General features: G+C 41.5%; 43 protein-coding genes (2 of these 43 running past the window's edge). All 43 read right to left on the bottom strand.

Features of this window, described 5'->3' with window-relative positions; translation table 11 throughout:
• Positions 1–449, bottom strand: the 5' end (the start) of a protein-coding gene (locus BUA83_RS00970) for a hypothetical protein (RefSeq protein ID WP_144340486.1). It extends 1,597 nt beyond the left edge of the window; only the first 449 of its 2,046 coding nucleotides appear in the window; it begins with the start codon at positions 447–449; the stop codon falls past the left edge of the window.
• 113 nt (positions 450–562) lie between these two features.
• Positions 563–1,945 carry a glycosyltransferase family 4 protein gene (locus tag BUA83_RS00965; RefSeq protein ID WP_072934317.1) on the bottom strand — a complete coding sequence of 461 codons (1,383 nt, stop codon included), beginning with the start codon at positions 1,943–1,945 and terminating at the stop codon, positions 563–565.
• Entirely contained in the window at positions 1,945–3,369 is a 1,425-nt protein-coding gene (locus BUA83_RS00960; protein WP_072934316.1) for a hypothetical protein, read from the bottom strand. The genes BUA83_RS00965 and BUA83_RS00960 overlap by 1 nt, the downstream gene beginning before the upstream one ends.
• A gap of 4 nt (positions 3,370–3,373) precedes the next feature.
• A complete protein-coding gene (locus BUA83_RS00955) occupies positions 3,374–4,471 on the bottom strand; it encodes a glycosyltransferase family 2 protein (protein WP_072934315.1) in 1,098 nt (365 codons plus the stop codon).
• A gap of 106 nt (positions 4,472–4,577) precedes the next feature.
• On the bottom strand, positions 4,578–5,660 hold the full coding sequence (locus tag BUA83_RS12445) for an FkbM family methyltransferase (protein ID WP_094756389.1): 1,083 nt from the start codon (positions 5,658–5,660) through the stop codon (positions 4,578–4,580).
• A 355-nt stretch (positions 5,661–6,015) separates the two neighbouring features.
• A complete protein-coding gene (locus BUA83_RS00945; protein ID WP_072934314.1) occupies positions 6,016–7,518 on the bottom strand; it encodes a glycosyltransferase family 4 protein in 1,503 nt (500 codons plus the stop codon).
• Between the two features lie 23 nt (positions 7,519–7,541).
• Entirely contained in the window at positions 7,542–8,918 is a 1,377-nt protein-coding gene (locus BUA83_RS00940) for a hypothetical protein (protein WP_072934313.1), read from the bottom strand.
• Positions 8,919–8,931: 13 nt separating this feature from the next.
• Positions 8,932–10,053: a DegT/DnrJ/EryC1/StrS family aminotransferase gene (locus BUA83_RS00935; protein ID WP_072934312.1), complete on the bottom strand. Its 1,122-nt coding sequence runs from the start codon at positions 10,051–10,053 to the stop codon at positions 8,932–8,934.
• Between the two features lie 4 nt (positions 10,054–10,057).
• Positions 10,058–10,489 carry a cupin domain-containing protein gene (locus BUA83_RS00930; protein WP_094756388.1) on the bottom strand — a complete coding sequence of 144 codons (432 nt, stop codon included), beginning with the start codon at positions 10,487–10,489 and terminating at the stop codon, positions 10,058–10,060.
• 1 nt (position 10,490) lies between these two features.
• Positions 10,491–11,678 (bottom strand): glycosyltransferase family 2 protein, encoded by a 1,188-nt coding sequence (locus BUA83_RS00925; RefSeq protein ID WP_072934310.1) that lies wholly within the window; start codon positions 11,676–11,678, stop codon positions 10,491–10,493.
• A 354-nt stretch (positions 11,679–12,032) separates the two neighbouring features.
• The gene (locus BUA83_RS00920; RefSeq protein ID WP_072934309.1) at positions 12,033–13,274 is read right to left on the bottom strand and encodes a radical SAM family protein; all 1,242 of its coding nucleotides are present in this window, start codon (positions 13,272–13,274) and stop codon (positions 12,033–12,035) included.
• 83 nt (positions 13,275–13,357) lie between these two features.
• On the bottom strand, positions 13,358–14,482 hold the full coding sequence (locus BUA83_RS00915; protein ID WP_072934308.1) for a radical SAM protein: 1,125 nt from the start codon (positions 14,480–14,482) through the stop codon (positions 13,358–13,360).
• Positions 14,483–14,520: 38 nt separating this feature from the next.
• Positions 14,521–15,510, bottom strand: coding sequence for an FkbM family methyltransferase (locus BUA83_RS00910; protein ID WP_072934307.1), 990 nt, complete (start codon positions 15,508–15,510; stop codon positions 14,521–14,523).
• Between the two features lie 29 nt (positions 15,511–15,539).
• On the bottom strand, positions 15,540–16,628 hold the full coding sequence (locus BUA83_RS00905) for a hypothetical protein (protein ID WP_072934306.1): 1,089 nt from the start codon (positions 16,626–16,628) through the stop codon (positions 15,540–15,542).
• 173 nt (positions 16,629–16,801) lie between these two features.
• Positions 16,802–18,049, bottom strand: coding sequence for a nucleotide sugar dehydrogenase (locus tag BUA83_RS00900; RefSeq protein ID WP_094756386.1), 1,248 nt, complete (start codon positions 18,047–18,049; stop codon positions 16,802–16,804).
• A gap of 47 nt (positions 18,050–18,096) precedes the next feature.
• Entirely contained in the window at positions 18,097–19,374 is a 1,278-nt protein-coding gene (locus BUA83_RS00895) for a CDP-glycerol glycerophosphotransferase family protein (RefSeq protein ID WP_072934305.1), read from the bottom strand.
• A 198-nt stretch (positions 19,375–19,572) separates the two neighbouring features.
• Complete coding sequence (locus tag BUA83_RS00890; RefSeq protein ID WP_072934304.1) at positions 19,573–21,369, bottom strand: glycosyltransferase family 2 protein; 1,797 nt, start codon at positions 21,367–21,369, stop codon at positions 19,573–19,575.
• A gap of 53 nt (positions 21,370–21,422) precedes the next feature.
• On the bottom strand, positions 21,423–22,475 hold the full coding sequence (locus BUA83_RS00885; protein ID WP_234988205.1) for a glycosyltransferase family 2 protein: 1,053 nt from the start codon (positions 22,473–22,475) through the stop codon (positions 21,423–21,425).
• Between the two features lie 32 nt (positions 22,476–22,507).
• Positions 22,508–23,188 (bottom strand): glycosyltransferase family protein, encoded by a 681-nt coding sequence (locus BUA83_RS00880; protein WP_072934302.1) that lies wholly within the window; start codon positions 23,186–23,188, stop codon positions 22,508–22,510.
• 20 nt (positions 23,189–23,208) lie between these two features.
• Complete coding sequence (locus tag BUA83_RS00875) at positions 23,209–23,583, bottom strand: HAD family hydrolase (protein ID WP_072934301.1); 375 nt, start codon at positions 23,581–23,583, stop codon at positions 23,209–23,211.
• Entirely contained in the window at positions 23,573–25,690 is a 2,118-nt protein-coding gene (locus tag BUA83_RS00870) for an SIS domain-containing protein (RefSeq protein WP_072934300.1), read from the bottom strand. The genes BUA83_RS00875 and BUA83_RS00870 overlap by 11 nt, the downstream gene beginning before the upstream one ends.
• 29 nt (positions 25,691–25,719) lie before the next feature.
• Complete coding sequence (locus BUA83_RS00865; protein ID WP_072934299.1) at positions 25,720–27,099, bottom strand: hypothetical protein; 1,380 nt, start codon at positions 27,097–27,099, stop codon at positions 25,720–25,722.
• Between the two features lie 78 nt (positions 27,100–27,177).
• The gene (locus BUA83_RS00860; RefSeq protein ID WP_072934298.1) at positions 27,178–28,086 is read right to left on the bottom strand and encodes a DUF1919 domain-containing protein; all 909 of its coding nucleotides are present in this window, start codon (positions 28,084–28,086) and stop codon (positions 27,178–27,180) included.
• Positions 28,087–28,146: 60 nt separating this feature from the next.
• The gene (locus BUA83_RS00855) at positions 28,147–29,256 is read right to left on the bottom strand and encodes a DegT/DnrJ/EryC1/StrS family aminotransferase (protein WP_072934297.1); all 1,110 of its coding nucleotides are present in this window, start codon (positions 29,254–29,256) and stop codon (positions 28,147–28,149) included.
• 84 nt (positions 29,257–29,340) lie between these two features.
• Entirely contained in the window at positions 29,341–30,345 is a 1,005-nt protein-coding gene (locus BUA83_RS00850) for an NAD-dependent epimerase/dehydratase family protein (protein ID WP_072934296.1), read from the bottom strand.
• Between the two features lie 149 nt (positions 30,346–30,494).
• The gene (locus tag BUA83_RS00845; protein WP_072934295.1) at positions 30,495–31,454 is read right to left on the bottom strand and encodes a DegT/DnrJ/EryC1/StrS aminotransferase family protein; all 960 of its coding nucleotides are present in this window, start codon (positions 31,452–31,454) and stop codon (positions 30,495–30,497) included.
• Positions 31,455–31,466: 12 nt separating this feature from the next.
• Complete coding sequence (locus tag BUA83_RS00840; protein WP_200795954.1) at positions 31,467–32,669, bottom strand: ATP-grasp domain-containing protein; 1,203 nt, start codon at positions 32,667–32,669, stop codon at positions 31,467–31,469.
• A gap of 127 nt (positions 32,670–32,796) precedes the next feature.
• Positions 32,797–34,350, bottom strand: a complete 1,554-nt coding sequence (locus tag BUA83_RS00835) for a glycosyltransferase (RefSeq protein ID WP_072934294.1) — start codon at positions 34,348–34,350, stop codon at positions 32,797–32,799.
• A 77-nt stretch (positions 34,351–34,427) separates the two neighbouring features.
• Positions 34,428–35,378, bottom strand: coding sequence for a hypothetical protein (locus BUA83_RS00830; protein ID WP_072934293.1), 951 nt, complete (start codon positions 35,376–35,378; stop codon positions 34,428–34,430).
• 34 nt (positions 35,379–35,412) lie between these two features.
• Positions 35,413–36,756: a DUF5672 family protein gene (locus BUA83_RS00825; protein WP_072934292.1), complete on the bottom strand. Its 1,344-nt coding sequence runs from the start codon at positions 36,754–36,756 to the stop codon at positions 35,413–35,415.
• A 26-nt stretch (positions 36,757–36,782) separates the two neighbouring features.
• Positions 36,783–37,604, bottom strand: a complete 822-nt coding sequence (locus BUA83_RS00820) for a methyltransferase domain-containing protein (protein WP_072934291.1) — start codon at positions 37,602–37,604, stop codon at positions 36,783–36,785.
• The gene (locus BUA83_RS00815; RefSeq protein WP_072934290.1) at positions 37,601–39,208 is read right to left on the bottom strand and encodes an O-linked N-acetylglucosamine transferase, SPINDLY family protein; all 1,608 of its coding nucleotides are present in this window, start codon (positions 39,206–39,208) and stop codon (positions 37,601–37,603) included. Before BUA83_RS00815 ends, BUA83_RS00820 begins: the two co-directional genes overlap by 4 nt.
• 151 nt (positions 39,209–39,359) lie before the next feature.
• Complete coding sequence (locus tag BUA83_RS00810) at positions 39,360–40,442, bottom strand: tetratricopeptide repeat protein (protein ID WP_094756383.1); 1,083 nt, start codon at positions 40,440–40,442, stop codon at positions 39,360–39,362.
• A gap of 76 nt (positions 40,443–40,518) precedes the next feature.
• On the bottom strand, positions 40,519–41,988 hold the full coding sequence (locus BUA83_RS00805; RefSeq protein WP_094756382.1) for an O-linked N-acetylglucosamine transferase, SPINDLY family protein: 1,470 nt from the start codon (positions 41,986–41,988) through the stop codon (positions 40,519–40,521).
• Positions 41,975–44,479, bottom strand: a complete 2,505-nt coding sequence (locus BUA83_RS00800) for an O-linked N-acetylglucosamine transferase family protein (protein ID WP_072934288.1) — start codon at positions 44,477–44,479, stop codon at positions 41,975–41,977. The genes BUA83_RS00805 and BUA83_RS00800 overlap by 14 nt, the downstream gene beginning before the upstream one ends.
• Positions 44,469–48,845 (bottom strand): O-linked N-acetylglucosamine transferase family protein, encoded by a 4,377-nt coding sequence (locus BUA83_RS00795; protein WP_094756381.1) that lies wholly within the window; start codon positions 48,843–48,845, stop codon positions 44,469–44,471. Before BUA83_RS00795 ends, BUA83_RS00800 begins: the two co-directional genes overlap by 11 nt.
• A complete protein-coding gene (locus BUA83_RS00785) occupies positions 48,842–50,299 on the bottom strand; it encodes a tetratricopeptide repeat-containing glycosyltransferase family 2 protein (RefSeq protein ID WP_072934287.1) in 1,458 nt (485 codons plus the stop codon). Before BUA83_RS00785 ends, BUA83_RS00795 begins: the two co-directional genes overlap by 4 nt.
• Positions 50,296–53,145, bottom strand: coding sequence for a tetratricopeptide repeat-containing glycosyltransferase family 2 protein (locus BUA83_RS00780; protein ID WP_072934286.1), 2,850 nt, complete (start codon positions 53,143–53,145; stop codon positions 50,296–50,298). The genes BUA83_RS00785 and BUA83_RS00780 overlap by 4 nt, the downstream gene beginning before the upstream one ends.
• Positions 53,142–54,305, bottom strand: coding sequence for a glycosyltransferase family 2 protein (locus tag BUA83_RS00775; RefSeq protein WP_072934285.1), 1,164 nt, complete (start codon positions 54,303–54,305; stop codon positions 53,142–53,144). Before BUA83_RS00775 ends, BUA83_RS00780 begins: the two co-directional genes overlap by 4 nt.
• 163 nt (positions 54,306–54,468) lie before the next feature.
• Positions 54,469–55,791, bottom strand: coding sequence for a flagellin N-terminal helical domain-containing protein (locus tag BUA83_RS00770; RefSeq protein WP_072934284.1), 1,323 nt, complete (start codon positions 55,789–55,791; stop codon positions 54,469–54,471).
• 221 nt (positions 55,792–56,012) lie between these two features.
• Entirely contained in the window at positions 56,013–56,348 is a 336-nt protein-coding gene (locus BUA83_RS00765) for a hypothetical protein (RefSeq protein WP_072934283.1), read from the bottom strand.
• Entirely contained in the window at positions 56,338–56,736 is a 399-nt protein-coding gene (gene fliS / locus BUA83_RS00760) for a flagellar export chaperone FliS (protein ID WP_072934282.1), read from the bottom strand. The genes BUA83_RS00765 and fliS overlap by 11 nt, the downstream gene beginning before the upstream one ends.
• 26 nt (positions 56,737–56,762) lie before the next feature.
• A protein-coding gene (fliD, locus tag BUA83_RS00755; RefSeq protein WP_072934281.1) for a flagellar filament capping protein FliD crosses the window boundary here: on the bottom strand, positions 56,763–57,671 show its end. It continues 990 nt past the right edge of the window; only the last 909 of its 1,899 coding nucleotides appear in the window; the start codon falls outside the window, past its right edge; it ends in the stop codon at positions 56,763–56,765.

Raw genomic sequence — 57,671 nt, 5'->3', positions numbered from 1 at the left:
TTCTCAATCCCGCTCGTCTGCTCCAAAAGAGCGAACACATCCTCAGGGTAAAGCATCCTGCGCATCAAAAGCGTATCAAAAATATCAAAACTCACAACATCATGCGACTCAATCGCATTCCAAAGCTCATCAGCACTCATTTGAAAATACGGGTGCTGAAGCTCCACCACAGAATCCGCAACGAGCATATCCTGCCCGTCCAAATCATACAATGCAATCCCGTTTTGCCTGCAAAAACTCTCTATACGCTTAGCGATGATGCGCGTTGAATTTTTCCTTGCAACAATAACAATAATATCAGGCTGAAGCTCCGCTGCCCTCGCCTCTGAAAGAACAGGATACCCAAAGCACTCTCCATCTTCACGGAATCCGTCCATAAGGCCAAGAATATTAAATCCCGTTTCATGGCTAAGAATCTCTTGCGTCCCTGGCCCTAATCCATAGATCACAAGCTTTTTCTCTTTCGAGTCTAAAAAATTATTTTCAAAAACTTTATAAACCGATATCGCTTCAGTCATATTTTAAACTCCGAACTAAATCAATCACGATTTCTCTACATGAATTATATATTTGGCAAATATTTACTTAAAACTTGTTTTAGGCGTTTTTCAAAAACTTCAATAGAAAAATCTCTTTCATAAACTTTGCGTGCTTTTTCTCCAACTTTTTTTAATTGCTCCGGATGCATTATAATTTCTTCCATATTCCGGCACAATGCTTCCACATCTTCACATGGAACTACCCAACCGTCCACACTATTATGAATATGTGATGCCGTTCCTGTTTTATCCGACACAATGCATGGAACATTATGCATCATTGCTTCAGCCGCGACAGTTGGTAAAGAATCCGTCCTTGACGGACATACCAAAACATCTATTGTTTTTGCGTACAAATCAGAAAGTTGCTGAAGAGATACTTCTCCCGTAAAAACGACATTATCTATTCCTTTGACCATTTCTTTTAAATTCTTTGCAAAGAGTGTATTGTCGTTTCCAACAACTAAAAAAAGCGAATTCTTTTTTGCGCACTCCGATAATAATTTCACTGCCTGCAGATAAACATCCTGTGCTTTATGATGTTGTATATGTCCGACAAGCGCAAACACCACAGGGTTCATTTCCTTATTGTTGGCAAGGCTTCTCCCCCTCACTTCATCAGGAATCCCATAAGGCAAATCTCCAACGAAAACACCATCACAATATTTTTTAAAGGCGTCCGCTGCTGCCGGGCTTACAGCATATGAGTATAGATTCTCTCTTGGAATTAAATCAAATGCCGCCTTTCCTATGCTGTGATAGTAAAATTCAGGATCATGCAACCACCAAACAACAGGAATCTTCGTATTACGTTTCTGTAAAAGATGGAAAAAATTAAACGTATTGCAAAAAAACAATAATGCATTCTTTTCATAGGGTGACTGAGATAATGTTTCAAGCTGAACATTAGGATCAATAATAACTTCAATTCCCATGTCTGTTATATACTCTCTCAAAGGACCATCCTCAAGCGCAACAACGCATACAGGATAATATTTTTGCATAAGCATAACAGCGTACGAAAACACAACACTCGCACCATTCCTATGCAAATCAAAAAAAAAGAAATACACTTTCTTTCCTTTTTCCTTGGAATTATACCGTATTATCGGCCTTTCAATAATCCCATGCATCCCTATCCGCAAGTCAAACTGTGTTGAAATCTTTTCCATCGGAACGCCTAAAGAAAGCAGTTGTTCTTCCATTTCATCGTAATACGCACTCAATATAAAAATACGATCATAAGAAAGCTTTATTACTTCCTGCGGAGAAAGTACAATATGCCCATCAATCCGAGTTCCCCATTTTGAAGCATCGTTGTCCAAAAGAGCCAAAACACTTGCAGAAGAAAACCATGCTTTATACCGCTGATAGTAGTCTCCGGTACCAAATAATAAAATATTCATTAATGCTTCCCCGCTTTAACTGCCCGGTTCACAAGCCGTTTAGCTGCTTCAAAAACCATTTCAGGTGTAATGGCAGTCATACACGACGGTCTCTTCTCTTCTTTTGCACAGCGATTAATATCCGTATAGTATCCATAACATCCATGACATTTTCCCGCCAACAAATTGACATTGGTCTCATATCCATAATAGCAAACAGGCGTTGGACCAAACAGAACAATACACTTTGTCCCCAGCTGTGTTGCAAAATGTACCATTCCTCCTTCAATATCAACATGAAAAAGTGCATTTTTTAAAATATGCCCCACTGTATCAAATGATGTCCCCATAAAATGATATGCGGCTTTCTCAAAACGTAAATTACCAGCAGCGCCTACCTGTACCACTGACACATCCGGATTTTCTTCACTGAAGAGCTGAATAAATCTTTCAAAATTCTCACCAGACCACGTCTTTGCAATAAGACTTCCATCCTTCGCATCACCATTTCCACCATTTACCGTAATATAATGCTTATCGCACAGAACTGAAACCACATTATCCGGCTCATTCAATGTAATTGGAACATGCCAATCTCTGATTGGAAAAATCCCATTATAACTAAATCCAGTAAAACAATTAAGCCCTTGTCGTATCCGTCGCGCATACATCAATCCCATTGCCCGATATTTGTCATAATCTTCTTCTTCGATGATTTCGCGTAAGCGATTAAATTTTTGCTGCACGTCTGAAGGAAACAATTCATTTTTCAGATTCACAATCTTTAAGAATCCGCCTCCGCATATCTCAAAAGATGCTGCATATCTGCTTTGCAATCGTTCAAATTCCTTACCGGTATTCATAATGATGCTATGAATTTCAGGCATATCTCTATATAGCAGTTCCAAGAATTCTGTATTGTGCACAACAAAAATATCCACCTTAATTTTGGGCAGAATTTCACATAACGCCATGATAAATCTTTTTTGAATAATAAAGTCCCCCAACCCTCCTAGCAAATAGCAAGCAACAGAAGGAGCATTGTTCGTATAAGCGTACACCTGTATTGCATCAGCAGATGATTGACTTTCTAAAAAAACTGAGCTTGGTTCATTTATGCGTTCGGAAATGAAAATAATCCTATCCTCCTGCACCCCCTGCTCCAAAAGAATTCGGTGAATCTCACTGTAGCCAACTTTTCCTCGCAGTGCCACAGCCACGAAATCGAACTCTAACGAATTTATTTGATCAGGCTTGTATACCGGCACAACCATGGGGGGAACCTTATCCGCAAATCGGTCAACAACCCCAACAACATTTGCATACCCGGTCATCATCAACTGTTTAAGATAAGCCTGCCCCAGGTTTCCTGCCCCGTAAATCAAAACACGCGAACCACGCTCGATATATTCAAATGGGAATAGCCAACGATATGTCTCATCCATAAACTTAACTCCCCCAAAAAATCATACGAATCAACCATTTTACCCACATTTCATAGGAATAAAAATCCTTTCCATCAACTAATCCTCTTTCCATCAACTGAGTTCTAATTTCATTTTGATAACGGTAATTTGTAATCAATACAATTTCGCCATATTTTCTCTGATAAAAAGATGGATGAGTTATCCTGACATTCCCCAGCAACATGCCATTTTTATTTTTATCATTGTCGAGAACAGCTATGACATTCGCTCCGTGCGTACGTAAAAATCCAATTACACCGCGCCCTACTTCTCCTGCTCCAAACAAAACAAACGATTTGCCATTTACGCACTTTTTAATACTCGGACAAACCCTGTTTTCCCAAAGCGATATAACAATTAATTGCAACAAATGCCATCGTATCGCACATATCTCAGGAGAACTATTGTTATACATTCGTGCATTTTTACGAATAACCCTCAAATCTTCAGTTTTAGTACGGTTAACCTGAGAATCGGTAATCCCCCCATCTTTCATAAAACAAACAAGCGGAGCACCCCCTATATAGGCAAACGCTGCCTTTTCGTAATACAATCTTTGAAGTTGATCGTAATCTGCCGCTATTCGATAAGCAAGATTAAAAGGATACCTCAATATCACGTCCCTCTTGATGAATATTGCCTGATGATTTAGTTTCATCTCATACGGCAACTTTTCACAATCTCCCATCGATACATGTTTATGTTCCCGTGTTCCATCCACGAACACGAAATAATAATCACCAAAATACACATCTGCTTTTTCTCGATGCCATGCATCAGCTACGTTCTTTAAAGCACCATCTTCAAACCAGTCATCGCTGTTTAGAAATTCTATAAGGTCACCGGTTGCATGCTGCATCCCCTTATTCATCGCATCATAAATCCCTTTATCAGGTTCGCTTACCCAATATGCAATTTTATCTTCATATTTTCTGATAATATTTTGTGTTTCATCACTTGAATTGCCATCTATAATGATGTATTCTACGTTGCTATAGTCTTGTGAAATTACACTGTTTATTGTTTTCTCAATAGTTGCTGCACTATTGTAGCAAACCGTAATAATGGAAATTTTGGGCATAATACAAATCCTCTATTCACTGGAAAAACAACCACTTATACGTCACTTCATATTCCCACCTTACGAGTTAAATCTCGCATTATATCATAACATGTAAACAACTCACTTAATAAAACAAGTAATTTGAATCATCAAGCTGTACACATGAATACCCGAACGAATTTAAATAATTCTTAACTTGCCGCGACTGTTTTGAAAAGGATTCGACCATAATGTATGGATGATATTTTCTAATTAACTCGGAACTCCCTTTTAGTACACACAGTTCCATCCCTTCAACATCGATTTTTATAAATTTTACTTCCTCGCCAAAATCAAAATCATCTAACGTAATTAAAGGAATAGAGCCGTCATTCAGTACCAATCCAGTTCCACCAATATTTTCATAGTCATATTTTTCCAATGCCGCATTTCCTTTAACATCTGCGCAACCAACATTATGAGGTATTACTTTTTCTTCCAAACCATTGATTCGAATATTCTTTTTTAATATTCTAAACGTTTCATATATAGGCTCAAAAGCAATAATTTTTTTCGCATTTACTTCATTCGCCATAAATAGCGTATGATTTCCTATATTTGCTCCAACATCAATACAAATTCCTTCGGCAGAAATTTCGTCACGAATCACGCCATCTTTAAATTCATTGAATACATAGTTTAAATTTTTCACTTCAAAGTAATCATCTGTAATAAATATTAACTGCTGGATGAAATCCGTATAAATGTATGGCAAAAAAAATACAGATTTCGTTTTTGAAGGACTGTATTGCATATTATTTTCTTCTATCCCAGTTAAATCAATCTTATAAAATAATGCCCGACTGCATCCATGATTATATTTTACATGTTCACCAGTGAATTCAGTAAATAACTCCTTATACTCTGACGACGGTACAATCTCGCAAAGCCTCCGTAGTAATTCCTCATGAATATCACGTCTATCACTTGCGATTAAAATCAAGACATCCTCTAAATTTTCTTTGGCAAGATCCTCTAATGATTTTATACGCTCCTCCGACTCTGATAAATAATTGTCCACAATCATAAATTCCTGTATACCGTATAACCCATTTAAAATGTTTTTAGTAAGCCTTCCTTGCTCTCCAAAAGGATATATCACTATTTTCTTTTTTAAATCAATCTTATCCAGTTCTTGAAGTATTATTTGATGGTATGGAATATTCATCTTATACACCTTTCACATAGCATTCATTTTTAAAGAATTATTTTACACATTCGCACATCTTAATCCAGTAATCATTATTCATAAATTCAATCTGCTCTCCGGTTACTTGTTAACTCACATTATCTATTACATTATAAGCACTTTTATTAGGTTAACTAATCCAATAACAGTGATATGACTCATATTTTCTTATAACATCAAGTGTTCTACCCGTGACTCCATCCTCAATGATGATATACTCTATTATTATTGTTTTGATTTACTGAACTTCTTATAGTCCCTGAATGGTTACTGTATTAAAACACACCGTAACCACTGATATTTTTATAATACATTGGCGCCCAACCTAAACTGTTCAAAAACGCCCCAAATGATTTATCATTTCTAGACATGCTTTCCCGCGTACTGTCGCCAAAAAATTCCACAATAACTGAAAATACTCCTCCGAAAATTCCACTACACAATTATCTGCTATATTATGCAACCGTATTGTTCCTTTAACTGTTTCAAAATTTTTAGGATGCAACCCCAACAAAATTGTAATATCCTTCGCATTTCTCAAAGATTCTATCTCGCATATGCTATGCCCCAAAAACTTACTGTTTCCCAACTGTTTTGAAACAACAAATCCTTTGATATTTACTCCATAATAATTCAACAATGCATAAATATATCTTGCATATTCTCCTGCCCCATATATATATATACTGTCTTTATGAGTCAATTTACTGAGCAGTTCCCGTATTTTATTCTTTGACGTAACTCCTTTGTTATAAACATCAGCAACGCATTGCAGCAATCTAACAGAAAAATTTTCTATTGAGTATCTTTTTACCCGCTTAATCCCTGCCTCCGACAATCTTCGGCACAATTCATCATCCACCCATAACTGCTCAAGAACCGTTGCGGCTTCTTCAACATCATACGGGTTAAATGTCAGACCAGCGTCTCCAATCTGTTCTGGCATGGCATATTTATCTGACACAGCTACAGGACACCCCGTATACATAGCTTCTAATGGTGGAATATTTGTCGGTCCAAATATTGATGGCATAACCATGGCCCTGGCATTTTTATAGAGCATATACATTTCACTATCAGGCACAAAACCCAATATCTCTATATTATCCTCTACACCCTCCGCATGGATAAGTTCATTAATATTTTTCAAATTCCCCTTATCACTGCCAACAAAGACAAACTTAACAAAAATACCTCTTTGTCTTAACAGTGATACCGCTCTAACCAGTATTTCATGATTTTTATGCTTCCAAAACTGTGCAGGATAAAACATATATTTTTCTCTAACAGGATATTCACCTTGTTCATACTTGTCATCCAAATAAAATGGCACAGAAAACGGAAGCACGTACACCCTGTCAGCTTTAGTTCTGCCATACTGATCCAACACGTGTTTCCTTCCCAGTTCGCTGTCTGTTAAAATCCCGGCGGAATATGAATAAATATCCGTATAAAGCCATTGTCTGCGAACAAAACAATCCTCATCTTCAATTTCAGGGAAACCATTCCCGCGCTCATATATATGCATTAAATCATGTATGGGTGTAATTGTTGGAATAGAAATATCCTTGCTCCAATTCATCTGATCGGACAACAATATCACGTCGCAATTACTTTTATTCAACATTTCTATATCTCTAAAGTAATTCCCAGATAACTGTTCGCCATGTATATCTTTATACCGCTGAAGATACTTTTCCCACAGCTCATCTGTGTAATACGCTCTGATGTCACTTACATAAGTACTTTCATCACTTATAGCCTCCAACATAAATGCGGCGTAAGTAAATGCCCCGCCAGCATATGGTTTTGTCGTAAGAACTATTCCTAATCTCATAACAATACCCCGTATAAACAAACTTATTTACTATTCTTCTCGCCGATAAATACAATCCTATTTTTTTCAAGCACATGACTCTCTAAAATATTAAACTGCTTCGCCATACATTTTTTAAATGTATCTACATTATACCAATCCGGAACCAGGGGCATATCATCTCCGCCTCCCCAAAGACCCAATGGCATAAACTCAACTACAATATATCTAGTGGTCAATCCCGCTAATCGTTCAAACATTATATCCATGTTTATATGTTGGCTAAGAATTAAATGATGCGTCATTGCCAAAGCCACAACCACATCATTTTTTAAGCGATTAACCAAATGATTAACATTGTATTCATCATATGCTTCATTCATAAAATCATAGTAGATTGGGTAAAGGCTCCCCCTAGCATCCTCATTATCTCTGACGATTTTATATAACGTATTCACTGCCGACTCATCAAAATCGGAACAAAAAGCGCTAATCACCTGACCTGATTCAAGCAAAATTTGCGAAAAAACGCCTTGGTTACCTCCTAACTCCAAAGATGCGCTAATTTTATATTTTCTTAGTAAATCGGCTATTTTAAATAATCTTGCATTTTCGGAATTAATCACTATTTGTTTATGTTTATCTCTAAAACCACTCTGATAGTCTCTCCATTGGGTACTTCCACTACTTAATTCAAGCGCACTTAATCTTGCTGCGAACCACTCTATTATTTTTTTGTAGTATCTTTTGTTGCCTGATACTGCAATTTTTTCTAGTATTCGCCTACATTTTTCCGCTCTCTGAAAACAATATCCTTTTCTCAGTATGCCATACTTATATATAAAATTATATGACATACCAAAATCCATACGTCTGGCTAATCTCTCACGGCCTAAATCCGGAGATAAAGCAAACAGTTCCACTATCTGAAATTGATGCGTCACAAATTCCAAAAATGTATGATAAGGAATTTTATTTGCTTTCTTAAAGCTGGTTATATCACACCAAACCGGTTCATTATCCTTATATAGGATATTCCAATAATGTGCATCCTTTAATACATAACCGTACTCTAGCAATATCTCCATCAATCGCAAAGTCATCAGGCTGGCTTTTTTTAACATATCAAAAGTCCATTCAGAAGGATATAACACAGGCGTTATAGTTTCATGCGCTAATATTAAAGGAAAATTTTCACTGTAATAATCAGAAATCCTTGTTTCAGGTATAATCTTTTCTTTAGTCAGCCTCCCCATTAACCCACTAGAAAAATAATCTTCCACAACTGAAACACTGTGATCATATATGCCACGAAAAAAGTTATTATTATATTTAAACACTCTGCCATATTCATCAAAGCAAGAATTTAAATTATACTCAATTTGATTTTCTTCTATTTTTTCTTTAGCTAAATCTGGCATCATGTTCACCCCATCACAACTGATTCAAAATTAATTTAATCTTTTCCACCACATATTCCTGATCATCATCGTTCAGATTCACACCACTAGGAATATAAAAACCGCGTCTAGCCAAGTTCTCTGCCACTGGATAACGTTCTTCTTCAAATAAATTCATTTCCTTAAACACCGGTTGTTCATGCATTCCCCAGAAAAAACCTCTGCAACCAATACCTTCCTCACCTAACCGTTTTATGAATTCATCTGCATCAATTGGCAAATCATCATCCAGCACAACACCATATACCCAATAGATATTGTCAGCGTAATCTGTCTTCTCCACTGGTATTTGTAAACCACCTATATCTTTAAGTAACTTATTATACAGAGCACCTATATGCCTTTTCTTAGCCACAGTCCTATCAAGTTTTTCCAGTTGAGCAAGACCAATAGCTGCTTGTAAATTGGTCATGCGAAAGTTATAGCCTAACTCTTCATGTATATACCTCTTTTTCGAGCTGAAAAACAAATTGCGAATTGACGCACATCTTTCCGCCAATACTTCATAATTTGTGAGAACCATGCCACCTTCACCACAGGTAATATGCTTATTTGGATAAAAACTAAACGTACTAATATCGCCAAAGCTACCACATGGACGACCTTTATAGGTTTGTCCATGCATTTCAGCTGCATCTTCTATGATATATAAATTGTATTTCTTGGCTAATTCAAGCACAGGATCCATATCTACCGGCAATCCATAGATATGGACTACCATTATTGCTTTTGTCTTTGAAGTTATATTTGACTCAATATCCTCAACCTTCATATTCCATGTATATGGATCTGAATCCACCAATACAGGCTTTGCCCCCACCCGCACCAATGGCGCTGCACAAGATATAATGGTGAAGGTAGGCATAATTACCTCATCACCTTCACCAATCTTCAATGCCAAGACGGCAGTATCCAGTGCCACCGATCCATTGGACACTGCCACAGCATATTTTCTATTAGTTAGCTCAGCCATGCCTTGCTCGAATTTTTTCACAAATGGACCTTCAAAGGAAATCCAGTTTGTATCAATACACTCATTTAGATACTTCCGCTCATTGCCATCCAAAACAGGCTCGTTCACAAATATTTTTCTCATAAATCTACTCCCGCATAACTATTTCCGCTTCACTAACAGAGGGAAATCTTGTCTTATCCCCTTCACCGGTATAAGGTCCCTGTTTAATCTCTATCATCTCTGTATCTTCCAATACCTTAAAACCATGTCCGCCGCTTACCAAAAGAATCACATCTCCAGTTTCTATGACATGGCTTTCAATATAATTTCCATTGTCATCGTAAAAATCAACTCTTAATTTTCCTTTGCGCACAACCAGCGTTTCACGAGTATACACCACACTTCTGTGCACCGGATTATGGACGTGCGCTGCTATTTCATGTCCTTTAGGATGTTGCATATATGCCATCTGCTGAGATAATTCATTTGATGTCAAAAATGAAATTCCTGGCTTGTGATATGTATGCGGAATAATTATTGCTAACAATGCATCTTTATTTCTTATTTCTCTAATCATATTAGTCATCCCCCAACACGCCAAAGCCTATTCGCAAATAATCAATTAAATCTTTTCCCATTTTATATATAGGAACATCTCCTAGTTGAATTTTTATATTGTCTTCAATTTCTTCATGATATGTTTCTGTCGTAGAAATAACAATTTTGCAATTTTTCTTTTTTATATCATTTATCGGTACCACCGGATATCCCAAATAGGTTGTTTGTAAATTATTTTTTGATACAATAAATGCCTTAAACCTATATCCCCGTTTATTCATATAATCTGCAACTAGCGCCCCAATATCCCCAGCACCGTAGCAAAACACATCTTCCCCAACCATAAAGTCGGCTATCTCATGTTCAAATTCATACACCAATTTTTCCTTAGACCCATAACACGAAATAGCACTATCTATTGCCTTCTGAGCATCATGAGACATCCCCGCATCATAAAAGCATCTTGCACAATCCAAATAATGTAAAACAAGCACCTTGAGCCCACAAAACTTTATAATATCTTCCTTGAACTTTTCACACAACAGCCACCCACCATGTGCCAATTTCCTGGATGATTTACAGATTCTATTATCGCTACCGACATAATCCTCACAATACAAAGCCAATACTTTGGGTATATATTTTACCTTGTAGTATTTAGCTATGCGCAAACAAAAATCATCATCCTGACACGCCGAGAATGCGACATCCCAGTTACCCACCTTATTCACACACTCTCTGCTAACTAACATGAATGATGGCGAAGCAATATATTTTTGTTCCAGCGCTTCTTTATACACCCAGCCCGACAAATATCGTTTTTCTACAGGGAAAATATCTCCATTTTTCTTTTTTATAGCTTTCGCACAATATACACAACCAACTTCCTTATCCGAAAAACCTTGCAACAATTCTTCCAAGAAACTAGGTAGCCAAACATCATCTGAATCCAAAAAAGCAATATATTTACCCGTTGTCATTGACATCCCATTGTTCCTAGCGACCTGAGCTCCCTGATTTTCCTGAAAAATATACCTTATTTTATCTGACTTGAATTGTTCTACAACTTCTTTAGTAAAGTCAATAGAACCATCATCAACAACTATAATCTCAAAATCTTGAAAAGTTTGATTTAATACACTCTGAATAGTATCCCCAATAACCTGACTCCTATCATATGTAGGTATAATAACTGATACTAATGGCACAACATCACCTCACATATCTGCCATATTACCTTGTTTAACAAATAACGAGTATATATTTTATCTCTCACCGCATCCAATTCATCTTGATTTCTATCCGACTATTCCTTAAAATATTCTAAATCATTAATTACAGAGACGCCGCATTATCTTTCAGTAATACTCAGGTTAAATTTGCAGCAGAGTATTTTCCAACTAACAAAAGTTCTTTATTTTGCAACATTTGATGACACAATGAAAAGACCTCTTCCAATAAAAACCAGGTGAAAATCTAAAGCGAATCAGCAATTATTTCCTAAAATGAGTAGTATAATAAAAATTTTGATCAAAATAAAAGACCACATTTACAGAGTTTTCTTAACAGTCCCGTGTTTCACACTGAACACCCGCCTGTATGCATCTCCATGAATCAGTAATCGTACAATAATCACATACAACACTTGTATCTTTTAAGAAAAAATCTCTCATCCTCTCCCTTAAGTTATCATTATTCTCTATATCTATACATTCTGCAGTAGATTCTTGTATATATCCTAAGTGAAAGAGGCTAGCCCCTCTCGCACAAGGATATATTTTCCCTCCTAACAATGTTTTACAAGTATACGACGCGCCACATTTGGTATACTCGTACTTAAGTTTATGAGATGACTTACCATGACTGATTGGTGGGCCAGGATCTATCCAATCTACATCATCTATAACCAAATGTGATATATCAAATTCCTTAATTGTTTCTATGAATTTTTCTGTTCTTTTAATACCCGGATACTTAGAAACCTTAATAAAACACTTCGGTGAACGTAATAGTTCAAGTAATTCGTTTTGGGGAACAATAGTCCCATTAGTTGTTATTTCTACCCTAAGTATTTTTTTCTCTTGAATTAATGCTACTAAAACTTTATTCAAGTCTTTATATAGAAAAGGCTCTCCACCTAACAATTCCAATGTTACACAACCATCTGCTGCATTTAAAAAATTATTTATCCAAAATAATACTTTCTCGCAAGGAAAATCTGTATATCTTTGCACCAGTGGCATTAAATTATTACATCCATTACATCTCAATGAACACCTAGTAGTTAAAACAACAACCAGACGTGGCACAACAAAGTTTTCTTTATCAGTAATCTTTTCATACCAAAATGTGGCCTGACTACTATCTGGTTGCCATTTGATAACTTCTTCAAATTCTCTATATGCCGGTTCAATTAATCTATTTATATATGGATTACTTGACATCAAAACCTTAGATTGCGACGGGAACCAAACAATTTTATCAGCCGGTATCCCCATCGAAATGATTTCATTTCGAATATCAATTGCGCACATTGAGCTGGAAACACTAATAACAATATAATCGAAATCATCTTTGTCAATTTCTGAAGGAGAATTGACCAAACATTTTTCTCCATATATAGACCTAAATCGTTTCCAGTTTTTATCTACCCATAAAATTTGTTCGGCCCATTTTGTTGTTTGTAACTGGGCATAATATTGTTTTCCGACTATACCAGCTCCCCACAAAACAATTTTCTTCCCTCGAGGTATATCTTCAAACGGGAATATCCATTGTTCCGGTAAAAAATATTCTTTATACATAATGCCCATCTTCTTTCCATCAGCAATCTACATTGTTAACAAAGCAATATCATATAAAAGACGAATATCCCTTTTGTTAACAATCATACAGTCCATTCCTCTATTTTATACTCTGTCTGACTCCACGGTATCGCTCCAAATCTATCTATTTGGTCTCTATTACAGTACCTACAAAATGGCATTGGTCTTTCCATTTTTTCTAATAACTCTTCTGCTGAATTGACAGCATATATATCTACATAATCATCAGGCCCTATCTCAAAATCCGTATTGAAATACTCAGAAAACGGTTTTATCTCTGCTGGGATAATACACGAAAAAACCTTTCCGTGCTTCAAATCAATACAATTATTAGCACGATAACACCCTAGAAAATTATTAATATAATCACGTTTCCCAGCCAAATCCAAAGGTTGATGTCCCAAAGTTCTAACAGGTTCTTCAGTAAAAAAACTCAGCTTAACCCCTCTAGTGTTAGCATATTCTACAGCCTTATCGTAATCAAAGTTCACTGGATATTTTGTTACCCATAACTCTGAATTGGTAATTTTAATAGATTCCCAAAACGCATCACTCATCTTAAAAAGTAATAAACCATTTGTAAGAATCCTTATCTTTCCTTTTTTTAAAAACTTCCTTGTTATATAAAAGAATTGTTCAACCTCTGGATGAAGTAATGGTTCTCCTCCCAATAATAGAATTTCCTCTATATTTCCTTCAAACAATATACTTAATTGTTTTATGTCTCTTTCATATTCTTTTAAATCTAAATATTCTTCTTTTGCAAGAGACGAAAAATGATAACAACCTTTACATTTCAGATTACAATGTTCAACTATATGTGTTTGCAGCTTGAATCTTTTATTAACCAAGCGCTCCATGACAACATACAATCTGTCAGAAATTGTATGATAATTGATTATTTCATGTTCCTTCAAAATCTTTTCTATATCATCGTGGTCCTTTTCTGTTGCAGCCACTATAACAACATCTGTTTTATTTATCTGAGTAGAAATATCAGTAAATCTACTGACTTTAGTTTTCAACCGTTCACTATATTCTCCTATAGAATCCATAATTATGTATATAGCCACACCATAGCGTTTTAATCTCTTAATAAGTAAATCAGCAACTGCTCCCGCACCATAAATATATACTTTTTTCCCTTTGACAACACCTAACAACTGTTCCTCGGTTAATAGTTTCATTTAATTTCATCTCCAAAGTGCACACCTTGTATTTTCTATCATCTATTTTTTACTGCATACAAGAAACCTAACTGTTCATAATCTCCTGCATAATTATCAAAGTATATAAAATTATTATCCTTTAGTATTTCTTTTAACATATTCTCTTTCCCATCATGCGTTTCTGCCAAAATCATATCAATTTTTGCTAACAATCCACTTTCATCCAAACGACGCATGATAGAATACTCAGCACCCTCACAATCCAGTTTCAGAACCGTAATTTTATCAGTGTTTAATATATCTTTTAAAACTTCATACGAATCCTTTAATTGAATGTTTACACTTATTTCATTAAAACCATGTTTCCTTTTCTCATTATCAGTACGCATATTTGTCGTATACTCAGGATTATATAAGCACGTCAGGGTAGAATCTATATCAGACAGTCCATAATTTAACGCTTGTATTTTACGACTTATCGTAGGATTTAATTTAAAATTATTCAATGCATCTTCATAGGTCATAGGAAATGGTTCATAGCCATACACCTCATCCACAATATTCATATTTGCAAAAAACAAACTAGCCAGACCAATATTCATGCCTATATCTATTACAGTACATTTTTTATTTATGTAAAAATCCCATGAATTATAAACAAATATACTATTCATAACGCCTAAATCACTTTTATTTTTTACAAGGAATTTAACCCCATCAAAATCGCACTTTAACCCCCCCCCGTAGAGTGGCACAATTTTTACATCTTTCCACATATGCCCGCCCCGATAAGGAATATTAATCTTCTCATTCGGAATATTCAGCTTCGCTAAATCATTCAAACAAACTGTGTAATCATCTATGGTAACTAACAACTTATCAAATTCAAGCTTACTCAACTGTTCTAATCCAATAACATTTATTCCCTTATATATCCCGTGTTTATCTTCATTTCTGTCTACTATCGCAACCACATCATGTCCTAAAGTATATTCTGCAAAAAATTTTTCCAAATTCCTTCCGCATCCATATAAAATCGTTTTCATAAATTTCCTCCAAAGCTAAGATATACTATTCATACACTCTCTATAAAATGATTAATATTATATAAACAACTTTCGTAAGGTATTTTTTTTGCTTCCATATACAACCTATACAAAGTATTCGAAATATCTGTTGAAAAGTTAATCCTGATTCGCTCCTTACTCTCTTCATTAAACAACAGAATATAATCTTCATCCACTTGACGAACAAATGACCATATTTTACCTGAATCATAATACGCCTCACAAAATGTCCCATCCATACCCAATGAATATTTAAAGCTACTAATCATCCCCGATTCCAAGTCAATCTCAACTAGAGAATCAGCATAAAACGGGAAGCACCGCAATAAATTATTAACCAATAAAATCTTTGAGAATGCCCATCCTCTCTTATTCTGTCCCGGCAACCAATCGACATTCTGATATAATTGCAAATAATTAACCGACTTATCTTTTATGCTATACTCCACCAATTCTAATTTATATGCTGATGAAAGATATATCTTGTCATTATGCAGTGCAACTGAATTCCAGTTTTCTCCATCATGACCGATAGTTATTAGTTCAACTTCCCAGTCATCTATATTTATTTTCAACAACTGATTTTTCTCTTTTAGAGCAATATATATATTATTTCCTACAATAACGCCTGCTGTAAAAGAATCTTTCTCTAACTCTCTTCCATATTTACTATAATATGATTGTGATATATCAATATATGAGTATTTCCCATTTTTTATATCATATGAAATTAATGTCGTTGTTTGCAAACCTTGGGCTATGATGCGATTTTTATATTTATACACATAATTGTATAATGGCCCATTTCCAAATTTATTAATCTTATCCGAAATATCAATCATTTCAAATGTATGACTTTCCAAATCATATTCAACAATCATAAAACCCAAATGAGGAAATAATATAATCTTTTTATCGTTTTTCACTAATGATACATAATCCGTTTCCCCGAGCATGCTTACTTCGAGCGGTAACAAGCACTCAATATATACCTTTTTGCTAGGTATATGTAATTTAAAAATAATCGACCAACCACTAAGCACAAAGAAAAAGAATTCTCCGATCACAACGGGGCAAGAAAACCAATGATGCGCCATCTAACTCCTCCATTTGATAGTTAACCCTACATTTACATAATATCCACAGCACTGCTACGCAACATAATAATCGCATTACTTCGTTCACTGCTGAACCCCAAATACTTTATCTTAACAAACCCTCTCTTTATAATCATAATTTCTAATCAAATCATAGATTCCACAAAATCATCTCAATCTCTTTCAAATATATCCCTGGTATAAACCTTTTCTCTCACATCGCTCAAACATTCATCAAATCTGTTGGCTATGATGCATTGACACATATTTTTAAATTCATTTATATCACCTATAACTTTGCTACCAAAGAATGTTGTATTTGCATTTAATGAAGGCTCATAAATAACAATTGTCGCCCCTTTCGCCTTGATGCGCTTCATAACCCCTTGAATGGCTGACTGGCGAAAATTATCGGAGTTACTCTTCATAGTGAGCCTATAAACACCAATGATGCATTTCTTCTCTGTGCCACGGTTATATTCGCCATGACTATAATAATCATAGTAACCGACTTTTTTCAACACTTGATCAGCTATAAAATCCTTTCTGGTTCTGTTGCTTTCCACTATGGCGCCTATCATATTTTGAGGAACATCCGAATAATTAGCTAATAGCTGCTTAGTATCTTTGGGCAAACAATATCCCCCATATCCAAATGAAGGATTATTATAGTGCATACCAATACGAGGATCCAGGCCAATACCTCTTATAATGGAAGCCGTGTCCAACCCCTTCATTTCAGCATATGTATCCAATTCATTAAAATACGACACTCTGAGTGCCAAGTACGTATTAGCAAAAAGCTTTACAGCTTCTGCCTCAGCAAATCCCATAAGCAAAACATCCACATTTTCCTTTAATGCCCCATCCTGCAAAAGTCTTGCAAAAGTATTGGCTGCTTCTTTGCATTGCAGATTACAGCCAATAATAATACGTGATGGATATAGGTTATCATATAATGCCTTCGACTCTCGCAGAAATTCCGGTGAAAAAATAATCCTATCAGTATTAAATTTTTGCCTAATACTATCCGTATATCCGACAGGTACAGTACTCTTTATAACTATGACAGCCGTTTTACTATCTTTTAGCACCTGCTCAATAACACGCTCTACCGATAGGCAATCAAAATGCTGCGTTACGGAATCATAATTTGTAGGCGTAGCAATTATCACATAATCTGTATCCTTATATGCACTATCTCTGGCTATTTTTGCAGTCAATCGAAGGTTTTTCTCCTTGAGGTACCGCTCTATGTACTCATCCTTAATAGGGGACTCTTTTCTATTTACCTTATCAACTTTATCTTTATCAACATCAACCGCAATGACATCATGATGTTGTGATATCAATACTGCCAAAGACAGTCCAACATACCCCATACCTGCAACTGCAATTTTCAAATTTTTATAATTCATCATCGTACCAACGCCTTATTAAAATAATTAATACATAGATCCAATCTCCATCAGCGGATACCCACCAATTCCATATTCTGAATCATTATAGGCTTCTTCGTTTTTTTATACAGCTCTACTACACTGCTTATATCTCCATAATATGCATCCGAGCAGATAATTGCCCTATCCAAGTCTGCTGTATCGTCGTATATTCCCCAGCCTTCTTTAATGTACTGATTTTTAAGTGCCTCATATTCTTCAAGCACTTCCGGTCTCATTGAACGCAGTGTAGATTCCATAAGCGGATGCGGACGCCACCACAGAGCTGCATCATTTCTTCCCTTGAAAACATCAAACACAAAGCGTAGTTTGTCACAAATTTTTTCAGTATGTCTCAAAGCTGTTCCTACACTTGTGTTGTACAGAACTATCTTTTTATCCTTAACTATTTCCTGCCATTCCTTCGGTAGCGTATAATCTTCACGTTTGGAGGTCATTACCTTATCAAACTTCGGGGAACCAAGCGCAAGGAACTTTCCTTTCGGCGGATTGCCTCCGGGATAATATTTCTCGTACTGCTCTTTGATATTTTCATCCTGAACGATGACATGGTCAGCATTTATAACACCGGGCTTCGTTGCAAAATCAGGATCCAGCTGCCCTCCCACCACAACAAAATAAGGGACATATATGAGCTTATCGGTATACTTTTTAAGCTCCGATGAATAATATCGCAAATCTACGGATGTGACATAGTTCGTATTATCGTAAGGATTATGGATATAAATAACATCTGGATGCATTTCTTCGAGATTAACCGTCTCATTGTCTATGACCGGAACATAGTCCGGCATTTCGTTTATATCGCAATGCCATGAGTGCAAGGCCAGCTGTCCTTGTGCATCTTGGACTAATTCTGCATATGGAATCGGTATAACATATGTGTTGCAATGCTCCTTGTCCTCATAGGCGGCTTTCCAAATGCTTTCAAGGCTATCCCACATGGATGCCTTATACGGCAAAAACACAATTTCCTTTTTGACAGGCTCATTCTTAAGCTGCTCAAGCAGCCAACCCATCAGCTGCAGGCTGAGAGTTACTATTTCTTCTGCCTCAGGATCTGCTTTAAGCTGCAGCATTGCCGTTTTTACGGTATCCATCGTGTCTTTGTACTGTTCGAACCTCTCAGCAGGAAGTTCTGTTCCGCATACATCTTCAGATACAGACAAAGCCGCAATGCACTCGTCAAGCATTGCGGCTCTTTCCTTCGTATTTTGGCACACAAGGCCCCCACGCACAGTTTCAATGAGTTCAATTATCTGACTGCGTGTCTTCCTTGATAGCATTTTATTCGCTCCAATCCTTTATAGGCTGTAGATGTCTATTATTTTATCGACAAAAGAAAAACAAAATTAAAGGTACAAAATTCTTACACACGATTATAATTTCGACATAAAGCTGTAAATCCCTGCACAAATACAAAAAAACATCAAAGAGCACATATATCATTCTCCCTGATGTTAAGCAAAATACTTGTTATTGTTTCAAATTTTCCACAATATCTCCTGATACTGCTCCCATAAAGCAGCCGGCACTCCATCGTGAGATTCCACAATAGAAGAATTCTCCTTTAACCATTTGCGTGAACGCACCCAGTCTTCCTTATCAAGCAGCGCCTTATCCTCATCAAGCAGACAGTACCACTCAATCTGATGCCAGATCCAATCGATGATGTTTATTTTTTTTCGCGATGATGTGCTGTACATTTTCTGTATCACAGCAGCTTGGGTAAGAGCTCCATCTCCTTTTGCCGGTGTGCAAAGCATACGCCATATCGTAAGCTGTAATGACCGCCCGTCAAGGAATCCGCTTTCAAGCCAGTTTCTCGATTCCATAATTTCACGACGGAACAGTGCTCCGGCAAGACCTGCAGCGGGATATTTCCCTTGTTTAAGGCAGTATTTCCAAATCTCAATACGATCTGCCATCAAAAATTCACGGTCAGCGGGAAGATTTCCCCACGGCAGCCAATTTTCAAATTTTTCGTCTCCGTTCGTAAATATGAAGTCAAACGGATAATCCGCAAATTCAATGCTTGCAACCATCCTTGTAAGCTTATCCGGAGCCAGCGTATCCCCCGGAAGAAGCCACTGCACATAGTCTCCCGATGCCTTATCTGAAAGACATGTAAAAATATTTCCGTTTTCTGCCGAAATAAGCGTGACTTTCATTTTTTCAGGGCGCACCACGCTTGAATCCCCATATGGTGGCAGCGCATTAAACTCATTTATAATGCTCCGTGACCTATCGTCAGGTTCGCAAAAGGACAAAACGAATGCTTCTTTATACGGGTATAGCTGTTCATAAATCGTCTGCAAAGATGCGCGCAATGCAGCATCATCTCCATTATATGGCACAACCGACGTAACTATACGATGTCTGGCTAGTACCCGTGCTTCAGCATGCGCTGCTGCAATCTGTATTCCAACTTCAAAAAGGCGCTGTTCAGGATCAGGACGTACATTTTTACTGTAACGCAACGTCTGAGGTGTAACTACGCCATTAAAATCAACGATTTCATATGGACCTTCAAAGGTACAGCCCTCTCCATTCCCTGCTGCAATTTTTTGATACCTGGACATCAAAAGCGCCGTCGGAGTATGAAGTGAATAATTCGCAACCGAGTTCAAACGCAGTGTGCGGATTTTGCAAAGATACTGCTCATTGCTGCGCCATAAAAAATGGGCTAAATAAATATGTTCCAAGTTGCTCCAGGCAACCTTCTCTTCCCCAGCTTCAGAAATCCAGAAACAGTAATGATTGCCCTGTGCAAGCTGAAATGGATATTTTCTGTATAATGCGCCTCCTATGATGACCTTCTGCCCTTGTGCATACCCGGTTCCACAGCGCAGCGTGCGCGACAGCATAAAACAATCTTCATCTTTATAGGGTTCTGCCGGTTCACAGACACGCATCCGCAGCCTGTACAATTTATTCGAATCAAGCTTACGAACGATATCCCGGAGTGGTTCTTCTGTCACCGTATTCACAAGAAATTCATCAGCATCAAGAGGCAAAACTATATCTGCTTCTTTATCAACTGCCGCTTCACGTAAAAGCGTGTTCATAGTCTCAAACTGGACAAAACCCGCTGTATAGATCCGCCGTACGGTTATGGGAAGCCCTTCTTCCTGCAGCTTTCGCAGAATTTCCATGGTCTTATCCGTACTGCTGTGCTCAGCAATCAGCATTTCATCCGCAAAACTCAATGTATGGCGGACAAAGCTCTCGATTACGTCCGCTTCGTTTTTGACCATAGATATTGCAATGACTTTAACCATAACTTCCGTTTCCTTTTCACTATATTGCGCTGTTTTAGTCTGATCTTAGCCCTCTACACAGCTTCAACAATCTCGCCTATTTCAAATACTTCCCTTTCAACGTTTCCCGAGACTGCCAATGCCCTTGCGGTTTCTTCATCGCCCAGCTTTCGCGCAACGAGCGCCGCGTTAATTATCGCTTTTTTATTTTCAGGCTGCATCGACAATACTTTACTGTATTCATCAAGGGCACGTGCCCATTTCTTCTGACGAAAAGCATGGTTGCCCCGTTGCATTGCCGCGAGTACTGCATCGAAAGTCGGCACTGGGCGGCTTCTAAGGCTAGGCACAAGCTCATCAGGCTCCATAAATTTATAATTTCCAAGGTTTGTCCATTTGTTTCTAAAAATCTGCGCATGCCTGTCGATAAGAGCATTATACTTTTCAGCATTTTTTTCAACATCAGCATGTGATTTCCCTGAGAGAAATGACACATTTCCAAAATGATGAATGTACGTATCCTTGCACAAAAGTATCTCATAACCTGCCTGCCAGATACGCAGGGAATAATCATCATCTTCAAAGTTTCCCGGAGTAAAGCTTTCATCAAGCGGGCCAATCTTTTCATAAACCTCCCGCTTGAACAGGAAACAGAAGCCTATAAGCAAAAGCTTGCGTATCCATTTCGATGAGTCGCTTTTATTAAATTCCCGGGTAAATTTCTCCAACCCATCTATATCCTGATAAGGGCCCTCCATCTGCTGCCCGTTAATACAGAAATTCGTCATACATCCCACCGCGCCGACAGAAGGACTGCTGTAAAGTGCCTTGCACAGATTCGAAAGCCAGTGTGGTGTTGCGATTGTATCACTGTTCAGAAGAAGCAGCTCACTTCCCTCGGCAATAGCCAGTCCCTGATTGCATCCTGCGGAGAATCCGGCATTCCAGTCATTTTTGATGAGCCGTATATCCGCCTGCCCTTCAAGCCATTCTGCAGAGCCGTCATGTGAATTATTATCCACTACAATGATTTCATAAAGTCCCTTCGTGGTATGACGGCGGATGCTTTCTATACAAAGCTTTGTAAACGAAAGTGTATTAAAGCTCAATATGATGATACTCGTCATCTGTTTCACAATTTTTCCTCCTCTGCCGTTTTTCATACCTCAGGCTGAAGCTCGTTCCCATATTCATCTAAAAACGCTTTCTGATATCCTTTGTACTCCGGTGCCAGTGGTTTTTCCTTAGGACAATGTATGCACCAAAAGCCATCTGTCTGGTTCGGCACTACTACCCGATATCCCCGCCGTGCAAACTCCTTGCACTGAGAGGTATCATAAAGATGCCAGCCTGTAAAAATATCTTCTCTCCACGGTATATCGTACTGTGTAGCAATCAAAAGGCCGTCCACCGCCTCAACAGGTGTGTATTCCCCCCGCGGCTCCTGCAGCTCGCTGTCCACGATGCTCTCTGCCTCACAGGCATGGAGCACACGGCCAAATGTACGCATGCCATCCCACCATATTCCGCTGGCAGGGAGATTCTTGCAGCCTATGACTCCTATTGCGCCAATTAATTCATCCTGAAATATACTCTTTATCCCGGATACGAAATCCTTTTTCACCAGCAGCGTATCCTGATGAAGATATACCTTATATTTCGCATCAGACTGCTGCATAGCCCGGTTATATCCTGCCGCCATGGACGCCGCACCACGGATTCCGATATATTCCGCCTGCATGCCATCCGGAATATCCAGATGCTTCAGATACAGCAGACACTCGCTGTACCATTCTTCATCATTCACACAGGTGATAAAACAAATTTTATTCTCGTCCATCTCGTTGACAACTTTCCTCTTCACAACTCAGCATCAATCACACAGTTAATCTTCAATTTCTCATCACGTCTTTTATTCAAAGCATATCCCATACATCTTCCTGAGGGCTTGTCATCATTCACCAGAATACGCTCTCCGGTAGGCAGTCCGAAAATAATGTGGTCATACCTGATTCCTGCCATTCGAAGGAATTTCTCTGTCTCCTCCCGCATATCCTCAGAACGTGCCGTAAGGAGAACCACTGTGTCCTCTTCACGCAGAGAATTGAAAAACTCTTCGACACCTTCAAGTACTTCATCTCCGCCGTTTTTGTACCCATTATGCTTCAAAAGAGTTCCGTCAATATCCAAAAGCCATGTATGTCCAAGCTCTGTCAGCCGCAATTCATTTCCCATAGCGCATCTTCGCTCCTATAGCTCCGCCCGGATGATTCGGTCTAAAATCCTCCTCCAAGGAAAGATTCAGCTTCCGCGCCAATTCATTTGCCACAGTCTGCAGCACGATAAGATTCAGCGTTGTGGAATTATTCGGCATGATGTTCCACAAGTCCCCTTCGTCCTCCAAATGAATCAGCAGCTTCTTTTCAATCATACCGCTCAATATGCTTTCCGGGTTGAAGCTTAAAAGCCAAAGCTTTACCCCTTCGCGCTTTTTCAGCAACTCTGCAAGATAAATGGATTCCTCCGTTGCGCCGCTCTTGGTAAGTATAATGACCAAATCCCCCGGACGAACCATACCCATATCACCATGAATCGCCGAATTCGTATTAAGGAAGCCTGCATTGAGCCCAAGGGAAAGCATAGTTCCCACAAACTTTTCACATATAGGAACATTTTTGCCCAGGCCAGTCGCTATAATCTTATGACGTCCGTCACGCAGCGTTTCCGCGCAGTCCTCAATTAGCCCTTCCATCTGGATACGGCTGATAGAGTGCAGCGCCGAATCAATTGTACGGATATTTTTTTCAAAATACGGTTCATAGGCGCTCTCCATCTCAAAGGCCTCTTCGAGATAATAAAGTCCCTGATAAAACGCGCCGCATATGGAGTCATAATCTTCCCACGCATAGGTCGTGAGCGACAGCCATGTGAGTGCCAAAAGAAGCTTCATCTGACTGCGCGTAACTTCGCCGGCCAAAAGATGGAAGAATTCATTCTCCATGTTTTCCCAGTTATTGGATGCTGTTTCAAGCTTGATGTCAGTTTCATTTATTTCGAGCGTGAATCTTTTAAGATTAAACTGGTCGTAATTGCTAATAAGCGAATAATAAAGCTTAACCCAATCGTACGCCGGGTCACCCAAGATCTCTGTATGTCCGAAATAACCCCGTGGATCAATCAGTACAGGCTCAGTATCATGGCGAAGCATTGTATTGCTGAATGTGCAGTCTCCGTGAATCACACGAAATTCCTTAGGGCAGTATTGCATAGTAAGACGCTCTACCTCTTCCCGGTGATAAAAAATGTTGCGGCATCTGCGCCCATTGATGGTTACATATTCATCATTGGCAAACGGAACAAGCTCCCGTACCTTTTTGAGCCTGTCAAAGGTCTTTCCGATATATGCGTTATAAAAGCTGTCTCTGTCAGCAGGCATTGTCCCCAGACGGTGTACTTCCTTCAGGCATCCGATAATCTGCTGCAGTATATCCTTCTTCTGTTCATCAGGAATAAAGGAATATTCGTAAATATTTTTGCCGTCAATCCATTCCATACAAAGCGGATCATAGCTGAATATATGGGGTATATTCTTAAATGGTGTTCCCTGTATTGTTCTGTACCAGTTTATTTCACGGACGGCAAGATCTTTTCCCTGCTTATCTATTCCGTATTTGTAGACCTTATCACCTTTGACATCTAAACGGTTGAACGGGCGGCAGCGAAGACGCGGAAGCTTGCTCCATTCACTGTAAAGGCCGTATTCCTTTGTCCCCGATAAAGGACTTTCTTCAAATGTGTGATGCTGAAACTGGAGCCAGCGGACAAATTCTCCTTCCTCCGGCAGCTTTGCTCCCTGCAGCAGCGAGTCCTTGTCACGGAATACAAACAGGCCTGCAACGCCCTGTTTATCGCTGCGTTCCTCCGCAAACTCCCCGTTTTCATATTTCCAACGACAGGAAAAATCCTTTGATATGCCAATGATATCTGCATCAGACTCAGGAATTTCATATTCCTCCGAAAGAACAAGATCGCACCAAATCAGCATGAAGCGTTCCTTCTCAGGTACATGCTCCAATGCCTTCGAAAGTCCGGCACAGGTTCCCTTATGTCCCTTTGAAACAACTACAGTATAGTCCACATCCGCAAATGCTTTAAGATATTTCTCAAGCACCTCATGCTGATAATCCCCAATGATAATGAATTTTTTATCCGGGAACTTTCGAAATAAATGGAAAATCATAGGAAGATTATTTACCGGAACAAGTGCCTTGGGTTTGTTCCTCGTTAAAATTTCAAGACGGCTGCCGCGGCCACCCGCCTGGACAATAATGTAATTGAGCATAATAATCCCCCCGCCGATAACTGAGCAAATTATACGTTTTTATTCTTTATGTTCTGTACCAAAGTCTGCACAAGCTCTTCTATTTTTTCAGGCTCCATATCCAGTATATAATCTAAACTATCTACACTTTCACTGAACACCTGATCTTCATATTCACGATGTAAATCTATAACGCCATGAACAAAATCCATACCATGAAGTTTAATGTCCCTCAATGTATACTCCCATCTTTCTTCATCACTTGTCCAAACAGGATCATACGAACCGGGCCACACAAACTGAACTAACATTTTTTTACGGGCAAGCGCGCATATTACCTCTGTCAGCCCCGTGGAAACACTTATTACGTTCTCGCACTTCTCAGCAAATTTCACCGTGTCATAAATTGAACAGAAAATTCCTGGACAGCCATATACCTCATCCTTATTATTAAACACCACATCATAATTATTTTCTCTAAGTACATCTACAAGCTGTTTCCAGAACGCGTCATTTCTTTCTCCATCCCCAAAGTTAATTCCATTATGAACAATAAACACTGTGCGTTTTTTCCTCAAGTGCATATTTTCAAATAATATATCCGCATTATTTTCTGCGCTCTGCGGTATTGTAATTTCATATTTTTCAAGTTGCGCATCCTGAGGCAATTTTAAAAATTTTTTTACAGCATCAACCATACATGAACTCCTGCTTCTTGACCAAGGGAGTTGATTACTGAAATACAATCCATTGAAATTTTTGATATGAAATTCATCGCCGTAATAAACTGAGATATAATCCCAAAATAACGAGCTTACCGTGATTACGCAAGAAACAAACGGGCATAGCTCCAGAAGTTCTTTTCGCGATTCCTGTGTACAAATAACTGCAATTGGTTGATGATTCTGTTGCGTATAGACTTTCATCCAATACAAAAAACACAATGTTTCGCCCATTCCCTGATGAAACAGTATATACTCATATTCGCCCAAAGGAATTGTTTGAAATATTTTTTCATTTAGGACTTTTTTAATCTGCGCCTTTACCTGTACAACTGCTACGGAAGGATAAAATTCGGAAAAAACATCATCTTTACACGCTGAAATTATTCCCACTCTGTTTTTGTATGCCACATCAATAAAAGCATCATTCTTAGAACTAATTCCTGAGATAAGATAATCCACTTTTTGCACCAGTTCGACTCCCCATTTGTCTAACAGTGCATACCTGATTTGACAAGCCTCAAAAGCCTTTACGCTCCAATAACAATAATATTGAAAAACCTCGCCTATATTCTCAACAACAATAATTAACAAAGCATCTGTTCCAAAGAATTTCTCAATGAACTGATGACAGACTTTATTGTACGTGTCCAAATCATTTTCAAAATCAGGTATAAACACAAATCTCTGCTTATTTATTTCTATCATATAAATTCTTCTCTTTTCATGATTACTTTACCATTTCGCAAAAAGCTACAAATCTAAGCATACAGCTCAGAAAATAACTCAATAAAGCCTCCTGACACGATTTTCAATAGAAGTCTTTTTCCCATAGAGAAGCATATCCCACAAATCGTATACGAGTATCGACCCGTTCGCAATCCTATCTGCCACATCCCATGTCGGCAAATCAATTCCAAGTTTGTTTCTGTCAAAAGAAAAAGCCGACGGCAAATCTGATTCGAAAGGCACAAAACATACCTTTTTGCCAAAAGGTAACCGGTCAAATCGCTTAAGCACCTCTTCATCCTCAGTGTACATAACTATTAAAAGATTGTACCAATTAACCCGCTGTATGCGTTCATACCACTTGCTTTTTGCTTCTTTGAAATCAGCATAATGATTCATATTTAATTCAATTCCGTTTAAGTCATATACAGGATACATGATATCTAAATTTTCCTCATGCACCGTACGAACTAACTTCAAAGGACCTGTCAAAGAACGTCTGGGATCTTGCTCAAGCATAGACAAAAAATCTTCTTCACTTAGGAACATATTGATAAAAGGAGACAAAAACTCCATTCCAAACAAATTGCACACTACCCCGCCAAAGCAATTCAGCGAAATAATTGAAAGCCTTGATGCCCTCAACGTATAATATTTTTCAAAAGTAAAGCCCGGAATGCATATAGTCACATCCCGGATAATGACATCTGCACTAAAGCCTTTCTGCTGAAGTTTTTTCGACACTTCGATATACTGCATTTTAGTTTCACTGACAATAATATAATCAGCCATCTGTGCATTTAGCCTATCCAGCGGTATAAATGGAATTGCTCCCCCATTCATGTATATGTTCTTACGCTCATTCTCACCTGTGACACCGACAATACTGCATCCGTGAACCAGACTGCCAAATATTTCTATGGCTTCAGACAGAAAAACAGTTTCATAGCCCTGTGCCCATATCAATATCCTCCTCAATCAGCTCACCTCTATTCTGTCTTTAATTTTAACGCTGCGAACAGATCCTTATTTACGAAATTTTATTATGATATCACAAATCCGTTCTGCGTCCGAAGGGTTCAAGTCCGCATAAAGCGGCAGAGTCAACACACGATTTGCAATATGCCGTGCCACAGGTGTATCATCCACATCATATTTTCCATGGAAACACTCAAAAGTATTTGTAAGTGGATAGAAATATTTGCGTGCCATTATATTCTCCCGCGCCAATGCATCAAACACTTCATTTCGAGTGGCACCAAATTCATTTTCTTCAAATACGACCGGGAAATACGCATAATTACTGACAAGCCCGTCCTGCATTGGGCTTAATTTAATTCCCTCAATACCGTCCAGATGCTCCCTATACCGTTCAGCCACAGCCTTGCGTTTTTCAATCTCCTCATCCACATGCCGCAGATTGCATATCCCCATTGCTGCAGCGAATTCATTCATCTTGGCATTTGCCCCGACAGCCTCTATGCTTTCCGGACCTCGAATTCCAAAATTTTTCAGATTGTAAATTGCCTCACCAAGTTCTTTATCATGATAGCAGACTGCACCACCCTCGATACTATGAAACACCTTCGTTGCATGAAAACTCAAACATGAAGCATCGCCATAGTCTGCGACACTTCGGCCTTTGTAGGTTTCGCCAAAGGTATGTGCCGCATCGTATATAACCTTTAGGCTATACTTCTCAGCAATTTTTTCTATGGCTTCCACATGACAGACATGCCCATAGACATGAACAGGCATAATGGCACATGTCCTGTCCGTAATAAGGCTCTCGATTTTTGTATCATCGATAGTATAATCATTCGCATCTATGTCGCAAAATACCGGTTCAAGACCATTACGGACAATAGCATGTGTCGTCGATGCAAATGTAAATGGTGTAGTAATTACTTCACCATGAAGGTTCATCGCCTGCAAAGTCATCTCAAGAGCCATGTGCCCATTAACAAGAAGTTCGATATTTGAAACCTTCATATACTCCCTGAGCTTATCCTGAAATGCCTTATGCTTTTCTCCCATATTGGTAAGCCAATGCGTTTCCCAAATACTTTTTATCTCGTTTATATATTCGTCCATAGGTGGAAGTGATGAACGAGTAACGAAAATCTTTTCCCCCATAAAATTCTCCTCAATTCAAACGATTAAACCATAAGAAGCTTTATATTATCAGCAAATACAAAGCCTTTGTAATCAAGACATTTATCAGGATTTATCAGTCAATCTAAGTTCCTTAAACCGATTAATTTTCATTTCTTTTTTATAGTCCTCTAATAACTTTTCAATCGTGTAGACCGGATTATATCCCAATTCCCGCTTAGCTTTATCAACATTCATAATGAAGCCACCCGTGTTTTCTTTTTCAGGTCTATAAACAATCTTTGATTTTTTCCCTTCCGGCGAAAAAATCCTGATAATAGCCTCGAACTTCTGCTGTAATGTTACCGGCATACCGGTTCCCACATTATACAAGCCTCCATCAATGTTGGCCTCTATTGCCTTGCAAAACATTTGACTGCAATCATAAACATGCACCATATCCGTAGCATAGTTAGGGTCTCCCCACAATTCCAGATCATCGCCTTTTTGCGCTGCATCTATAAATCTATAAATCGGTCGCAAGGTCTTTTTCCCATTGGGATAATAAAAATGGAACGGACTATATGCGTATATTGTTGGAAATCTGAACACAAAGGTCTTTAACCCATATTCAGCCTTGTAATGTTTCAACAACTCTATTGCTGTATTTTTCGAAATAACGTACATCGCATGATCGCCTGTATAACTGAAATTTGCCGGCATATCATCGTCAAGTACTTCCCCATTTTTTTCAAATAATGATATATCAAACACTGTTGTAGAAAACAATATCCTATCCGCATGGACTTTTCGACAATATTCCAGAATATTATATGTGCCCATTATATTGGCCTTTAAATATTGTTCTGAATCATATTCTTTCATGTATGAAGGAATTACCGCAGCCAAATGAACGACAGCGAAAACATCTTCCTTCGGTAGTTTTTCAAAATCATTAGCATTTGTTATATCCACGCTAACATACGAAATCCCAAATTGCTCGAATACCTTTGTTTCTCTTCGCCCGGATGCAATTACTTCATATTCGTCCCCATTAAAATATTCTTTCATATACTTTACCATATATGAACCCACATTTCCTGATGCGCCAAATACAATAATTTTTTTCATATTGCTTCCTCCTCGTATCTGTTAATTTTACTTATAAAGCATCTTTCTTTTTTAGTTTTCATTCACATAATGTGGTTAACTACACAATTCTTTCAATAATGATGTGATGCGTTATATAAACAGGGTAAATGCATAAAAATTTTCATACATCAATTCCCACTCATATATTGGTTTACTTTCCTTCTTAGACACTCCATGTCTTCCAAGCTATATCTTTGATCTACCGGCAACGGCAATATATTCTCTGCAAAATCATATTCCAGAAAATCTTTCGGCACATCATCTTTTACATTTGGCCATAAACAAGGAATATAGACCTTATCCTTTATTAATTTATTACGGATTTTACCCCCATTTTTCACGAAAAGAGGATATGCGAACGGGCCTTCAGGAATACGTATCTGTAATTTGTTGATCTCTCCAAACGCTTCATTCAAAAAAACGAAATTTTCTCTTCGCTTTTCCTGTATACAGGCGTAATCAATACCGTGCAATAGATTTAAAGTCAATTTCGACATTAATTTAATACTTGAATGATTAAACGCTTCATCATTTTCCACATATTCTTCATAAAATTCGGATGCAGCTCCCTCAAATCGCCCAAGTAAATGATTCATACGATTCCAGGATATATCTGCAGCTAACCTCTCATTCAATAATGCATCAGTATATAAAATACCTCCATCAGGCACTCCGAAAAACTTCCGACAGGTATATAATGTATCTACGTCTTTAACCGGCTGAGCAAAATACGCCTGCGCATTATCGACAATAATTCTTCTATATTGCCTTGAAAAATTGATTATTTGGCTTTGTGTCAACTGCCCATAATAATTAACAATATATAACCATTCATCGCTCGCCAGTTCTATAGATTCCGGCATGAAATTTAAATTTATTTGATAATAGCGAAGTTTCACTCCGGCCTGCAGAGAAATATTTCTGACAGCATCGCAGCAAAACCAAGGAATTACCAATTTTTTTATGCCTTTTGCCCTTATTAAATACCAAAGGCAAAAACGACCACTATTTAGTAATGTTCCATCCTCATACAACATTGGTAACTTATAAGAGTCTAATTCTATATACCCGCCAATTTCTTTTTCCATCCAAGCTACCTCTCACTCTACAACTACCTTTACATACCGTTTTATATCTTGCAAAGCTGAACGAGCCTCATCAATACCTTTAAAACTCAACACCAATGTTCCGATTGCTGCATTTGCTCCTGAAAAATCTCCGATCTGCATACCAGATTCTACCCATATATCACATTCTATAACATGTTTTTGTGCAAATTCTTCATCTATGATTAATTTCTCAAATATCCCCTGCTTATTGCTATGAATAATATACTCCGCCCATGCGCCCTTATATACCGGATCATGCAACTCCTGAATTGGCATTCCTAACGCGCCGCGTACATTAGCTTCAATCAAATCTTGCCCACAAGCATATTTCAACATTTCAGAAAGCCTATTTCCACCACCACGCGGCGACACTTCCATGATATACGGTTTTCCGTCTGTGCAAAAACGCGTTTCAACATTATAAATTGAAGTTCCAAGCTGTAATAACTTAATCAAACGCTGTAGTTCACTTCGCAACTCACTTTGAGCTGACATGGGCATATCCGATGGCCAACTATATCCAGCCGGAGTATATGGATTAAGTGAATTTTCATCAAAGTACTGACAGTCAAAGCTTGCAAAGACAAGCTTATTATCAACAGAAAAACAATCTGTATCAGATGAGCATCCAACCTTTTCCAAAAACTCTTCAATGATTACACGCCCTGATAAGGAATGATCAAAAGCCTCACTCAGCGCCGCATCCAATGCCTCATAATTATCCACACGCGATACGCCTTTACTCCCTGCTGAATCTACTGGTTTAACGATAACCGGAAACGAAAATTGTTTTATCCCCAACTTAGCATCTTCTTTTGAACTATATCCATGTGCCAAAGGAACATTAAATTTATTCTCCGACAAAAAATGTCTGAATTTATCTTTATTTTGTAAAATCTCTACAGATTTGTATGGACACCCCGGCAACCCAAGTTTTTCAGCAACATAAGCAGCTGTTACCACCCCTGGATCTGTGGCGAATGAAACAATTCCGTCAATAGTTAGTCTCTTCGCCAGTTCCAAAACTTTTTCTTTGTCCGTAATACTTACGTTATGATATTCATCAGAATACTTATGCCCAATATTATCGGGTAAATAATCGCAAGTTATCACATGCATCCCCATTACCTGCGCTGTTTTAATAACGGGAATAATATATCTTGACCCACCTAGAATCATAAGCTTCTTTTTCAAGAAATTCCCTCCTCATATTGAAACAACCTTCCAAATACGATAACCAACAAATAATATCCCTCAGGCAAAATTTATACGAACTACAATTGTGCAGAATACCTGAATTTCATCTATAGCAGAACATTCATCACTTCATTATCACAAGCCTGCTCAGTAGCGCCTTCAGCACATCTATTGAATCAGATTCATACTGTTTTTCTCGCACAGTTACGAATACAAATATCACAGTTTTCATCCAGGATATTAATGCTTTTTCAAAATCTTCCAAGGTATGAAGGTACAATTTATTTTTATACGCATATTCAATTTCAAGTCCCCAACAAATTGCACCTATAAGCATGGACCGCGGAGTCCTTTGGCTTTGTCCCTCATGCATACGAAAAAGACTCAAAGGTTCCCTTATATAGAATAAATCTCCATGTTGCAAGCAAGCGAGCCACGTTGGAAAATCGCTAATAAAATATTTCCCCTCTTCTCCGCTAAATCCTAGATCATTATTATGTAGATATTCTTTTTTTATAAGAACAGTTGTCGGTTCACCCACAAAATTCTGTCCTAACACAAAAATCTCCCTACCCATAGCTTCACCATCAGCACGGGTCGTTTGGTTGAATGCAGGCTTCCATTCCGGATTATCAAAACTCTCTCCGTGTGCTCCAATCAATTCCCGGTAGGATGTAACAAGGGCAATGCCGTCATTTTGCTCATAGCAATCCACCATTTTCTCAATCTTTTCAGGAACAAAAAGATCATCATCCATAAGCCAGTTTACATACAGTGCCTTAGGATTATTATACTGCCGAGCCCGATTCCAATTATCCATTGATTCAAAATCCGGATGATGCTCATATATAATATTGCTATATTTTTCAAGGTATTGAACCATCAGTTCTTTTGTTTTCGTATTGTGACTGTTATCAGTGATAAATATTTCAATATTTCGGTATGTCTGAGCAAGAGCACTCTCCAACGCTTCTTTGAAATATTCAGGACGATTGTAAGTCGGGATTATCACAGATACCAGCGGAAAAATGTCCTTCGAATATGTATCCAAAAATATTTCCTGACTTGCCTTGTCATACTTCTTTTGCTCATTCCAATCGGCTATACACCAGTAATCATCCTGCTTCGGGACAACCACCTTATATCCTGCATTTCTGTATTCTGTACACTGCGCAGTATCCCAGTAAACATCCGTATGAAATAAATCTGTCCTCCACGGCAAATCATACTGAGTCGCCATCCAAAAGCCATCAACTGCCATTACTTCTCTATAATCGGCTTCAAAGTTTCCTTTTTCAAACTTTTTCCCTTGATAGTCTATCGCCTTACCAATTCTTTTATTCGCCCACGTGCATACTCCATGAGTAGGAATTTTTTCCGTGCCTATTAACCCCAACACGCCTATTGTATTATCCTCATTGAATATGCCAATAATATCTTCCAAAATATTTTCGTTAATTATAACTGCCTTTGTGTCAAGATATACCTTGTATTTCGCATCAGTCTGGCTACGACCCTTTTCGTAAGCCTCTGTGCGAAAAAGTGCATCTGTAACTTCAACCATTTCTGCGCTATACCCATCAGGAATATGCAAAGCTCTTAGGTATTCTCTTTGCTTTATTCCTGCTTCTTTGTCATTTACCCATATAATTATCGCAATACTTTTTTCCTCTGCCATTTTAACCTCACCTATTAAAACAAGATATACTTTCTTAGCCCTAAAATCTCAACAGAAGTTTATAGCACAATATTGGTTCACCAAACAATGCCAGAATCCATACGCCCCTTAAAATGTTCCCGGCAATAGGCAAGAAATTTACGAACATTTTCATGATTATTCACATCAAAGGAATCTATCCATTCCCTTAATTCCTTCTGTGTCCTTTCAGCAAACTCAATTTCCTCAGGCGAAGTACCGAAAGCTATCCCCAATCTCTTATCATTTCCGGCAACATAATCTGCCCTTTTTTTCCCAGGCTCAGGAACGACTATAGATACGCAACCGCAAACAGCAGCCACAACAGAATAAAATGTTTGCGTATCAAAAGAATAACAGTATTCGCATTGGTTCATAACTTTTACTTTTTCCTCATCAGGCAGATTATCTACTATAATTCCAGGTACTGTTTCAGGCAAATCTGCACGGATATGCCCCTTTCGAATTATGAAGCAACTCCCTTCCCGATGACCATAATTTGTTCTCTTATACAGATTATAGTTAAAATGCCGCAATGTCACTTTCCGACAAGTCGGATTAAGCGTATAGTCATTAAATATTTCACGATAGCAGATGAATAAGTCATCTTTTCCATAAGGCTGTTCTCCAGCATCACCTTTGAGTCTTGTAGCCCCCAGAAACCATCTGACAACATGCTTGGCAGCCAGCGGATTCCCAAAAATGACCTCAGGGTAGACCACGATTGTGTCATCATCAACATATGGCCAGTTAGTAAGTTCACACCCTTTGACCGCACCCTCCTGAATGTCCAGCTTATGCTCTGAGCTTTTATTCATGAATGGTAAATATTGCTGCAAAAACTCCTGTCTTGATTTAGGATATCTGACATTAGGACGCAGTAAGAAAACCTTAGACTCATAGCCATAATCTGCTAACATACGGCACAATAAATGCAGAACAACTGGTCCTCCCCAGAACTGGTGTGGTGAAACTATTAAGAACTTCGGTTTCTTTATCTTTTTTTCCATATCATTCTTGCCTCCACCTAAAAATTACCTATAATCAAAGGTTTATTACTTCAGATCCGTATTTTTTCCAAAGTTCATTCTCCGTGGAAATATTCCACTCAATTGCCTTTTCAAAAAGCTTCTGTCCTGCCTGCATGCGAACCTGCCGCTCAATGTTATACTGCCTTTCGGGCATTTGCCCCTTTTCACGCAGAAGCTTATCTATTTTCTCCTGCTCCAGCATTACGAACTTCTCAAGCTTTTTCTCAAGCACAAGTTTTATTATTGCATCCTTCACCGGATAAGGCTCCCTTCCAAGTATAGGAAGCATCGTGTCCCACATTTCCCACAGATATTTTTTCGCTTCACCTTTAAGCATAGCTCTGCGAACTGCCTCCAATATCGGCTCTCTGTCAGTATCTTTAGGGAATCTTCCACGAAGCACGCCCTCCAGGGCTGCACACCACAAGAGGGTAAGCTCCTCCAGTCTTCCGTCCCACACATCATGACTTTCAGGAAATTTTGAAAGTACTTCATTCCAAAATTCTGTCAAGCGGAGACTTTCTCCCCTTTGCAGCCATCCCCATACCGGCTGCAAATCTATCACCCTACGTCCAGAAAGGTAATTATGGCAAAGCGCATGAGTATAGACAGGCAAACCGCCAGTTTTTCCCGGCATAGTGTACCCATGTTCTTCTATCACAGGCCACCAAAAATCCTGCTCTATGCGGCTCCAACCATGACATCCAAACGGACGCCATCCCCTTTGAATTTTTTTAAAGATATGACGTGTATTCTCCTGAACGGAAAAACCGAACGCTGTGTCAATATCCGCGACTTTAAATTCAATATCATCCCGTACCCCACAGTATGCAAAGAAAATATCCTCTGCGAGAATAAAAGTATGTACAAACGGAGTATCTGCAATAATCCTGTCAATGTCATCAAGAACACGAATCACGGAAGGAATCCTTCTCAGGGAAAAACCGCCATTTCCTACCCTCGCCCCGATAGCGTGCCAAAATGGTGCAAACCTTCCGATAGGAGCTCCAATATAATCAAAGCGCATATCACAGAATTCTTTAAGACGATCAGAAAATACAAATACATCCAGCTGATACAAGAGCATATATTCATATGCAGAAAACCGTGCGTAAAAATCCTTCTGCATCATAAGACAGCTGTAGGAGGTAACACTCTGAAACCAATGATCCTCAAACCGTTCAACCCCAATACCTTCTCCCAGACTTCCAAAATCGAACACCAAGGATTGGGGCGCAACGAAAACACGCGGATATTTTCCAAGAATTTTGTTAAGCTGTTTCAGCGCTATTACCTCTGTGGGCGATAATTTGTCCTTATAAATTGGAATCACAATGACAACCGATTTATCCGTCATATTTTCATCTCCGGCTCAACAGGGATTTATTCCCGAATATTCTTCGCAAACTGTTCTTTCCAAACGATGGTCTGGTCTACGAAAGCTCTTACATACGCTTCGTCAATATGCGCTGTTTCACACAACCTTTTCAGGCTTTCACGATTCTCCTTCAAATCTATACCGTACTCAATGCGGCGCAGCAGTGTTACAAGCTGTCTACGTATTTTAGGCGTATAGCGTGCCTTCAGTGAAGCAACCTCCTGCATGGAACGATGTGCTATGACAAGCCAGTTTTCCGTGTTCATGTCCTCTCTGTCAGAAAACCCTGCCCGTTCAAGCTCGTCCAACAGTTTGTCAGGTCCTGGACTGGTTTCAGGGAGAAATGACACCTCTTTGTAAAATGACGCATAAAGAAGCGTCCTGAAATCCTCTCTTGCGAAAAGACGGTGTGCCAGCGCGTAAAAATGGCCATCCCTAAGATTGTCCAATATTTTCCACCAGCGTATATTTTCAAAGCTTGTCAAAAGTGCCCCGATGGGTTTAATAAATCTGCTGAAGCCTGCCGCTATGTCCTGTGGGTTACCCGCAAGCTCAAGAAGATGCTCTGATAGGATATAATCAAAACTCTCCTTTGGAAACGGCAGTGGTTCTGCCGTATAATCGAGAATTTCCCATGAGACATTAAGGTCTTCCCACTCTTTTTCCCTCGGTGCATCCTCATTTTCCGTCACCGCAGCAAGTTCAGCATTGGGAAATGCTCTTCGAATAAGAGGAAGATATTCAAGGCTTTCCACTACTAAAAAAGAAATAGGTTCATCAGAGGATGCAAGAAATTTCATCAGTCCGAATGTCGTCCTCTTTTTCATTCCTTTACCTCCGTCCTTTTCCTTCGACACACCTCATAAAACTCCTGCAGAAGATTACCAACATCATGGGCATAACCGGGTCCATCCATCAACGGACTCTGCTGAACCATTCCCCTGAGTCTTTGATGCAGGATAAAGAGATATTCCGGTGATGATGCCAATGCAACGGCAATATCCACATAAGAGCGCATATCCGCCGCAGCAAGCTCTCCTATGCCCACATTCATGAGCATACTGTAGCCAAACCGTGCGCCGTGGCGATTTCCTATCAGTGTAACTACAGGAACTCCCATATAGAGTGTCTCACATGTTGTCAGGCCGCCTGTGTATGGTGATGTATCCAGTGCTATGTCCATATCGTTGTATTCATCCAGATAATTTGTACTGAAGCCACGGCATTCTACTGATGCAAGGTCGATTCCTGCCTGTGCAATTCTCTCCCTTGCATACTGTCTTCCTTCCTCGGAATTAAATATCTTCTGCTTCAAAAGCAGTCTTGACCGTGGTACACGCCTCAGGATTTCACTCCATGCCCTGAGCATTTCATCCGTAATCTTGGAGAAATTATTGAAGCATCCGAAGGTCACGCGCCCGCCGCGCATACATGGCGGTTTCTGTACAATATCCGGAAAAGCATAGGGCTTTGTATAGCAGAAATGTGAATGTGGAAGCCGCAGCATAGTTTCCGTAAAGAAAGCATCCCGTTCCTTAGGCGAACAGTAAATATCCGACAGAAATCCGTCAACATTTGCCATTCCGCTGCTGTTCATGTATCCAATGCCGGTAAGCTGCACAGGAGCAGGCTGATACGCAAGAACAGGGAGACAGCTGGTCTCTGTATGTCCTGTAAGGTCAAAGAGTATATCTATCTCATCCCCCTTTATTTTATCGGCAATTGACTTCCAGTCCTTTGTTTCTATGTCGCGCCATTTATCCGCGCACGCCTTCAACTTTTCGGTAATGGTATCATTTTCCTGTTTGACCGCATAGCAGAAAACTTCAAATTTCTCACGGTTCATATACCTAAGGAGCGCATACACAAACCACGCAACTGGGTGAGTTCTGAAATCCCCGGAAAGAAAGCCCACTCTCAGTCTTTTATGACCGTACCAGCACCGCTTCATCGGTTCAATATTTCGAAGCATCAACCTATACCCACGGTAATATCTGCGCATTGTCATGGCACGGATGTTGGGCTGATGGTTAAGGGTAAAAAGCGCATTGCTGTACTCTACCAACTTCAGCGAAGAGTCTCTCTCAGTCTCCGCCGCTTTTCGAAACGCACTGAATGCCAGCGAATTTTCTCCAATTGAGGAAAGAGTGCTCCCCAAAAGGCTCCACGCTGTAGATAAAAGCGGGTCCGACTGGCCTTCAAAAAGCGCAATAATCTGCTGCAAAACCGCAAGCTCGCTGATAGGACGTCCACTGTCACGCTCAACATACGCCTCCAAAAGAAACGCCGGCAGTGTTCCCACATCAGTCTGCGCCTTCATTTCTTTAAGCAGCCTTCTCGCCTCAGCCAGGTCTTTCTTTTCCCATGCAGCCAGCGCACTATCGTATAGTTTTATATTTTGCAGCAGAATCTGCCTTTTCTGCGGATCCATCCTAACATCCTTTTCCCTTGGAAATATGAATTGGTACGCTAAGTCTTCCTTCATGTTCCTAAGATAGAGAAAGCAGGCTCTGATTATTTCATCAAAACCTGCGTAACGAAGACATGCGGTAAAATGTCATTTTACCGCAGCTTCATCTTTATTATCTTAGTGTTCGGAGCAGAAGAAAATCTGCCTGCTTCATAAGGGAAGCAAATTTCAGCGCTCTTTCCCTGTTTCCCATTTCAAGCTGCAAAAGCGCCATATTGCGAAGCGTATAATCCGACTGAGCATCCGTCTTCAAAGCCTCCGAAAGCAGAAGCTCCGCGCCCTTAAGGTCACGCTCCAGATAAAGTCCTCCCGCAAAGGAGTTAAGCATCTCAATCTTGCGTGCAGCCCCTGCATTCTGTGCTTCGACCTCACGGAGCATTAACTCCGCAGCCGTATGAGACTCAGAATCCTGCGTCGCAACCTTTGGCTCTGCTGCAGGCTTAGAAACCGCCCCGGCAATTTTCTCTCCTGCCTCTTCCTTTGCCTCAGCCAGCTTTGCACGAAGTGCCTGCAGTATATCCGCAGGCTTCTTCGCTGCCGCATCTGCTGCGGCATCCGCAGCACCCGCAACGGCTTCAACAGCCTTATCCTTGACAGCTGCAGCCTGTTCCTTTACCTGAGACGCTTTTTCACTTGCCTCGGCTACCTTTGCCTTCAGGCTGCTGAGAAGAGCAGCTGCCTTATCCTCCGGTTCTGCTTTTTCTCCGTCAAGATGCAGGAATTTTGCGATATGCGGATAATCCCGAACAATTTTTGCTTTTTCGTTTCTCCCGTAGAAGGCGACGATTTCCTCAATTTCTTCCTTTTTCTCATCAGAAAGAGCCGTCCCATAATTTTCAAGTATGAAATCGAAAACAGCAAGTCCGTCATCAGGGCGGTCCTGCAAAATACAGAGTCTGGCCAAGAGGATACGGGCATCAATATGTCCCGGGTCTGCCGTTAACGTATTCGTCACCCAGTTTGCCGAACGGTCATAATCTCCTGCCATGAAATACGAGTACGCCGCATCATACATGAACTCCGGCTTTACATCCCCTGCCTGTACAAGCTCGGCGATTGTCTCTATTGCCTTTTCATACTCACCGTGCTCCATCTGCTCTCTGAGCTTTTCCTCTGTTTCCCTGTTTGCCATATTTATCGCCTGTTCCTCTTTATTTTTTTGCTTTTTCTTCATTTGACGAGATGCTTTTCCCATGATGCAGCCTCCCAGCTTTCAAATTTATCTATAATATTATTAAATTCTATAAAAAGCTGTAAATTCCTTCTTTCATTCAAGAATTGAGCCACTCTTTCCATATTTTTTCATAGGCGGCCTCAACATCACGCACATAGCCTCTTGCGTCCATCAACGGAGATTTCTGCATCATAGTGCGAAGCGATGCGTGAAGCCCCTCCAGGAGCTCTCTGTCTCCTGCCAGCGCAGCTGCAATTCGTATATATTCTTCTTCCGATGATGCCGTAAGCTCTCCAAGTCCCATATTCTTCAGCAGACTATACCCGAAACGTGAACCGTGCCGCTGCCCATAACGTGTGACCACGGGAACGCCCATATAGAGCGCCTCGCAGGTAGTACCGCCTCCAGGGTAAGGATACGTGTCAAGGGCAATATCCATATCCATATATTCGTCCAAATATGATGCAGTCCCGGGGCGTATATCAATCTGCTCTTTTTCAAACCCCATATTCAAAAGACGCTTCTTCATTCGCTCCACGCGGTCAATTGTACGGTATACATTTTTAAGCAGCAGCTTCGACCCCGGCACTATTTGCAGCAGACGCTTCCATGTGCGGAGCATTTCATCTGTAATCTTGTCGAAATTATTAAAGCTGCCAAACACAATGGGCGAATGTACATGATACTCAGCCTTGCACTTTAAAACTGTTTCAGGAGGAGTATAACAAAAATGGCTGTGCGGCAGTCGGATAAGTTTCTCCGTGAACAGCGCATCATTTTCCGGTGGATCGCAGTAATTGTCACTCAAAAAATAATCTATAGCAGAAAGTCCCGTGGTATCGAACCAGCCGATGCCGCAAAGCTGTACAGGCGCAGGCTTATACGCACATATCTGAAGTGTTGCGCCACCCTCTGTATGCCCTGCCAAATCAAAAAGAATATCTATTCCATCGTCATATATTTTCTGTGCTGCTTCATGAGCATTGAGTCCTGAAAGGTCCCGCCAGCCGTCCGTCATATTCATAAGCCAGTCCGATACCTCGTCATGACGCCCCCCTGTCTGATAAAGGTATACCTCAAAGCGTTCCCTGTCATAAGCTGAAAAAAGCTGGATGGCAAAATTCAACACAATATGTGTCATTAGATTTGGAGAAAGATATCCTATCCGAAGCTTCATTTTTGCCTGCTTTTTGTGTGGAAAAGCTATATTTTTCAAAAACATCTGATTGTATAAAGTATGGGCATCAAACATATCCTTATCTGATATTCCATCGATGTAATGAAGATTAATAAAGTAGTTGCTGGCTATCCTGCGCTGGGAAAGAAGCGGCATGCCTTCAGGTGAAAACAACGCATTTCTAAGATTTTCTACTCCTTCACGGATTTTATCTATGCCAATCTGGCACATACCTTTCGCTTCATAAAACGCCCAACGTTTTTCCATCGGAAGGTTATCTATTTGCATATCATGCAAGATCGCCAAAGCCTCTTCATATTTGCCTTCGTCATGAAGTTTCTTCGCCTTTGCATAGATTTTCTCCACGTCATCTTTATCAAACTTCTTCATACAGCTTTTCCACCTCCTTCATATATGTTTTCTCATTCATAAGATTTGAATTCTGCATCATTCCGCGTATGTTTTTGTGTAGCGCATCCAAAAGCTCCACATCGTTAGCCAGGCCAACAGCACGCTCAACATAGCCCTCATCATCCTTGGAAGCCAGCTCAGAAAGCCCCACCTCGGATAAAATCCCATAAGCAAAACGGCTGCTGTGACGAGTACCGTATTTCGTGACAACAGGTACGCCCATCCAAAGAGCGTCACAGGTAGTTGCTCCACCCGGATACGGATATGTATCAAGGGCAATATCCACGTTGAGATACCTCTCCATATAGTCAGGGCTTGCACCCTCCAATATAATTCTTCCTATATCCATTCCCAACTTTTCCATACGATCCAGCGACTTCAACACCATTTCCGGCACAGAATAGCTTTCACTCTTGAAAAGCATTATGGAATTTGGAACTATATCCATTATTTTTTTCCACACGCAGAGCATTTCATCTGTAATTTTAAGATAATTATTGAATACCCCAAAGGTTACATAACCGTTAGCCTTGCACGGCACACCTTTGCTCTCCGGCAGATTCGGTCTTGGACGATAGCAGAACTGACTTGTCAACCTCAAAAGCTTTTCAGTAAAATATTCATCATTCATCCCGAGCGGGTCAATAAATCCGTCGGTTATGAAATAATCTGTCTCAGTGAGTCCCGTGGTCGCCATATATCCAAGCCCCGATATCTGTACAGGCGCAGGCTTGTATGCAAATGCCGCAAGCCCGCTCTTTGAGGTATGTCCCCCAAGCTCAACCAAAACATCTATTTCATCCCTGCGGACTGTTTCAGCAATTTCCCATGCCGTTTTTCCTTCAAGATTATGCCAGCCCTTCGCAAAGCTCTTGAGCGTCTCTGTCCTGTCATCAATTTTCCCGGTGTTATACCCGTAAATTTCAAATTTTTCACGGTCGCAGCACTCAAAAAATGGCCAGACAAAATACTCCATGACGTGATGATTAAGGTTCGGCGACAAATAACCTATGCGCAGCTTACCGTGATTACGGTTCTTCGGCTTTAAAGGCGTTATACCATCAAAAAGCTTCTGATATCCACAGTGCTTTTGAAAAAGCTCCTTTTCATTTACATCCTTTGCGTTGAAGGACAACAGCCACTGGCCATAAGCTCCTGTCTGTGTTTCCAAAGCCAAAGGCTTTGATGCTTCAATGCGCTCAAGAAGATATTTTTCCGTATTTTCATGGTCTGCATGTCCTGCAGTGAGTGCCCTAAGGTCACACCACGCGTAAAGCTGCTCCTTGGTTAAGGTTTCTCTGAGCTTAGAATCATCCAGCCATTCTGCTGCAATATCCAGGGCATCCTGCAGTCGCTCATTTTTCCATAGAGAAACGCCGCGGATATATGCCATTTCTTCACTTTTCTCAATAGCATACGCTTCTTCTAAAAAGCGAAGTGCCGAGCGAAAATTTCCATTTTGAAAACGTTTCTTTGCATTTTTCCTGCAGAAAGCAAGCCTCTCTTCACTGCTTTCATCTCCACGGGCCAGCTTTTCCAATGCAGCTTCCCATTCGTTCATAAAACGACGAACGTCCATAACGGCCGTTTTTTGCAGCTTCGCCCTTAACGAAGCACGTTCTTTTGCCAGCATTTCCTTCCCGCGTGCCAGACGTATTGCAGCTTCCGCCTGCGTCTCAAAGGAAGCCGCGGCCCATGTCTCAAATCCATTGTCTGCCAGAAAATGATGCATCCATAAAGGTGAGGACGGCGAAAGCAGTGTCGGTACGCCTGCGTAAAGGGACATATAAAGCTCCCAGGTGCGAAGCTCTCCAAAGCCAAGCAGCACATCAACATCAGAAAGGCTTTCCCAATTCATCCCATCCTCTACCGCAAGCTCAATAGCGCCTGCAGAAATCCCTGCGGAAAGAAGCGGCTCCGCCATAGATGCATCCGGCACTGACACAGAAACCCGAAGTTTTGCGCTTGGGACATGCTTAAGAATTGTTTTCAGGCAGGAAACTTCTTCTCTTGTCATATTCTTTGGCGAACAAAAAATTCCTAAGGTAACACCTCCGCGGCTTCTGAATGGCGGAAGTAAATTTGCGATAGGCATTCCAGGAAGCACTGCCATTCCGTAAGGTATTCCGCCAAGCTTTTCCGCCATATCTGATATGGAAAGACAGCACTGCGCAGGGCGTCTCTCGAAAATTTTCTCTGCCACTCCGTTTTCTGATATATCTACCAGTATATCCAATGCATCACGACGGATAACATCTGCCGCCGTTTCATCACCGCATTTTGAAATATCTCTCCACTCGTCAGAAGCCTCACGAAAACTTTCAGTAAGCGTGTCCGCTGTTCCCGTCATATAGCATATGACCTCAAATTCATCCGAATCATGCATTCCGAAAAATGAGACCAGGAGTGGAAGCATCGGAACCTGGCAAAATTCATCCGAAATATAGCCAACCCGAATTTTATCCTTCATGCACTCTCCGCTCCTTCCATATTCTTTCGTATGCTGCCTCTACCTCAGCCATATACTGCCCTGCGTTCATCAGTGGGGATGCTTCCATCATTGACCTGAGTCTTTTATGCAGAATATCCAAAAGCTCAACATCCGAAGCAAGTCCCACAGCACGCGCCACATAATCCTCTGTTGTTTCGACAGTAAGACCTTCCAGCCCCACAGCCGCCATCATCCCATAGGCAAAACGGGAGCTTCGACGGTCACTGTACATGGTGATGACAGGCACTCCCATGTAGAGAGCATCTGCCGTTGTTCCTCCTCCGGGATAGGGGTATGTATCAAGGGCAATATCCACATCAAGATACCGCTCCATGTAGTCCATGGTAGCCGGCTCAAAAATTACGCGGTCCATATCAAGGCCTGCAGCCTCCATGCGTTCAAAGGCATCATCCACGTTCTGCGGGCTGAAAAAAATCTGCGACTTCATAAGAAGCTTGGAATTTGGAACTGCTTCAAGGATTCTTTTCCAAGCCGAAAGCATTTCACCGGTTACTTTCCGAAAATGATTGAACACGCCAAAGAGTACCCATCCTCTTTCCTTCGATGGCGCTCCATTTGATGCAGGGAATGTCCCCAGCGGCGCATAGCAAAACTGACTTGTGAGCCGCAAAAGCTTTTCGGTAAACAGTTGCTCATGAGCTCCTTCGGTGTCAACAAAGCCGTCCGTCAGGTAATAATCTACCGTAGAAAGTCCAGTCGTTGCCATATACCCAAGCCCCGAAACTTGTACAGGCGCAGGCTTATGTGCAAGCACAGGAAGGCCGCTTCCCGTCGAATGACCTGCAAGGTCCACAAGAATATCTATTTCATCATCGTATATTCTTCTTGCGACTTTCTCCCAGGGCTGCCCTGCAAGATTCGTCCATGCGTCAGCACTTTTGCGCAACGCTTCGCTGTATCTATCCTCCTGCCCCGTAAGGCTGTAGACATGAACCTCAAAACGGCTGCGATCGTATGCCGTAAGAAACGGCCATGCAAAATGCACCATGACATGCTGACGAAAATCCGAGGAAATATATCCGATACGAAGCTTTTTATGCTCCACATGTTTTTTATGCGTGTACTGCCTAACATCCCTGAAAAAATCCCCATATCGGAGATGTGCCTCAAAAAGCTCCTGCTCATTTGTATCCACAGCATTCTGCGCCAAAAGATACGAGCTGTACATCTCCACTTTACGCACAAAGGACTTGGATTCCTTAGAAGCTCTCAAATACTGCTCAGGAGCATCCGAAAGCCCCATGCTGTAGGCAAGCCAGCCGGCTATTCCAAGAGTCCAGTCCCTCATTCCGCTTTCCGCCTCGTTTTTAATTTCAGAAGCAAGCTCAGCTTTACAAACCTCATAGGCCTCGCGGAATCGTCCGAGAGATTTCAGTGACCAGATTTCCATGCAGTGAATGTCATGCGCCCATAGAGTTCTTTCCTTAATCCCTGACGCCCAATAGAGAGCATGCTCATAATCCTGCATATTATAATATGCCTTAGCAGCGAGATAACATTCAGGATCTCCTGCCACTCCCGCCGCTTCCATGCGGCTGACAATACGTACTGCTTTTTTCCAGTCTTTTTTTGCTTCCGCTTCATTCAGCAGGCGATTGGTTTTACTGTCGTTCTTTGCACAGTTATGGGGCGAATGAACCTTTTCCCATTCATGCCACACTGACGCATACGCTTCCTCAAGCTCTGTCATGTACTGTTTTTCATTCATCACGGACGTTTCCTTCATCCGCCTTCTTATAGTCTGATGAAGATGTGACAACTCTTTCTGATTCTCTGCCAAGCTGACGGCAGCCTCAACATATTTCTCACGTGAATCTGCGCAGAGCTTATCAAGGCCGATATTTTTCAAGAGACTGGTTCCGAATCGTGTATGATGATGACTTCCTGACAGAGTAACAACAGGTACACCCATATACAAAGCATCACAGGTAGTCCCGCCACCCGGATACGGATATGTATCCAGGGCAATATCTACCCTGCCGTAGGCATCAAGATATTTGTCCGTGTAACCCTCAAGCTCCACAGACTCCATAGATATTCCTGCTTCTGTCAGTCTTTTTGCAATTTCGTCCGTTCTTTCCCTGCGGTCAAAGACACTGCCCTTAAGGAAAAGCTTCGAACCCGGAACAAGCCTCAAAATTTCAGCCCAGACAGAAAGCATTTCATCCGTTACCTTATCAAACTGGTTAAAGCAGCCAAAGGTCACATGGCCTGCCTTTCTACAGGGCGCAGGATAAGACTTCGCTTTCAAAATCGGTGTAAAACAAAGATGCGAGTGAGGCAGACGAATGAGCTTTTCGGTAAACTGTGCTTCTTCTCCCGTGGGTGCGGATGCCTCATCTGCCAGGAAATAATCCACCGCAACAAGGCCTGTTGTACGAAACCAGCCAACCCCGGATATCTGCACAGGCGCAGGCTTATATGCAAGGATCGGCAGCGCGTTGTCCCCCGTATGTCCTGAAAGGTCAACGAGGATGTCTATTTCGTCTTTATAAATAATGGCAGCGGAATCTTTTGCACTTAACCCCTTTATATACCTGAAACCGTCTGCCTCAGCTGCAAAAATACGGCTGACATCGTTTTCATCGCACAGCGAATAGCCGTACACCTCAAAGCACGCTCTGTCTGCGGAGCGGAAAAAGGCACGGCTGAAGCACGCAACTATATGACGTCTGAAATCCGGGGATATATAGCCTATGCGAAGCTTATCATGCCGATGATGCTTTTCATCATGCTTATGCTGCGGCACAGTACCAAGTAGCTTTTCGTATTCCTTTGCCGCCTGCAAAAGCTTGTCATCGCTGTTTTCAAAAAACGACAGGTTCAGGAGATAATTACTGTAATCCGCCAGCTTTCCGTTTCCAATCTCCTTAAAGCCGCTGGACAGAAGATATTCCTCCGCTGCGGTTTTTCTGTCCCCCCGTGCCTTTGCAAGCTCAGCCAGGAGATGATGAACAGCTCCCTTCTGCCACTCCAAAAGGCCGCCAAAGGAAAGCGCACGCTCCGCGAAGCTCTGCGCCTCTTTCATATTCTTTTGCAGAAACCTTACAGATGCCAAAAGGAAGCAGCCATATCCGTAAGGTTTTTCTGCAACCTTTAAACACTCTGCCGCCTCAGCTGCTTTTTCAGCATCTTCCGCATCCAAAAAGAGCACACAGACCTCTTCCATAAGCTCACGGTTTTCAGGCTTTGCCTTCAAAATTTTCGCAGCCGTCTCCAACGCCCGTGCCGTATCGCCTTTGGCTGCAAATCCGCGCATTTTTTGCGCTTCTTCCCTCACCTCGCGGTACGCCATTGGCTTTTCTGATTCTTTCATTTTTTCTATCTCTGCCAAATGCTCCTTTATCTTGTCTACCTGTTCCATATCCCGGGATGCAAAAACATCAACATTTTCCCCTCGCTCACTAGCCGAAAGAAGCTCCAGTCCTTTCTTCCACTCATGTTCTGCCGTATCATAATCCTTCCGCTCCCATGCAAAATCCCCTGCAAAGAAATGAAAAACAGGAAGCTTCGGATGGCGCTCCAGCGAAACAGCCAATGCAGCATCAATTTCCTCTCTGGGCCGCCCTAATCGCAAAAGTGAAACAAGAAGCACTTCATCCGGGCGGTTTGAAAGTCCCATTGGCATAAGCCCTGTCCCTATAGCGTCCACGGCGTACTTTGCCGCATTCATATAATCCCCAAGCCCAAAATAGCAGTCCGCAAGATAATAGGCATCCATTGGCTGTGCATTACCCTTTTCCTGTTCCTCCAAAAGGATTTGAAGATTACGCTTGAATTTTTCGGGACGCACAGCCTCCGCGTAGCCGCTGTGCCAGATGGTCACATCAGGAATGAGCTGCGCCGTCCTGCCTGAACGCGCCGCGTCAACAAGATGCTCATGGATTCTTCCTTCGTAGCGGATAGAACGGCTGCATCGGAAAATGCGTATCTGATAGCAGTCTCCCTTTTCCACCTCAAGCGCCTTAGGATCATAATCCACAAGACGGCATACAAATCCCATTACCCTTGTGTCCCCAAGATAACGCTCCATAGCCTGTCTCACTCTTGGAGCGTCATTTTCACGGATTGTCTCATCGGCATCAAGAAAAACAATCCAGTCCCCTTCAGCATTATCCAGCGCGAAATTTTTTGCTGCAGAGAAATCGTTACACCATGGAAAATCAAGAACTCTTGCTCCGCCTGCCGCCGCAAGCTCCTTTGTCCTGTCCTCCGAGCCTGTATCCACAACCACCATTTCATCAGAAAGGCGACGGGCCGATTCAAGCCATAAGCCTATATTCTTTTCCTCATTTTTTACGATGACACACGCCGTCACCTTCATGAGAATAACCTCCTAAGATTCTTCTGCCTTTTTTCTTCGTCCTCACCCTTTGACGGAAGAAGCATTGAAAGCTCAGCAGGCGGAACATTTTTCGTCTCAGTAAGCCAATAGCCCAGGCCGGAGAGAGCCATTCCCTCGTCAACAGCAAGGGCACCTGCTGCTTCATAGCGTCCTGCAAGGAAGAAGCGCGTAAAATCTGTCATCATTCCATCCGTCAGCCGCTCGTAATAAAACGCTTCCTTGGAATGTCCTGTCTGCATCAGCACCGGAACAAGAAATACCGCGTCAGCCTTCTTATCGTATAGTGCGTCAAGCATCTCGATAACATCAAGCGCGTCAACACCTTTGAGAAGCCGCATAAGCGACTGCAAAATCTCGCTCCTGTGTTTATTCATCTGCAGTGCCTTCACGTAAAGCTCCACAGCTGCCTGTCTGTCCTTTTTCCAAGCCGCAAGCTGTCCAAGATACCAATATGCCGTAGGGATTAAATTTTTCGTTTCATCCACCATAAGCGAAACCGCTGTTTCCGGCTTTTTCTTACCGCTCATGGCTATGCCTTCATTAAGCTCAGCCTCCGCCCGCAAATAATCTTTGCCGCGCCAAGCCCCAAAGGCTGAAAGAAGCCGGAACTCTGCCGTGCCTGGATACTTTGCAAGGCCCATCTGCACTGCCTTTTCAATTTCTTCCCGAGGCGCGTCCAAAAGGATAAGCGATTGAATCAAAATACTGTAGGGACGGTTTTCACGTCCTACAGGAACAAGCTCCTCATCAATCGCCTTTCTGATGTATTCCACGGTCCTTTTATAGTCCTTCATATCGTAATAGCACTCCGCCAGATAATAATCATCTGACGGCTGGTGACCGCGGCGCTTCTGCTCCGCCAAAAGGATTTCAAGATTTCTCTGAAGCTTTTGATGAATGATGTGTTCAGAATATCCCGTATGATAAATGGAAAGCTCCTTTACAAACTGCATACGCGTGGGATAAGGCGCCCCGCTCTTAAGCACCTCATGAACAGCCCCATGATAACGCAAAAAGGGCTTATTTCGAAAGATTCGTATCTGATAGCCTGTGTTGATGTAGCGATAGCCACGGTCTGCATCAAGGTTAACCCACAGCGTCATAAGACCGATAACCTCACGCACGCTGTCATATTTTCTTAAAAGCTCAAGAACCGTACGGCAGCCTTCATCCGTAAAATATTCGTCAGCGTCGAGAAATAAAATCCAGTCGCCCTTGGCATGGTCAATGGCAAAGTTCTTTGCCTTGGCAAAATCGCCAACCCAGGGGAAATGGAAAACCTTTGCGCCGCCCTTTTCCGCAATCTCAACTGTGTTATCCTCTGAGCCCGTATCCACAACTACCATATCCCTGGTGAGCTTTTTCATGCAGTCCAGCCAGCGGGGCAGATTTTTTTCTTCATTTTTTACGATTACACACGCCGTAATTTTCATTTTCCTGCCGCCTCCTTCGCCCATTTAAGATAGGCCTTCAGCTCGCCTGATGTATCTCCCATGGCCATAGCTTTCTCAAGGCTTTCGGCTGCCGCCTCAGCGTCCCCGATATGATAAAGGTTTATGCCAACATTCTTCCAAAACTCTGCCGATATGAGTGCTGAATCGCCCGGAAGCTGCGCAAACAGCTCAAAGGCGGGCTTCCAGCGCTCAGCATCCATCACCTGTTTTGCCGCGTCATAAAGACATTCCTCTGAGATTCCCAGCCCAAGTGATGCAAAACGTGCAAGCTGCTCATCATCCGCATACTCTATAAACCATGGCAGCATAGGTGCAAAGCCCTCATCATCAAATGCCTCTGCACGACCTGTATATGCAAGCCATACGCCCAGCGCCGTGGGAGGCAGCAGTCTTTCTGCCGTCATACGCATAACCGAAGCAGACGGGGTATCAACCTTTTCCAAACGTATAAGTACAAGAAGAAGCTTTGAAAAGTTTTCTGCCAGACCTCCCACAATGCGGTTCCTAAGTTCTTCCAATGATATCTTTTCGACATCGTCATAAAGCGCAATGCGTGGAAGCTCCCTGCCTGTTTTTGTCTTTATCCTTTCGGCAAAAATACGGTACAAATCAATTCTCCCATGATGCTCTGCCCAGCGCGACAAAAACCGCAGCTCTTCATCCGTATCTCCTGCAATGGCTGCCATTTTCCCTGCAGTTTCCTCAGCAGCACCGGTCTGCATTTCCGCAAAGATCTCCAGTGCCTCTTCATTATGGGGTTCTATATCAAGCGCTCTTTTAAGCTCTTTCTCTGCCATGCCAAGCTCCCCCTTTTCTTTTGCAACCTCCGCAAGCCCGCGATAAAGCTCATCCTCCATATCCGAAAAGCCTGTTGCTTCTCTTTGCTTCTGCCCTGCCAGAGCTTCAGCATCACGGAATTCTTTTTCCGCCTCATCAATGCGTTTTTCCTTCAGTCGCAGCTTACCCAGAACAATATGAAAGTCCGGAAGCTTTGGAAATTCTTCCGCAGCCTTTTTAGCCCAGGAAATCCTTTCTTCCAACGGACGTCTTAAAACCTCCATAGAACGAAGCGCTATGCGGTAAAGCTCGCTTTCCGAATCCGAGGACTTCATGGGAGACTCAATTGCTTTTTTCGCATAATGAAGCGCTTCCTCAAAGAACCCAAGCCCTAAAAAGCTTGCTGCAAGGTAACGGTAGTGCTTAGGGCTCTCCCCGTTTTCTTCTATGTCCTTTTGCAGCAGCGCAAGATTTCTCCTGTGCTTTTCCAAAATTCTTCCTGCAGAATATCCCGTATGCCTGACGACAAGCTTTTCTGAGTCTACAGTTATAAGCTCACTGCCGTCTGTTTTCGTAATCGCCTCATGCACAGCATTTTGATAGCGTATATTTTCCTTATTCCTAAAAATTCTTACCGTGCGGAATCTTTGAATCTCCCTTTCCCTGTCATCCTCATCCACGTTTACAATCGCCACACGGACGGCATCTGCAGCGGGATTCCTCTTCAAAATTTCACTAAGCTCTGTCCGCACAAGCTCGGGCTCATAAAAGGTCTCGTCTGCATCAAGAAACGCGATCCAGTCTCCCGAAGCTTTTTTTATTGCCGAGTTTTTTGCCTCGGAAAAATCATTGTTCCACGGCACTTCATAAACAGAAACCCCTGCCTTTAATGCAATTTCCTTTGTTTTATCCGTAGAGCCTGTGTCTATAACGATGCGCTCGTCGGCATACCGCCTTGAGTTTTCCAGCCAAGCAGGAAGATCCTTTTCCTCATTCTTCACTATGACACATGCAGAAATTTTCACCTCGCCACAGGAAAGCTTTTCCTGCCATAGCGCAAGTCTTCCTTCAAGCACTTTTTTCATGGACTCGTCAAACTGCATAGGCTCAATGCTATGATAATTCTCATATGCGTATAGTCCCTGCTCTGCAGCACGAACGGCCTCATCAAATTTTCTTTCCGCAGCATATGCTTCCGCAAGCTCCGCATGAAATTCCGGAAGCTCAGAAAAATCCTTTACCGCCTTCTCCAGAACGCGAAGCTGCCTTTCATGATATCCCCTGAGAAGATTTATCAAAACACGGTAAGAGCGGCTGGCATAGGTCTGCGCCTGCCTTCCCCGCGCGATATCCATCTCCGCGTACTTAACCGCATTTTCTGTATCACCGACTCCTTCATAGGCCTCTGCCAGTGCCATGTAGAGCTGCTCAGGATGCTTTGCCTCTTTTAAATCCATCAGCAAAAGCCTCAGATTTCTCTCTGCCTTTTCCTTTGATAAATGTGCGGAATAGCCTGTATGAATAAGACAAAGCTCTTCCTCAGGAACAAATGCCACCCGCTCAATTATCTCTCCGTTTTCCATAAGCTGCTCATGAATACGTCCCACATAACGAAGGGACGAAAGATTTTTGAAAATACGCGGCGTATACACATCTACCAGATGGGCCCCTGTGTCAGAATCATAGTTTTTCCACTGCAGTGCCAAAAGGAGCATTCCGTTTTTGTCGGCATTCTCTACGACTGTCCGTATATTTGCCTTTGTCTCGTCAGTAAAGTATTCGTCGGCATCAAGAAATACAACCCAATCTCCGGTCACTTTTTCCAGCGCGAAATTTCGTGCGTCGGCAAAATGCTCCTTCCATGTATACGAAAAGACCCGTGCGCCATACGCCCGGGCAATATTTACGGTATCATCAGTAGAACCTGTATCGACTACAACTATCTCATCTGCCGATTTTTCCGCACTCAAAAGAGACCGTTCCAGGACGGCAGCTTCATTTTTCACAATATAACACAGAGAGATTTTAATCCGGCTGTCTTTAGTCACTTTCCCGCACCTCCATGTGCATCCGTTCCCGATTCCTTCATAAGCTGTTCGACGGCCTGATGCAGAAAACGATTTCGCGCCTCCAGAATACTTTGGTTCTTGTCATCACAGAAAAGAGCCTTATCAAAGTATGCCGCAGCCTCCTCCATATTATTTTCCATCATAAAAAGCTCTCCAAGCCTTGAATAGACAATAGCAGCTGTTTTCTTTGTAAAGTATCTGTCTACATGTATATCTTCCACAGGATTCTCAAAGTAGTAAATAGACTTCAAAAGTGCTTCCTCAGCTTCGGAAAGCCTTCCCATTCCGCAAAGAATCATCCCTCGCTCTCCGTGAAACTCGGGAATATCAGGAAATTCAGATACTGCAGCATCAGCAAGCTGCAGCATTTCCTCAAGAGAACCGTTCATCTGCCGCAGTGATTCAATAGCCATATGATACATCTCTGTCCGTCCTGTTATTGCCTGTGCCTGGGAATCCAAAGCCAGTCTTGCGTATCTGAGTGCCTCATCATACTGCTTTAAATCAAAATAGCAGGGTACAAAATACAGCCAGAGGCCCAGCTGCTCTCCGTTCTCCCTGACTTCCCTCTCCAAAAGTGCAAGATTCCTTTTCGCCTTTTCCTCAGAAATCTCTCTCCTGTAACCGGTGTGAAAAATACTCAATCTTTCATCTGCGTATGCAAACTTCGGCAGCTTTCCGTTCTTTGAAATATTTTCATGTATGCGTCCTCTATAGCGCAAATCTGACCTATTTCTGAAAATGCGGCAAATCCATATAGGCGCTGCAGCATCATCATTTTCATCAGTTCCTGTCTGATTGTATATGTGTACCATAACAGCTTCAGTATCATCATCCGCCGCAAATTCTTCTACTGCTTCCCTAACCATCTCAGGATAGCGAAAGGATTCGTCTGCGTCAGGAAAAATAATCCAATCCCCTGCTGCTTTTTCAAGTGCAAAATTTCTCGGTGCCGAAAAATCATCACACCAGTCGAAATGAAATACCTGTGCGCCGTATTTTTTTGCTATTTCAACAGTACCATCAGTTGAACCTGTATCAACAACAATAATTTCGTCCACTGCAGACTGCAGACTTTCTATAGATGCTGGCAGATTCTTTTCTTCGTTTTTCACGATATAGCAGGCGGATATTTTCATGTCAGTGTGCTCCCATGTCTTTCCATATTTCAAAAATCACATAATTTACTTAATATATATTATACGCTAATTTGGGTAAATTTCCTTTACAATCGGAAAATTTACTGCACAGAAAAAGGCAGCCACCGAAGTGACTGCCTTTGAGTTTGTTTGGTAGTGCAGCTTACTGGAGCAGGCTGAGAACAGAGGAGCTGTTCTGATTTGCCTGTGCAAGCATGGACTGTGCGGCCTGCAGAAGAACGTTGTTCTTCGTGTATTCCGTCATTTCCTTTGCCATGTCGGCATCGCGAATCGTGGACTCGGAAGCCTGGACGTTCTCGGAAGCTGTTGTCAGGTTTGCAGATGTGTACTCGAGACGGCTCTCAATAGAACCGATTGTCGTCTGCTGATCCAGTGCTTTCTGGAGAGCGTTGTCGAGAACATTGATTGCTGCGTTCGCTTTAGCCTGCGTGGAAACGTTCAGCGTTGTGCCGTCTGTACCCTTAAGTCCGAGAGCAACGGAGCGCATATCTGTCATGCTGACTTTGATAGCCTGGTTCGCTTTCGTGCCCGTCTGGAGAACAAGGCTGTTGTCTGCAGATGCGTTCTGTGCACGGATGGACTCGTTGAAGTTATCAAGAACTGCATTTGCATTCTTGTTAATCTTGCCTGTGTTGTCCGTGATGCTGATGGTGAAGCCTGCAATCTGTCCGTCTGTACCGGAGGATTTTGCCGTCAGCGTCATAGCGCAGCCGCGGTCTGCCGTGTAAACAGTGTTGCCGGAGCCGTCAGTTCCGATGACATCAGTCTTAGACGCGTTAAGCGTAAGCTGCCCAGCAATAGTCGATGTTCCGTTGTATGCCGTTCTTGCAAGAATTTGCGCGAATGTCTGTGTTCCAACGGAGAAGGTCGTCGTGTAGGTCTGACCCTGCTTAACGTAGGAAATCGTAACGTTATCAGTAGAATGGATGTAGAGACTCTCGCCGCTGCGGTTCTTAAGCTCTGTAATCTTAGATCCCTGAACCGTATCCGTGGAGAGACTCTGGTTCGTCAAAGCCGTCGTCGTAGCTGTCGTCTTGCTGTTGTGGGAACCATCAACAAGATATTTGCCGTTGTACGTTACGTTTGCGTTGTCATCAATCTGGTCGATGGACTGATCCAGTTCTTTCTGGATTGTCTGACGGTCTGCATCTGTATTCGTATCGTTGGCTGCATTGATGACTTTCTCTTTGAGAGTCTTAAGAATCTCAACTGTGCTGGAGACTGCGCCTTCAGCAACCTTCATCATGCTGTTGCCGTTCTGAGTGTTCTTGTTGTCCTGATCCAAGGAACGGATCTGAACGCGCATACGCTCGGAAATTGCATAGCCGGAAGCATCATCTGCTGCGCTGTTGATACGCATACCCGAAGATACCTTCTGCAGGCTCTTCGAAAGTGCACTCGAGTTCTTGTTCAGAGTGTTCAGCGTGTTGACTGCCGACATGTTGTTTTTTACTACCATTGCCATGATAAATTCCTCCCTGGTTTATATGTTGTTGTTTTCGGGCATCCCTGCCCGCTCTAAAATATAATAGTGAGCGCCTTTGTTTCCCTCTGGTGCTAGCGTTCCGTCCGGATTACAACGGACCGCTCACATATTATCTCTCTGTCATCTATTATATCGTTGTAAAACCATTTTTGTTAAGTCCTTTTTTGTAAAAAACCGTAGGATTTAACTCCCATCTTTACTCAAAAGCCCTTGTTAAAAATGTTTCCCTGGGGCCTGAAGCCCCCGATATTGCCGTATCCCTGGACACGATTATTGTGGGAACGTGACTTGTTCAGCCAGATTTGAGCGTCGCGAATCATGCCTTCCTCGATGGGCTTCAGCCGGGCAAGCATTTCCTGTCCCTCTTCCGAGGTGCGGAAATCATCCTTATCCAAAGCCTTAATAAGGTCATAAACAGTTTCCCTCTGGTGCTCAAGCTCAAGATACTGGTCAATATCTTCCTTTGTCAGGAATCTGCGCATTTCCTCGGTCAGTACCGAGAATTTGCCCCAAAGCGTTTTAGCATCATGCTCCATTTGCCTGCTGCCCCTTTTCCTTGCGTGCCTTAACCATTGCCTGAGCCCACGCATCACGAAGCTCCGTTATAATGGCCTTAGCCTCGTCAACCTTGGTTACATCGCTTTTCAGGTTAGCCTCGACCAAACGGTCATAGACGTAGTTATAAAGAGGTAACAGTTGATGGGATATTTCATATTCCATTTTCAGGGTAACACGGAATTCTGTAATAATTCTCTGCGCTTTCTGCAGAGCCGTGTTGGCTTCCTCAAAGTTATTTTTCTCGATAGCCTCACGGCCCTCGGTCATAAAGCGCAGCGCGCCGTTGTACAGCATCAAGGTCAAAGCCTCCGGCGTAGCCGTCAGCACCTGCTGCCGTTTATACGCCTCCGCTGCATTATTTACCATTTTTGTTCCCCCTTAGTTTTTGAAAATCAGCTGTTGCCTCCGAAGATAGCTCCAAAGAGCGCGTTCTGATTTGCAATCGCCCGTTCCATAGCGTCATATTTTTTGAAGAGCATTGTCTGATAATCGCTCAGACGTGTCTTAAGGGTATCAAGACGGTTCTGCAGGGAAACGATTGCTTTGCCCAACGTGGTCTCATCGTTTACATCAGCCGACGTTCCGGAATACGACGCCAACGTGTTCATTCCATCCGTAACTGCATCGTAGTACAAACGGTTTACAATACCGCGGGCATTGTAGTCTTCCGACTTGATGTAATCATACCGTTTATTCGGATCAAGATCCGTGTAGTTATCCTGATCGTTTGCGAAAATCTGATATACGCAGTCCGGATCAGCTGCCAAGGCTTTCTTGAGCTTATCCTCATTCAATGTAAGATGGCCCTTGTTATCCGAGGACGTTATACCAATCGCAGAAGCGGAATTATACTCACTGTTAACACTGGTAACACGTGTGGATATCGCATCACGCATATTATTGATAAGGTCTCTTATCATGCTGTTGTGATAGAGCAGACCCGATTTTGCCTTTTCATTCCAGGACTCAATCTGATCCGCGGTCATGCCTGCCTGCTGTGTCTTGGTCAACGGCTCATAGTCGTTGTCAAGGTCATCAGTAGACCAGGTCTTTGTGGAATATTTCTCCTGCAGTTTGTCCAGAACCTTATTATATTCTTCCACAAAACTCTTGACCGTGTCAATAATAGCGCTTGTATCCTGTGAAACTGAAATCGTAGTTGTCTTGCCGACCTCGGCGTTCAGCAGATTGTATGTAACGCCGGAAACCGTAATACGATTGTCCTGAACATTAGTATATTCCTTACCATCGATTTTAACCGAGCCCGTATTGCCGTAAGAATCAAGAGCATCCCCAGCCAC

The sequence above is a fragment of the Schwartzia succinivorans DSM 10502 genome, from assembly GCF_900129225.1.
Lineage (GTDB): Bacteria > Bacillota > Negativicutes > Selenomonadales > Selenomonadaceae > Schwartzia > Schwartzia succinivorans.
The sequence above is the reverse complement of the archived record's forward strand: the minus strand, read 5'-3'. Positions and strand labels throughout refer to the sequence as shown.

What these genes read in the sequence shown, in the direction of transcription:
- BUA83_RS00810 (WP_094756383.1), bottom strand. Translation starts at nt 40,442, where the DNA reads ATGGGAAAAGCATCTCGTCAAATGAAGAAAAAGCAAAAAAATAAAGAG.
- BUA83_RS00825 (WP_072934292.1), bottom strand. Translation starts at nt 36,756, where the DNA reads ATGACGGATAAATCGGTTGTCATTGTGATTCCAATTTATAAGGACAAA.
- BUA83_RS12445 (WP_094756389.1), bottom strand. Translation starts at nt 5,660, where the DNA reads ATGAATATTCCATACCATCAAATAATACTTCAAGAACTGGATAAGATT.
- fliS (WP_072934282.1), bottom strand. Translation starts at nt 56,736, where the DNA reads ATGGTAAATAATGCAGCGGAGGCGTATAAACGGCAGCAGGTGCTGACG.
- BUA83_RS00880 (WP_072934302.1), bottom strand. Translation starts at nt 23,188, where the DNA reads ATGGACGAGAATAAAATTTGTTTTATCACCTGTGTGAATGATGAAGAA.
- BUA83_RS00885 (WP_234988205.1), bottom strand. Translation starts at nt 22,475, where the DNA reads ATGACGAGTATCATCATATTGAGCTTTAATACACTTTCGTTTACAAAG.
- BUA83_RS00890 (WP_072934304.1), bottom strand. Translation starts at nt 21,369, where the DNA reads ATGGTTAAAGTCATTGCAATATCTATGGTCAAAAACGAAGCGGACGTA.
- BUA83_RS00800 (WP_072934288.1), bottom strand. Translation starts at nt 44,479, where the DNA reads ATGAAGGATAAAATTCGGGTTGGCTATATTTCGGATGAATTTTGCCAG.
- BUA83_RS00785 (WP_072934287.1), bottom strand. Translation starts at nt 50,299, where the DNA reads ATGAAAATTACGGCGTGTGTAATCGTAAAAAATGAAGAAAAAAATCTG.
- BUA83_RS00775 (WP_072934285.1), bottom strand. Translation starts at nt 54,305, where the DNA reads ATGAAAATATCCGCCTGCTATATCGTGAAAAACGAAGAAAAGAATCTG.
- BUA83_RS00770 (WP_072934284.1), bottom strand. Translation starts at nt 55,791, where the DNA reads ATGGCAATGGTAGTAAAAAACAACATGTCGGCAGTCAACACGCTGAAC.
- BUA83_RS00820 (WP_072934291.1), bottom strand. Translation starts at nt 37,604, where the DNA reads ATGAAAAAGAGGACGACATTCGGACTGATGAAATTTCTTGCATCCTCT.
- BUA83_RS00945 (WP_072934314.1), bottom strand. Translation starts at nt 7,518, where the DNA reads ATGAGATTAGGAATAGTTCTTACGACAAAACCATATGCTGGCGGGGCA.
- BUA83_RS00835 (WP_072934294.1), bottom strand. Translation starts at nt 34,350, where the DNA reads ATGGCAGAGGAAAAAAGTATTGCGATAATTATATGGGTAAATGACAAA.
- BUA83_RS00910 (WP_072934307.1), bottom strand. Translation starts at nt 15,510, where the DNA reads ATGAAAACGATTTTATATGGATGCGGAAGGAATTTGGAAAAATTTTTT.
- BUA83_RS00850 (WP_072934296.1), bottom strand. Translation starts at nt 30,345, where the DNA reads ATGAAAAAAATTATTGTATTTGGCGCATCAGGAAATGTGGGTTCATAT.
- BUA83_RS00900 (WP_094756386.1), bottom strand. Translation starts at nt 18,049, where the DNA reads ATGATGAATTATAAAAATTTGAAAATTGCAGTTGCAGGTATGGGGTAT.
- BUA83_RS00960 (WP_072934316.1), bottom strand. Translation starts at nt 3,369, where the DNA reads ATGGATGAGACATATCGTTGGCTATTCCCATTTGAATATATCGAGCGT.
- BUA83_RS00765 (WP_072934283.1), bottom strand. Translation starts at nt 56,348, where the DNA reads ATGGAGCATGATGCTAAAACGCTTTGGGGCAAATTCTCGGTACTGACC.
- BUA83_RS00805 (WP_094756382.1), bottom strand. Translation starts at nt 41,988, where the DNA reads ATGAAGAAGTTTGATAAAGATGACGTGGAGAAAATCTATGCAAAGGCG.
- BUA83_RS00855 (WP_072934297.1), bottom strand. Translation starts at nt 29,256, where the DNA reads ATGGGGGAAAAGATTTTCGTTACTCGTTCATCACTTCCACCTATGGAC.
- BUA83_RS00865 (WP_072934299.1), bottom strand. Translation starts at nt 27,099, where the DNA reads ATGATAGAAATAAATAAGCAGAGATTTGTGTTTATACCTGATTTTGAA.
- BUA83_RS00940 (WP_072934313.1), bottom strand. Translation starts at nt 8,918, where the DNA reads ATGCCAGATTTAGCTAAAGAAAAAATAGAAGAAAATCAAATTGAGTAT.
- BUA83_RS00905 (WP_072934306.1), bottom strand. Translation starts at nt 16,628, where the DNA reads ATGGCGCATCATTGGTTTTCTTGCCCCGTTGTGATCGGAGAATTCTTT.
- BUA83_RS00795 (WP_094756381.1), bottom strand. Translation starts at nt 48,845, where the DNA reads ATGAAGGTGACGGCGTGTGTCATCGTAAAAAATGAGGAAAAGAATATA.
- BUA83_RS00920 (WP_072934309.1), bottom strand. Translation starts at nt 13,274, where the DNA reads ATGTATAAAGAATATTTTTTACCGGAACAATGGATATTCCCGTTTGAA.
- BUA83_RS00895 (WP_072934305.1), bottom strand. Translation starts at nt 19,374, where the DNA reads ATGCTATCAAGGAAGACACGCAGTCAGATAATTGAACTCATTGAAACT.
- BUA83_RS00845 (WP_072934295.1), bottom strand. Translation starts at nt 31,454, where the DNA reads ATGGAAAAAGAAATTGGCGGGTATATAGAATTAGACTCTTATAAGTTA.
- BUA83_RS00930 (WP_094756388.1), bottom strand. Translation starts at nt 10,489, where the DNA reads ATGATTAGAGAAATAAGAAATAAAGATGCATTGTTAGCAATAATTATT.
- BUA83_RS00870 (WP_072934300.1), bottom strand. Translation starts at nt 25,690, where the DNA reads ATGCTCAATTACATTATTGTCCAGGCGGGTGGCCGCGGCAGCCGTCTT.
- BUA83_RS00965 (WP_072934317.1), bottom strand. Translation starts at nt 1,945, where the DNA reads ATGAATATTTTATTATTTGGTACCGGAGACTACTATCAGCGGTATAAA.
- BUA83_RS00955 (WP_072934315.1), bottom strand. Translation starts at nt 4,471, where the DNA reads ATGCCCAAAATTTCCATTATTACGGTTTGCTACAATAGTGCAGCAACT.
- BUA83_RS00875 (WP_072934301.1), bottom strand. Translation starts at nt 23,583, where the DNA reads ATGGGAAATGAATTGCGGCTGACAGAGCTTGGACATACATGGCTTTTG.
- BUA83_RS00830 (WP_072934293.1), bottom strand. Translation starts at nt 35,378, where the DNA reads ATGGAAAAAAAGATAAAGAAACCGAAGTTCTTAATAGTTTCACCACAC.
- BUA83_RS00815 (WP_072934290.1), bottom strand. Translation starts at nt 39,208, where the DNA reads ATGGATCCGCAGAAAAGGCAGATTCTGCTGCAAAATATAAAACTATAC.
- BUA83_RS00935 (WP_072934312.1), bottom strand. Translation starts at nt 10,053, where the DNA reads ATGAGAAAAATATTTGTGAACGAGCCTGTTTTGGATGGCAATGAGCGG.
- BUA83_RS00915 (WP_072934308.1), bottom strand. Translation starts at nt 14,482, where the DNA reads ATGAAACTATTAACCGAGGAACAGTTGTTAGGTGTTGTCAAAGGGAAA.